The organism is Rhodovibrio salinarum DSM 9154 (genome assembly GCF_000515255.1).
In the GTDB taxonomy this organism is placed as follows: domain Bacteria; phylum Pseudomonadota; class Alphaproteobacteria; order Kiloniellales; family Rhodovibrionaceae; genus Rhodovibrio; species Rhodovibrio salinarum.
In genome coordinates, this window is sequence record NZ_KI911559.1 from 3,224,364 (window position 1) to 3,282,034 (window position 57,671).

The 57,671-nt window shown below is 65.2% G+C and carries 48 protein-coding genes and 1 riboswitch (2 of these 49 cut by a window edge); of the genes, 26 read left to right on the top strand and 22 right to left on the bottom strand.

Features of this window, described 5'->3' with window-relative positions; translation table 11 throughout:
- The 3 genes from RHOSA_RS0114940 to RHOSA_RS24830 all read right to left on the bottom strand — a co-directional run.
- Positions 1 to 295, bottom strand: the beginning of a protein-coding gene (locus RHOSA_RS0114940; protein ID WP_037256443.1) for an ABC1 kinase family protein. Its footprint begins 1,079 nt before the window's first position; 295 of the gene's 1,374 nt are visible here — the first part of the coding sequence; it begins with the start codon at positions 293 to 295; its stop codon lies beyond the left edge, outside the window.
- Positions 296 to 459: 164 nt separating this feature from the next.
- Complete coding sequence (locus RHOSA_RS0114945; protein WP_037256445.1) at positions 460 to 885, bottom strand: c-type cytochrome; 426 nt, start codon at positions 883 to 885, stop codon at positions 460 to 462.
- Positions 886 to 939: 54 nt separating this feature from the next.
- A complete protein-coding gene (locus tag RHOSA_RS24830) occupies positions 940 to 1,308 on the bottom strand; it encodes a PilZ domain-containing protein (RefSeq protein WP_169816636.1) in 369 nt (122 codons plus the stop codon).
- Between the two features lie 190 nt (positions 1,309 to 1,498).
- On the opposite strand from RHOSA_RS24830, the gene RHOSA_RS25555 reads away from it, so the two are divergent.
- The 4 genes from RHOSA_RS25555 to RHOSA_RS0114970 all read left to right on the top strand — a co-directional run bounded on the left by RHOSA_RS25555 (position 1,499) and on the right by RHOSA_RS0114970 (position 4,677).
- Positions 1,499 to 1,699, top strand: coding sequence for a hypothetical protein (locus RHOSA_RS25555; RefSeq protein WP_200371965.1), 201 nt, complete (start codon positions 1,499 to 1,501; stop codon positions 1,697 to 1,699).
- A 272-nt stretch (positions 1,700 to 1,971) separates the two neighbouring features.
- On the top strand, positions 1,972 to 2,667 hold the full coding sequence (locus RHOSA_RS0114960) for a hypothetical protein (RefSeq protein WP_027289309.1): 696 nt from the start codon (positions 1,972 to 1,974) through the stop codon (positions 2,665 to 2,667).
- A 190-nt stretch (positions 2,668 to 2,857) separates the two neighbouring features.
- Positions 2,858 to 3,244, top strand: a complete 387-nt coding sequence (locus RHOSA_RS0114965) for a hypothetical protein (RefSeq protein ID WP_027289310.1) — start codon at positions 2,858 to 2,860, stop codon at positions 3,242 to 3,244.
- Positions 3,244 to 4,677 carry a dipeptidase gene (locus RHOSA_RS0114970; RefSeq protein WP_027289311.1) on the top strand — a complete coding sequence of 478 codons (1,434 nt, stop codon included), beginning with the start codon at positions 3,244 to 3,246 and terminating at the stop codon, positions 4,675 to 4,677. Before RHOSA_RS0114965 ends, RHOSA_RS0114970 begins: the two co-directional genes overlap by 1 nt.
- 60 nt (positions 4,678 to 4,737) lie before the next feature.
- Here RHOSA_RS0114970 and RHOSA_RS22820 read toward each other — a convergent pair whose 3' ends face one another.
- The 3 genes from RHOSA_RS22820 to RHOSA_RS0114985 are packed head-to-tail and all read right to left on the bottom strand — an operon-like array spanning position 4,738 to position 8,094.
- Complete coding sequence (locus tag RHOSA_RS22820; RefSeq protein WP_037256448.1) at positions 4,738 to 4,974, bottom strand: superinfection immunity protein; 237 nt, start codon at positions 4,972 to 4,974, stop codon at positions 4,738 to 4,740.
- A gap of 51 nt (positions 4,975 to 5,025) precedes the next feature.
- Complete coding sequence (locus RHOSA_RS0114980; RefSeq protein ID WP_027289312.1) at positions 5,026 to 7,419, bottom strand: MMPL family transporter; 2,394 nt, start codon at positions 7,417 to 7,419, stop codon at positions 5,026 to 5,028.
- A gap of 6 nt (positions 7,420 to 7,425) precedes the next feature.
- Positions 7,426 to 8,094: a LolA family protein gene (locus RHOSA_RS0114985; protein WP_027289313.1), complete on the bottom strand. Its 669-nt coding sequence runs from the start codon at positions 8,092 to 8,094 to the stop codon at positions 7,426 to 7,428.
- 328 nt (positions 8,095 to 8,422) lie between these two features.
- Here RHOSA_RS0114985 and RHOSA_RS0114990 point away from each other — a divergent pair, with 328 nt between their 5' ends.
- Both RHOSA_RS0114990 and RHOSA_RS22825 read left to right on the top strand, forming a co-directional pair.
- Entirely contained in the window at positions 8,423 to 8,860 is a 438-nt protein-coding gene (locus tag RHOSA_RS0114990; protein ID WP_027289314.1) for a hypothetical protein, read from the top strand.
- A 64-nt stretch (positions 8,861 to 8,924) separates the two neighbouring features.
- A complete protein-coding gene (locus RHOSA_RS22825) occupies positions 8,925 to 9,467 on the top strand; it encodes a GNAT family N-acetyltransferase (protein ID WP_051432190.1) in 543 nt (180 codons plus the stop codon).
- A 76-nt stretch (positions 9,468 to 9,543) separates the two neighbouring features.
- On the opposite strand, the gene RHOSA_RS22830 is transcribed toward RHOSA_RS22825, so the two are convergent.
- A complete protein-coding gene (locus RHOSA_RS22830) occupies positions 9,544 to 9,972 on the bottom strand; it encodes a DUF6916 family protein (protein WP_037256450.1) in 429 nt (142 codons plus the stop codon).
- A 398-nt stretch (positions 9,973 to 10,370) separates the two neighbouring features.
- On the opposite strand from RHOSA_RS22830, the gene RHOSA_RS0115005 reads away from it, so the two are divergent.
- From RHOSA_RS0115005 to RHOSA_RS0115030, 6 genes are all read left to right on the top strand, one after another.
- The gene (locus tag RHOSA_RS0115005; protein ID WP_027289315.1) at positions 10,371 to 10,931 is read left to right on the top strand and encodes a phage tail protein; all 561 of its coding nucleotides are present in this window, start codon (positions 10,371 to 10,373) and stop codon (positions 10,929 to 10,931) included.
- Positions 10,932 to 11,279: 348 nt separating this feature from the next.
- Positions 11,280 to 18,140, top strand: a complete 6,861-nt coding sequence (locus RHOSA_RS0115010; protein ID WP_169816637.1) for a DUF4347 domain-containing protein — start codon at positions 11,280 to 11,282, stop codon at positions 18,138 to 18,140.
- 346 nt (positions 18,141 to 18,486) lie between these two features.
- Positions 18,487 to 19,953 carry a TolC family protein gene (locus tag RHOSA_RS22835; RefSeq protein WP_200371966.1) on the top strand — a complete coding sequence of 489 codons (1,467 nt, stop codon included), beginning with the start codon at positions 18,487 to 18,489 and terminating at the stop codon, positions 19,951 to 19,953.
- An 87-nt stretch (positions 19,954 to 20,040) separates the two neighbouring features.
- The gene (locus RHOSA_RS0115020; RefSeq protein WP_051432191.1) at positions 20,041 to 20,943 is read left to right on the top strand and encodes an efflux RND transporter periplasmic adaptor subunit; all 903 of its coding nucleotides are present in this window, start codon (positions 20,041 to 20,043) and stop codon (positions 20,941 to 20,943) included.
- Between the two features lie 77 nt (positions 20,944 to 21,020).
- Entirely contained in the window at positions 21,021 to 22,361 is a 1,341-nt protein-coding gene (locus RHOSA_RS0115025; RefSeq protein ID WP_027289318.1) for an efflux RND transporter periplasmic adaptor subunit, read from the top strand.
- Complete coding sequence (locus tag RHOSA_RS0115030) at positions 22,358 to 24,550, top strand: site-2 protease family protein (protein ID WP_051432192.1); 2,193 nt, start codon at positions 22,358 to 22,360, stop codon at positions 24,548 to 24,550. Before RHOSA_RS0115025 ends, RHOSA_RS0115030 begins: the two co-directional genes overlap by 4 nt.
- Positions 24,551 to 24,572: 22 nt before the next feature.
- Here the strand turns inward: RHOSA_RS0115030 and RHOSA_RS24835 are convergent, their stop codons facing one another.
- Positions 24,573 to 24,731 (bottom strand): YqaE/Pmp3 family membrane protein, encoded by a 159-nt coding sequence (locus tag RHOSA_RS24835; RefSeq protein ID WP_037256452.1) that lies wholly within the window; start codon positions 24,729 to 24,731, stop codon positions 24,573 to 24,575.
- Between the two features lie 131 nt (positions 24,732 to 24,862).
- Complete coding sequence (locus tag RHOSA_RS22845; RefSeq protein WP_037256455.1) at positions 24,863 to 25,759, bottom strand: lipid kinase; 897 nt, start codon at positions 25,757 to 25,759, stop codon at positions 24,863 to 24,865.
- 497 nt (positions 25,760 to 26,256) lie between these two features.
- On the opposite strand from RHOSA_RS22845, the gene RHOSA_RS0115045 reads away from it, so the two are divergent.
- Positions 26,257 to 26,988, top strand: coding sequence for an SPOR domain-containing protein (locus tag RHOSA_RS0115045; RefSeq protein WP_169816638.1), 732 nt, complete (start codon positions 26,257 to 26,259; stop codon positions 26,986 to 26,988).
- Between the two features lie 40 nt (positions 26,989 to 27,028).
- Here RHOSA_RS0115045 and RHOSA_RS0115050 read toward each other — a convergent pair whose 3' ends face one another.
- Positions 27,029 to 28,423: a leucyl aminopeptidase family protein gene (locus RHOSA_RS0115050; RefSeq protein WP_037256457.1), complete on the bottom strand. Its 1,395-nt coding sequence runs from the start codon at positions 28,421 to 28,423 to the stop codon at positions 27,029 to 27,031.
- Positions 28,424 to 28,556: 133 nt separating this feature from the next.
- Positions 28,557 to 29,594: a TAXI family TRAP transporter solute-binding subunit gene (locus RHOSA_RS0115055; protein WP_200371967.1), complete on the bottom strand. Its 1,038-nt coding sequence runs from the start codon at positions 29,592 to 29,594 to the stop codon at positions 28,557 to 28,559.
- A 349-nt stretch (positions 29,595 to 29,943) separates the two neighbouring features.
- Here RHOSA_RS0115055 and RHOSA_RS22850 point away from each other — a divergent pair, with 349 nt between their 5' ends.
- The 4 genes from RHOSA_RS22850 to RHOSA_RS0115075 all read left to right on the top strand — a co-directional run bounded on the left by RHOSA_RS22850 (position 29,944) and on the right by RHOSA_RS0115075 (position 32,765).
- A complete protein-coding gene (locus RHOSA_RS22850) occupies positions 29,944 to 30,807 on the top strand; it encodes a glycine betaine ABC transporter substrate-binding protein (RefSeq protein ID WP_051432193.1) in 864 nt (287 codons plus the stop codon).
- Between the two features lie 166 nt (positions 30,808 to 30,973).
- On the top strand, positions 30,974 to 31,714 hold the full coding sequence (locus RHOSA_RS0115065) for an AzlC family ABC transporter permease (protein ID WP_027289323.1): 741 nt from the start codon (positions 30,974 to 30,976) through the stop codon (positions 31,712 to 31,714).
- Entirely contained in the window at positions 31,704 to 32,021 is a 318-nt protein-coding gene (locus RHOSA_RS0115070) for an AzlD family protein (protein WP_027289324.1), read from the top strand. The genes RHOSA_RS0115065 and RHOSA_RS0115070 overlap by 11 nt, the downstream gene beginning before the upstream one ends.
- 183 nt (positions 32,022 to 32,204) lie before the next feature.
- Entirely contained in the window at positions 32,205 to 32,765 is a 561-nt protein-coding gene (locus RHOSA_RS0115075) for an iron transporter (RefSeq protein WP_027289325.1), read from the top strand.
- Between the two features lie 139 nt (positions 32,766 to 32,904).
- Here the strand turns inward: RHOSA_RS0115075 and RHOSA_RS0115080 are convergent, their stop codons facing one another.
- Positions 32,905 to 33,486: a helix-turn-helix transcriptional regulator gene (locus RHOSA_RS0115080; RefSeq protein ID WP_169816639.1), complete on the bottom strand. Its 582-nt coding sequence runs from the start codon at positions 33,484 to 33,486 to the stop codon at positions 32,905 to 32,907.
- Positions 33,487 to 34,259: 773 nt separating this feature from the next.
- Here RHOSA_RS0115080 and RHOSA_RS0115085 point away from each other — a divergent pair.
- From RHOSA_RS0115085 to RHOSA_RS0115095, 3 genes are all read left to right on the top strand, one after another.
- A complete protein-coding gene (locus RHOSA_RS0115085) occupies positions 34,260 to 36,203 on the top strand; it encodes a PrkA family serine protein kinase (protein ID WP_027289327.1) in 1,944 nt (647 codons plus the stop codon).
- Positions 36,204 to 36,305: 102 nt separating this feature from the next.
- The gene (locus RHOSA_RS0115090) at positions 36,306 to 37,619 is read left to right on the top strand and encodes a YeaH/YhbH family protein (RefSeq protein WP_027289328.1); all 1,314 of its coding nucleotides are present in this window, start codon (positions 36,306 to 36,308) and stop codon (positions 37,617 to 37,619) included.
- Positions 37,616 to 39,301: a SpoVR family protein gene (locus tag RHOSA_RS0115095; RefSeq protein WP_437123674.1), complete on the top strand. Its 1,686-nt coding sequence runs from the start codon at positions 37,616 to 37,618 to the stop codon at positions 39,299 to 39,301. Before RHOSA_RS0115090 ends, RHOSA_RS0115095 begins: the two co-directional genes overlap by 4 nt.
- A gap of 36 nt (positions 39,302 to 39,337) precedes the next feature.
- On the opposite strand, the gene RHOSA_RS0115100 is transcribed toward RHOSA_RS0115095, so the two are convergent.
- On the bottom strand, positions 39,338 to 40,657 hold the full coding sequence (locus tag RHOSA_RS0115100) for an OmpP1/FadL family transporter (protein WP_081728754.1): 1,320 nt from the start codon (positions 40,655 to 40,657) through the stop codon (positions 39,338 to 39,340).
- 194 nt (positions 40,658 to 40,851) lie between these two features.
- Between RHOSA_RS0115100 and RHOSA_RS24405 the strand changes: the two genes are divergently transcribed.
- The gene (locus RHOSA_RS24405; RefSeq protein WP_169816640.1) at positions 40,852 to 42,354 is read left to right on the top strand and encodes a sensor histidine kinase; all 1,503 of its coding nucleotides are present in this window, start codon (positions 40,852 to 40,854) and stop codon (positions 42,352 to 42,354) included.
- A gap of 156 nt (positions 42,355 to 42,510) precedes the next feature.
- Here the strand turns inward: RHOSA_RS24405 and RHOSA_RS0115110 are convergent, their stop codons facing one another.
- Complete coding sequence (locus tag RHOSA_RS0115110; protein WP_200371968.1) at positions 42,511 to 44,301, bottom strand: PAS domain S-box protein; 1,791 nt, start codon at positions 44,299 to 44,301, stop codon at positions 42,511 to 42,513.
- A 284-nt stretch (positions 44,302 to 44,585) separates the two neighbouring features.
- Complete coding sequence (locus tag RHOSA_RS0115115; protein ID WP_027289332.1) at positions 44,586 to 46,052, bottom strand: class I SAM-dependent methyltransferase; 1,467 nt, start codon at positions 46,050 to 46,052, stop codon at positions 44,586 to 44,588.
- 956 nt (positions 46,053 to 47,008) lie between these two features.
- Here RHOSA_RS0115115 and RHOSA_RS24840 point away from each other — a divergent pair.
- Complete coding sequence (locus RHOSA_RS24840; RefSeq protein ID WP_081728756.1) at positions 47,009 to 48,136, top strand: cold shock domain-containing protein; 1,128 nt, start codon at positions 47,009 to 47,011, stop codon at positions 48,134 to 48,136.
- Between the two features lie 144 nt (positions 48,137 to 48,280).
- Here the strand turns inward: RHOSA_RS24840 and RHOSA_RS24410 are convergent, their stop codons facing one another.
- Entirely contained in the window at positions 48,281 to 48,835 is a 555-nt protein-coding gene (locus RHOSA_RS24410; RefSeq protein ID WP_027289334.1) for a helix-hairpin-helix domain-containing protein, read from the bottom strand.
- 209 nt (positions 48,836 to 49,044) lie between these two features.
- The gene (locus RHOSA_RS0115135) at positions 49,045 to 49,416 is read right to left on the bottom strand and encodes a response regulator (protein ID WP_169816641.1); all 372 of its coding nucleotides are present in this window, start codon (positions 49,414 to 49,416) and stop codon (positions 49,045 to 49,047) included.
- A 339-nt stretch (positions 49,417 to 49,755) separates the two neighbouring features.
- Positions 49,756 to 49,978, top strand: a riboswitch (cobalamin riboswitch).
- Positions 49,979 to 50,014: 36 nt separating this feature from the next.
- On the opposite strand from RHOSA_RS0115135, the gene RHOSA_RS0115140 reads away from it, so the two are divergent.
- On the top strand, positions 50,015 to 50,491 hold the full coding sequence (locus tag RHOSA_RS0115140; RefSeq protein ID WP_027289336.1) for a copper chaperone PCu(A)C: 477 nt from the start codon (positions 50,015 to 50,017) through the stop codon (positions 50,489 to 50,491).
- A 173-nt stretch (positions 50,492 to 50,664) separates the two neighbouring features.
- Here RHOSA_RS0115140 and RHOSA_RS0115145 read toward each other — a convergent pair whose 3' ends face one another.
- The 3 genes from RHOSA_RS0115145 to RHOSA_RS0115155 all read right to left on the bottom strand — a co-directional run bounded on the left by RHOSA_RS0115145 (position 50,665) and on the right by RHOSA_RS0115155 (position 52,554).
- Positions 50,665 to 51,876 carry an E22 family MetX-like putative esterase gene (locus RHOSA_RS0115145; RefSeq protein ID WP_027289337.1) on the bottom strand — a complete coding sequence of 404 codons (1,212 nt, stop codon included), beginning with the start codon at positions 51,874 to 51,876 and terminating at the stop codon, positions 50,665 to 50,667.
- A 69-nt stretch (positions 51,877 to 51,945) separates the two neighbouring features.
- Entirely contained in the window at positions 51,946 to 52,092 is a 147-nt protein-coding gene (locus RHOSA_RS25215; RefSeq protein WP_156092756.1) for a hypothetical protein, read from the bottom strand.
- A gap of 27 nt (positions 52,093 to 52,119) precedes the next feature.
- Positions 52,120 to 52,554, bottom strand: coding sequence for a hypothetical protein (locus tag RHOSA_RS0115155; RefSeq protein WP_027289338.1), 435 nt, complete (start codon positions 52,552 to 52,554; stop codon positions 52,120 to 52,122).
- A gap of 279 nt (positions 52,555 to 52,833) precedes the next feature.
- Here RHOSA_RS0115155 and RHOSA_RS0115160 point away from each other — a divergent pair, with 279 nt between their 5' ends.
- Positions 52,834 to 53,565, top strand: coding sequence for a class I SAM-dependent methyltransferase (locus tag RHOSA_RS0115160; RefSeq protein ID WP_027289339.1), 732 nt, complete (start codon positions 52,834 to 52,836; stop codon positions 53,563 to 53,565).
- A gap of 54 nt (positions 53,566 to 53,619) precedes the next feature.
- Here the strand turns inward: RHOSA_RS0115160 and thiE are convergent, their stop codons facing one another.
- Positions 53,620 to 54,252 carry a thiamine phosphate synthase gene (gene thiE, locus RHOSA_RS0115165; RefSeq protein WP_027289340.1) on the bottom strand — a complete coding sequence of 211 codons (633 nt, stop codon included), beginning with the start codon at positions 54,250 to 54,252 and terminating at the stop codon, positions 53,620 to 53,622.
- Positions 54,249 to 55,055, bottom strand: coding sequence for a hydroxyethylthiazole kinase (gene thiM / locus RHOSA_RS0115170; protein WP_037256462.1), 807 nt, complete (start codon positions 55,053 to 55,055; stop codon positions 54,249 to 54,251). The genes thiE and thiM overlap by 4 nt, the downstream gene beginning before the upstream one ends.
- A gap of 188 nt (positions 55,056 to 55,243) precedes the next feature.
- On the opposite strand from thiM, the gene RHOSA_RS0115175 reads away from it, so the two are divergent.
- Together RHOSA_RS0115175 and RHOSA_RS22870 are read left to right on the top strand one after the other, a co-directional pair.
- Positions 55,244 to 55,930: an orotate phosphoribosyltransferase gene (locus RHOSA_RS0115175; protein WP_027289342.1), complete on the top strand. Its 687-nt coding sequence runs from the start codon at positions 55,244 to 55,246 to the stop codon at positions 55,928 to 55,930.
- Between the two features lie 258 nt (positions 55,931 to 56,188).
- Positions 56,189 to 57,671, top strand: partial view of a peptide ABC transporter substrate-binding protein gene (locus tag RHOSA_RS22870; protein WP_215905010.1) — the 5' portion only. Its footprint extends 89 nt past the window's final position; 1,483 of the gene's 1,572 nt are visible here — the first part of the coding sequence; the start codon lies at positions 56,189 to 56,191; its stop codon lies beyond the right edge, outside the window.

The window sequence follows — 57,671 nt, forward strand, 5'->3', positions numbered from 1 at the left end:
GTCGCTTGACGAAGGGACGGCCCATCGGCGGGGCGTTCGACTGCAGCTCCGAGAGCTCGCGGGCGTATTCCGGCGGCAGCAGTTCAGGGATCGAAGCCAGGAGCTGAGCAAACTTCACCATCGGCCCCCGCAGGCTGCCCAGCGCCTCCTTCAACGCCTGCGCCTGACGGTCGCGGTCGCCGGTGAAGCCGATCGAGGAGCGCAGACCGTTCCACAGCAGCGAGCCGGCGGTGGTGCCGATCTTCAGGTTCCGGCGCGTGCCGGTGAGCGTCTCTTCGGAGGTGATGTCGCTCATCTGCGCTGCCCTTTGTCCGATTGCGGCTGGCGTCACCTCGAAGCCAGGAAGCGTGGAACGTGTGAGAAGATGCTGCCCGGCCACGTTGGATCGCCCAAGATGGCGCCTGCGGTTCTGCTCTCAGCGCCACCCCGTTCTGCCCGACAGACGGATAGGCTGCGGGCTTATTCTGCGAGGTGGTGCAGATAGGCGATCAGGTCCACCCGGTCTTGCGGGATCTTCAGGCCGTCGTATTGCTTGCGTTGCCCCGGGAACATCGCCTGCGGGTCGCTCAGGTAGCGGTTCAGGCGCTCGGGCGTCCAAGCCCCCTCGGCCTGCTTCAAGGCCTTGGAATAACGCCGGTAGCCCTGGGCCGTACCGACGGTCCGGCCAATCACGCCGTACAAACTGGGCCCGACCTGATGCGATCCCGGAACAGCGTCGTGGCAAGGCTGGCAGGCCCGTTGAAACACCTCGCGCCCATGCTGCGGATCGCCGGGCTCTTGTGCACGTGCCGGCCCGGCTGGCGTCGAGATCGCGACAGCCAGCAGACCACACGCCAGCGCCTGCACCGGCACACGATGACGTGACAGGGTCGGAAAGACGCACATAGCCCACAGCCTGCGACGGTACGGAAATGACTGCAAGGCCGTACGATACCCCGGTTAATCCGGCGGTACCACACCGGGGAAACGGGCACGCACGTCGGCCGGGTCGATCAGGAAACGCAGTCCTGCGCGGTCACCTTCCTGCCAGACCACCTCTGCCGGAACGGAACCGGACGCGCGCACGCTCAACGTCACCCGTTCGCCCGGCGTCACCACGCTCAACAGGTCAGGGTCGCGGCCGATCAGTTTCTCGTTCAGCATCAGCTTCGCCCCGCCGGCGGAGATATCCACCACCGTACAGGTAACCTCACCATCGACCCCGTCGGCCATCAGCGTGGCGCCCCAAAGCACCCGCGAGCGACGATGCGCCCGCCGATCCTGTCTCGAGAGGGTGCCGCCCGCTTTAGGCTCGTTGTCATCGTGCACGCTCTCGCTCCCAACCCGCCCTTGGTGCTGACAGCAGCCTGAAGAATTGTGCGTGGACAGGTGTAAGCAGGACGTTAACGCGCAGGGCCATCGACGAGGGCCGCCGGTCATTCTTTACCAGCCGCTAACCCTTTCCAGCCGACAGTTGACGGTGCTCCACTACTCCGCAGCCTCTTCGAGAAAGCAGCTCATGCAACGCTTAAGCGACAAGATCATCGCGGCCCACGAACAAGCCTGTACCCAGGGCAAGGCCGAGGTCGCCCATCACCTTCTTCAGGCCCTTGAAGCCGAACTGTCTGCCATCGGCGGCCCGGCACAGGACACGCGTGAGATCGACGAAGCCGTGGAAGCAGCGTTCCAGCGCCAACAAGCTTTAACATCGGCGTCCTGAACGCAGCCGGGCACCATCTGGCTGCCTATATTCCGGTTGATTCCGGATCTTGCGGAACCTTTCGCGGCCGTTCGCACGTTTAGTGGGTTGGCGATCATGCCTGCCTGCGCCACTGTTATCGAAGGCCTGTGTCCCAACGACGGGACCGGCAGGCCCGGCGGCGCGAACGACGCACGCGGCGTCCAGATGCCTGGAGGCCGCGAAGTCCGGCGCCTTGGTCGGCACGCGATGTGTGCGCCGACCGGGCGGTCAGTGAAGGAGCGCAAGACCCAATGACGGAACAGCCGCATACCGAACGCCTGATCGAGCATGTCGAACTGGTGCGCAGCCGCGGCGACCCCGCACAGATGAAGTTGTGCGTCATGTCCCTGGTCGCCCGCTTGGCCCAGGAAGCCCACGGCGACCAGCCACGCTGCGCCTCGCCGGTGATCGCGGCCTTCGCGCGGGCGGTGAACGACGCCATGGACCGCCAGACACGCCAGCGCCTGCGCCCCTTCGCCCCGCGCATCGTGGGCACGGCGGATCGGCTGGACGACCAGCGGCAGGCACTCTTGCACGCGGCGCTGATCGAGATGCTGCTGCCGGCCATCGTGACCGACCTGCAGGCCAGCGCACGGACCCAGGACCAAGCTCAGGCCGCCGAATTAACGGCCGAACTGACCGGTCAGCTAACCCACGGCGATGACGTGGAGCAACTGCGCATCGCCCAGGACATCGAGTGGGACCGTGCAGCCTTGATCTGGCCTCTACGCAACGCGCTCACCGCGCGGCGGGACGGCGATGGCGTGCAGCAGGCGGAGTCGGTCGCCCGTGTCCTGATCGCCGCCGTTGCCTGTGTGGCGCGGCCAACCCGGCGGAACTGGTACTGGGACCGCGCAGTCGAGCTGCTGGACCAGCTATGTGACGTCGCCGAGGACGCCCCGGTCACGCCGGTCGCGCAAGATACACGTCCCACGGCCCTGGCCTGAACTGGCCTCGACTGGCGCTTTCGGTGAGCCGGCCATTTTCGGGCGCGCAGACGCGTTGGCCGGCTCGCCAGCCTTGCCTCTTTACGTTACGGTCCGCCCAGTAGCCGGACGCGGGCCGCAGCGATTCTCCGACTCTGCGGCCCGCCCTGCCTGTTCGCGAGCGCGACCACAATGGAAGGGTAGAACCGCCATGGCCCCGCGACTTCCCACGACCGCCGCGCCCGGCGCGGCGACCACGACGCCCGTGCGCCGACAGGGAGATGACCAGCGGCTGTGCGACATCCGCACGGCCTCGCACAAGGTTTGGAACAGCAAGCGCCTGCACGGCTGGCGGGGCAACGACGTGTTCGTCGGCCACGCCACCCGCCCGGTCCAGGACGAGTCCCTGATGGGCCCCGAGATCAGCTGGTGCGAGTGGCACTGCGCGGGCCAGTGGGACATCTGCTACGGCGCTGACGTGCCCCGCACCGGCCGCGAGATGTATTTCAGCTTCTCCAATGCCGCGGACGCCAAGGCATTCGATGCCTGGCGGGAGCAGCGCCGCCGCGAGCGCGAAGGCCGGGAGGACGATATCTGATGAGCGACGGCGTGAGCACGCGGCTGCAGCCGGTGCTGGACCATCTGAACGCAGATTTCGACAACGCGCTGAAGCGCTGGCAGGACTTCCTGCGCATTCCCAGCGTTTCGACCGATCCAGCCTACAACGACAAGGCGCGCGAGGCCGGCCAGTGGCTGGTCGACCAACTGACCGAGATCGGCTTCACGGCCGAGTTGCGCGACACCACCGGCCATCCGATGGTGGTTGCCCACCACCCCGGCCCCGGAGACGCCAGCGGCGCGCCGCACCTGCTGTACTACGGCCACTACGACGTGCAGCCGCCCGATCCGGTGGAACTGTGGGACAGCGGGCCGTTCGACCCGCAGATCGTCGATGGTCCACGCGGCCGGCGGATGGTCGCCCGCGGCGCGGTCGACGATAAGGGCCAGTTGATGACCTTCGTCGAGGCGTTCCGTGCCTGGCAGGCGGTGCACGGCACGCTTCCCGTCGCGGTGACAGCTTTCTTCGAAGGCGAGGAGGAAACCGGTAGCCCCTCGCTGGTGCCCTTCCTGAAGGCAAACGCCGAAGAGCTGCAGGCCGACGTCGCCGTGGTCTCCGACACCGGCAGTTGGGACGTCGACACGCCGGCGATCACCACGCAGCTGCGCGGCATGCTGTACACGGAAGTGACGGTAACCGGACCCAGCCACGACCTGCACTCCGGCCTCTATGGCGGCGTGGCGCCGAACCCCGCGAACGCCCTGACGCGCGTTCTGGGCGAACTGCACGATGCCCAGGGGCGCATCCAGATTCCCGGCTTCTACGACGCCGTGGCCGATCCGGATGCCGAGACCCTGCGCCAATGGCACGAGCTTGGCCTGGACGAAGAAGCTGTCCTGGGAGGAATCGGCGTGCCCGCCTCCAGCGGCGAGCAGGACCGCCCTTTCCTGGAGCGCCTATGGTCGCGCCCCACGGCCGACATCAACGGTATCTGGGGCGGCTACACCGGCGCGGGCTCGAAGACCGTGATCCCGTCACAAGCCGCTGCCAAAATCAGCTTCCGCCTGGTGCCCGACCAGGACCCAGATGCCGTGCTGGCCGGCTTCCGCACCTTCATCGCCGAGCGGCTGCATCCGGGCTGCAGCTTCGAGTTGCATACCCACAACGGGTCGCCTGCGATCAAGGTGCCGACCGACAGCCCCTACCTGCAGGCCGCACGCGATGCCCTGGCCGACGTTTATGGCAAAACCCCCGTCAACATCGGCTCCGGCGGCTCGATCCCGGTGGTGGGCGAGTTCAAGGACGTCCTGAGCATCGACACGCTGCTGATGGGCTTCGGGCTGGACGACGACCGCATGCACAGCCCGAACGAGAAATTCGAGTTGGCCTGCTTCGACAACGGCATGAAAGCGCATGCCGCCCTGCTCGAGCGGATGCGCACCCTCGCCGCCCAACGCGATGCCGCGGAATAGGTAGAGCCCCCAAGCTCTGCCCAAGAAAGCCCCGGCGGATACCGCCGGGGCTTTCTTGCTTTACGCGCCCGGATGCTCGCCGTCGTTCTGTTGATACTGCGTTTTCGGGGCATAGCGGTAGTTCGGACCGGTCATCGACCAGACCAGCGCGATCACCCAGCCCACAACCGTCCAGCCGAAAGCGATATTGATGGCAAGGATCGCCATCGCTTTCGGGTGTCCGCGCCAGACCGCCAGGGTAAGCGGCACGAAATACAGCACGACGAGTACCAGCAGCGTCCAGCCACCCAGATCCATGGTTCTTCTACCTCGCTCGTGCGCCCGCCAAGTCAGGCGCTACCATGTCCATCATCCAACGCCTCCGGCCCGCCGACCGTCACGGCCGGTGAAGATCAGGCCGAACAGCAGCGACAGCGCCGCACCGACCGCCACCGTGGTGCCCAACTGCGCCAGCATCGGAAACTCAGCGCCGGCCAGGATGGCGAACACGGCCGTGGAGGTGATCGCGCAGATCACCACCGACCGCCGGGCATCGCGGCCATGGATATCGCCCTCCTCGCCCTTCTCGGCGTCGCCGGGGCGTTCGGATTCCGCCGCCTCGCGCAGGAAGATGGCATAGTCCAGGCCAAGCCCGGCAACCACCATCAAGCCCAGCAGGTGAAACACCGTAATCGAGGTGCCAGCGGCCACCAACACACCGGCCGTCACCAGTACCGAAACGACGACGGCCCCGCTGACCAGCACCACCGGCCGTGCCCGGCGTAGACCGATCCAAAGCGCGAGCGCGGCCAGCAACCCACCAAAACCGATCCAGGTCAGGGTCTCGGTCCGATAGCCGCGCAGCAGGTCCTCGGTCTCGGCTTTCAGATCCAGCAGCCGCACGCCTGGAACCTGCGTCTTGGCGAGCGCCTGCTCCAGCCGCGCGGGATCGCGCAGTCCCCGGATAAAAGCGAAGCCCCGCGCACCATCCTGGGTGTCGACCAACAGATTGGCGACCCGGCTGCGCAACGCCGTGTGTTGCAGGTCGCCGGGCAGGACCGGACCGGCCTGCTTAGCCGTCGTCAGGTCGTCGACAAACGGATCGAAAGTGCCGGGCTCGAACGGCAGACCATCGGTCGCCTGCGCCAGCCGGTCCTCCAGCACCTCGCGTGCCGGCAAGGCAGCCAGCCGCTCGGTCTGCCGGTCGCGGCTCGGCAGGTACCGGGCCAGCGTATCGAAGCCGGCCAACACACCGGCCTCGCGCAGACTCCGTAGGGTCGGCAGCAGCGCCTCCCCGCGCTCCAGCACCTGTTGCGCGTCACCTCCCTGGATCGCCACCAAAAAGCGCGGATTGGTCGCCGCCAGATCCGCCCGCAACGCCTTATCCGTCGCCTTAAGCTCCTGCGGGGTAGGCGACAGCGCGCGCAAGTCCGCTTCCCACAAGGCATCGCCCTTGGCGCTCATCAGCGCCAGGCAAGCCAAGGCCAGCACGAGCGCAGGCCAGCGCAGCCGGGCACTTTTATGGTGCCAGGGCGCGATCCAATCCCACACACGCCGGGCCGGCGGCAATTCAATCGGTTGCGCCGTCCAGGGCAACGCGTAACGCGTCACCAGTGCTGCCACGACCAGCGCCACCAGGGTGAACAAACCGAGCTGCGCCACCCCGGGGAAGGAGGAGAAAACCAGCGGGACGAAACCGATTGCGGTGGTCGCCACGCCCAGGCGCAGCGCCGGCCAAATCCGCCGCGCGGTCGCCCAGGGACCATACCGGGGACGGGTGTGCGCGAACAGGTGCAGCGGGTAATCGACCGTGACGCCCACCAGCGTCGCCCCGAAGCCCAACGTGGTGACGTGCACCGAGCCAAACACCCCGGCCACCGCCGCCGCCCCCGCGCCAAAGCCGGCGATCAGCGGCACCGCCGCGGCCAATACGACAGACAGGCGAGAGAAGGCGAGCAGCAGCACGGCCCCGACCACCGGCAGCGACAGGGCGAGCAGCCGGCCGGTCTCCGCGTTCACCGCCGCGCGGCCCTTGACGGTGATCACCGGCGGGCCAGCGGTGGTCAGGTGGATCGGGCCGTGCTCAGCTTCAACGGCCGCCTTGGCATCGTCGAGCGCGGCCACGACGGCCCGCTGCTGGGCAACATCGAAGCCCTCGCGTTCGGACAGGGCGACCAGCACGGCACGCGCGCCTTCCTGGCCGATCCAGACGCCGTTCTGCTTGCGCGGGCCACCGCTGTCGCGCCACAGCTGCGCCACCTCGAGCGTGCGCAGCGTGGGATCGTCGGCCATCAGGTCCTCGATCACCGGCGAGCCCAGGCCGCGCAGCTCCAGCAGCAGCTCTTCCAGCTTCTGCGACAGCCCCTCGGCGGTGTAGTCGGCGGGGTCGAGCGGCGGGTTCAGGCGGTAGCGAAACGTCCGGAAGGGGTCGAGCGCACCGGCGTCGAGCGCGAAGCTGCCGTTGATCACCTGGGCGTAATAGCCGGTGTCCATCAGCGCCGCCTTGTAGGCGCGCGACAGGGTGGCCAGGCGCTCCGGCGTCGCCGTACCGTCGCCCGGCTCAAGCGCGATCAGCACCGTGCGCCCGGCCGGACCGGAGCGCAGGGCCTGGTTCATGATCGCGAGATCCTCGCTCTGCTGATCCGGCAGCAGAACCGTCAGATCGGCGCGCAGCGGCAGCAAGGCGAACACCCCGGCCGTTGCCGCCAGCAGCAACGCGACCAGCGCCCCCGCCCGGACGAACGCCTGGATTCCGGCACGCACCCTGCCCTAGGCCCCGGGCCGCAAATGGATGATCCGTCGGCCGCCGTCGCGCAGGCGCACGTCGATCGTGCGCACCTGGCAGGGCGTGTTCCCGCCATCGCCAACCAGGCCGGGCGCGCCCTGTCCATCGATATCGATATGGGACAAGGTGTAGCCCACATCATCGCCACGCGGATTCAGGCGCATGTCCCAAGCCCCGGCGGCGGCACCGTCGGGATCGGCGGACAAGCTCACCTTGAACCCGCCCTGAAGGGCCGCCGCATCGCCCTTGAGCAGGGCCCGGACTGCGTCGAAGGTCGCTTTCAGACCCGGACGTTCAGAGAGGTCGAAGGTGGCGACCTCGTTGCCCGAGGCGTCGAACACGCTCATCCGGTCCCCCTCGACGACCGCGCGCTCGCGCCGCGGCTCCTCGACGATCTTCTCTAGCCGGCGCGGCGGGACGTAGATCAACCGGCCGGTGCTCTCCAACATCTCGTCGACGCTGGTGACCAGCCGCTCCTCCCGGAACGGGACCTCGACGCGCCCGTCCTTGGCAAGGCAGCGCGCCAGTGCGTCCAGGTCTGGGCCCCCGTCCTGTGCGTGCGCCGGCACGGTTGCGCCCAGCAGCGCTCCAGCCGCCAGCCCGCCTGCCAGCAGCGCGCCCGCCAGCCGGCACGACAATGTCGATGCGATCAATGGAAACTCCCTGATGCGCTGGCCCGGACAGCACCACGCCCGGGCTCGCCAAACCGCATCCAAAGTGTGGGGTTCGGGGCCCGGATGTCTAGGGGCAAGCCGCACGCACCGCTACGCGCCTCGCGTCCAGAGCCTGACGGGAACGCCCCCTCTCGTGTCGTTAGACGCGAGCCGGCCATGGCCAACGCCACTAACGGGCGTGACCTTTCAGGAAAATCAGCTATCCTGCTGTTAAGAGGCAAAAGCGCCGGGTTCGAACCGACCTTCAGGAAGATTGCGTCCGAGATCAGCATACACCTGACATCCGCACCATCAGGGGAATGACAGCATGAACCGACGCAGCTTCGTTCTCGCCGGCGCCGGTACGACCGCCGCCGTCACCTTGTCGGGGGCGGCGATTACCGGGCTTGGCGCCCAAACGAGCATACACACCACGCCGCGCACACCGGGCCTCCTGGCCCGCCGACTGGCCAAGAAAGGCGGCACGGGACGCGCGGTGACCCTGACCGGCTGGGCCACGCCCGCGGCTGATGGACCCGGCCATTACATCGTGGTTAGCGAGGACGGCCCAGTCGCCGATCCCGCGCACGATCAACCGGCTGCCTGGCCATCACACGCGGTGCGCGTCTACCCGACCAATGGTCCGGTTCAGGACGTCTCCGGACCGGTCAAGGTGACGGGGCAACTGTTCACGGGGCGCTTCAGCGACCTTCCGACCGGACGGGCTGCCAGCCGGGTCATGGTCGGTACGGTGAGTGCCGCCTAAGCAACAGCCTGAATGGCAAGCCCCCGGCGTCCGTCTGGCGGACGCAGTCTGCTGGAGGAAGGGTATGATGTTCGCCCGTGCCGACCTGCCGAATGGCCTCTCCTTGCGCCCCACCCAGCCCGGCGACCGCGACTTTGAGAGGATGCTGCACGCCGCCCGCCGCCAGGACCTGTGGTGCGCCGAGGCGCCGGTGGACGAGATCCATGGCTTGATCGAGATGCAAGAGCGCGCGCAGATCGCCGGCTACGGAGCACAACGGCCGGAGGCGTGTTATTACATCATCGAGCGCACCGGCGTGGCCTGCGGTCGGATGGTCATCGACTTCCACGCGGGTGGCTTGCGACTGGTCGATCTCGCCCTGGTTCCAGAAGCGCAGGGCAAGGGGGTTGCGGAGACGGTTGTGCGGGCGCTGCAAAAGGTCGCCGATAGCATACCCGTAGCCATCACGCTGTGTGTCTTCGTGCAGAACGCAGCGGCACTGAAGTGCTACCGTAAACTAGGCTTCCACCCGGCAGACCGGCAGCAAAACGCGGCATTCCTGGAAATGATCTGGCATCCGCTTGCAGTTCGGCCCGCAGACGGGGCTCCCCTTTCGACGCCGGTGTAGCTGCAGCGCGCGTATTCGTTCGGCGCGCGAGATAAAGCCTTCTGGATCGACCAACCTCCATGTCTCGGGCAAACCCTCAATTGAGGATTGCCTGATAATAGATTTGTGGATCGAACGGCCCGTTCGGATTTTGCACAGCGACAAGCAGCATGGGCTCGATCCGGCCGATCTCACGATGGTGGATCGCATACAGCCCCTGCGGCAAACGCGGCTCCTGAGGTCCGGCGAATAGCAACGAAAAGCCGGTGCGCTTGGCCCAGGAAGGCGTACTCTCGGGGCATTCGGTAACCTCTATCAACGTGGCCTCGACCGGGTGCGCCCCGGGCGCCTCTCGCTCGACATCAACCAGATCAAGCAGAGTTAGGACGACTGCGGCACCTTCGTATGGGCGGAACACGTCGGCCGACAACGTTTCCAGCGCAAGCGCGTCCGTGTCGTCGTGCGTTGCCTCGACGCTTCGATCCTGCGCGGAAGGCCCGCCCCCGATTGTCGTTCGATCGCCCATACCTTCCCCTCTTGGCCCTCTTGACCTGCCGATCATTGGCAATGCTGTTAGCGTGAAAGACCTGTCCATTTCGCCAGCAGCGTTGGCGCCGTTTCCGCCAGCCAATAAAAACAAGTCTCGCGCGAACTTTCAGTTTGCCTACAACGTCATGCGCGGTATATCTTGAATACCACTCGCCTGTCACGAGAAAGCTGAACCTTACCGTCACCCCAGACAATACAGCGCGACCAACGGAAGTCGGATAGGCAGCCGGCTAGCCTCTCCTGCTTAGATGCGACGAGAGGCTAAGCGCCACCTTCACGCCTCGGTCGATTAATTCCGGCGCCGCCCCCACCAAGGCTATCGCCTGCAACCACACAGCAGGACATCAATAGGCATGTTCTAAGGGGAGAAACGCTTTGACGGATGTTTATACAGGGCAAATCATTCTGTTCGGCGGCAATTTCACGATTTTGAATTTCGCCGAATGTGCCGGCGGCACGCTCACAATACCTCAGAACACCGCACTGTATTCGCTGCTAAGCACGATCTACGGCGGCGACGGAAGATCGACTTTCAAACTTCCAGACCTGCGCGGACGGGCCCCGGTCCAGACGGGAACGCGGCCAGGCGGCAGCACTTTCTACCAAGGTACCCCCGGCGGGACCGAGAGGGTCGGCCTCACGGTGGGTCACATGCCACCGCACAACCACGCGGCGCAGATGGCGGGCAACCTGACGGTGTCGTCCGCCAACGGCAGCGTTGCTCCCAGCTCGAACACCTACCTTGGGGCCGGGGCTGGCCTCAGCAAGCTCTATACGACCGACACCAGCAGCGGGACCACCAGTGTGAAAGGCCTCGAGAACGCGAGCGTCACCGTCGATAATACCGGTGGTGGACAGCCAGTAGAAACGATGTCGCCCTATCTTCCGATCCGCTTCCAGATCGCCCTAAGCGGGCTGTACCCCTCACGCAGTTAGAACGGACAGGTCCGCGCACTATGAGGCGTAGACTCTACAGAGCCGTTTTCTGCTGTGCCTTGAACGGCCACAATCGTGCGGATACCGGCATATATGCGCGAAAGACCAAGCGACAGCACGTCAACATTTCCGCCAATCCAGTTCATCGCCCATCATCAGTGAATCCCAACACCTCGGCGCATTCTGATCACCGGTATCGCATTTCGTTCGGCCACAGTCTCTTCACGGACAGGATCGGAAAATAATTTTACGTCATTTTAATTCTACTCATGTCATCGCATGGAGCAAGCTGACTTCAAGACCTGCCGGCGCCGGGCGCCGACCAAAGAGATCGGGACGACGAAGCTCATGACGAAAGTGTTTCGTGATGCCGGGCGCACACTTCCAGCGCAGGTCGCGTCCCATACGCCAGACGCCCTTGCCGAAACTGACGCGCTGTTTGCCCTGGCCCTTGAGCCCCGCCTGCTGCTGGACGCCGCGGCAGCCGCCACAGCGGCTGATACGGCTGAAGACGGCGGTGGCAGTGACGGCTCGACAGACACGTCCGCGGTCGACCAGGGGGACGCCCCTCACACCTCTAAGGCCGCAGCCGGCGACGAACTGGCCGCGCAGACCCTCGCGAAGGGCGCTGGCGAGCTTGTCTTCATCGACACCGGTGTCTCGGGCTGGGAGACGCTGGCCGACGCGGTCGACCCGTCCGCCGAACTCGTGCTGGTCGACGCGAACGCAGACGGCCTACAGGTCATGGCCGACACGCTGAGCGGCCGTTCCGAGGTACAAGCGGTCCATGTTGTGGGTCACGGCGCGGTCGGCGCGTTCCAGCTCGGCCGCGCAACGGTCACCACGGAAAGCCTATCAAACTACAGCGCGCAGATCGAAGCCGTGGGCAACGCCCTCTCCGCTGAGGGCGATATCCTGCTGTACGGCTGCTATGTCGGCGCCGACGGCGCAGGCAGCGCGTTCCTGCAAGCGCTGGCCGACGCGACCGGCGCAGATGTCTCGGCGTCAGAAGACCTGACTGGCGCATCCAACCTCGGCGGAGACTGGGACCTCGAAGCCGCCGTCGGATCGGTCGAGGCCTCTAGTCTAATCGATTCCAGTAGCGGGTTCACCGGAACGCTCGCGGTTAGCGACGAAAACTTCGACGGTCGAGGTTTCATCGACGTCACGTCGCCCAGCACCACGATCGGCGACTGGATTTTCGGCGCAAGCGCCAGCAACCGAATGGCAACGCCAAGCCAAGCAGAGGCGCCCTACAACCTGAATGTTGACGAGGGCGCGAGCGACCGAAATCTTGTCTGGAACATCAACGGGCTCAATCTGACGGATTTCTACTTCACCTCTGCCGATGGCAGCGACTTTACCCTCTCTTCTTTCGATTTCGGAGCCGGCTCTGGGAGTAGCATGTCACTGACGATCTCGGGCCTCCGGGACGGCTCGACCGTTGTCAGTGCCGAAAGCGTCAACCTCTCCTCCTCCGACAGCACCGGCAACATCACCTACACGCAAAAGGGCAGCACTAGTGGCGGCGACTATGGCACGCTCACGTTCGGCGCCGCCTTCAACAACGTCGATCGGATCAACTTCTCGTTCAGCGCGGCCGCAGTTCCCGAGATCGACAACATTACCGTCAGCCTGTCGGACACCACGGCCCCGACGCTGACCTCGATCGAACGGCAGACCCCCAGTACGGGCGTGACCAACGCCGACAGCCTGACCTTCCGCGCCACCTTCAGCGAGGGCGTGCAGAACGTCAGCACCGACGACTTCACGGTCTCCGGCGGGTCCACGGCGAGCGTCACCGGGGTATCGCAGGTTAATGCGACGACTTACGACGTGACGGTCTCGGGCGGGGACCTTGCCGCCTTCGAGGGAACGGTCGGGCTCGACGTCGCCAGCGGTCAGGACATCGCCGACACAGCCGGCAACGCCTTCGGCGGCGCGGAACCGGCAACCGACGAGACCTATACCCTCGACAACACGGCCCCCAGTCTGAGCGTGCCCGACCTTGTCACGGCCAGCGACAGCGGCTCGAGTGACAGCGACGACCTCACCAGCGACACCACGCCGACCGTCGAATACACCGCCGAGACCGGTACCACCGTCGAAATCGACTGGGACGACGGCAACGGGTTCGTCGCAGCCGGCACCGGCAATGGCAGCGCGCAGCAAGCCACCCTGGCGTCGGCCTACGCCAGCGACGGCGCCAAGACGATCACCGTGCGCGCGACCGACGGCGCCGGCAACGTCTCCAGCCAAACGCACACCATCACGCTCGATACTCAGGCCCCGACCGTGGCGACCAACACCGGCGTCAGCGTGAACGAGGGCGGCACGGTGACGGTGGGCAGCAGCGCTCTGGCGGCGAGCGACACCGTGGATACCGACGCCAACCTGGTGTTCAACCTGACCGGCACGACCCACGGCGCCCTCGCGCTGAACGGGAGCACGCTGTCCAACGGCAACACCTTCACCCAGGCCGACATCGACAACAACCGTATCACCTTCGTCCACGACGGCAGCGAGACCACATCGGGGAGTTTCGCGTTCACCGTTCAGGATACCGCCGGCAACGTGCTGGGCGGCCAGAGCGCGTCGGTCTCGGTGACGCTGCAGAATGACAATACGCCGGTCGCGAGCAACGACACCGACACCACGAACGAGAACAGCTCGATCAGCCGCAATGCGGCGAACGGCGTAATCGATCCCAACGACACCGACGGCGACACGAATGCCAGCCTGAGCGTGACCACGGTCAACAACGGCACGACCAGCGTCGGCGCCGGGGTACAGATCGCCGGCGACAACGGCGGCCTGTTCACGATCAACGCGGATGGCTCCTACGCCTTCGACCCGAACGGCGAGTTCGACGATCTCGCATCCGGCAGCCGCGCGACGGCTGTGACCTATACCCTGTCCGACGGGGCGACCAGCGACACCGCGACCCTGACCGTCACGGTCACCGGGCTCAACGACGCGCCGACCCTGACCGGCGGCACCGCCACCCTGAGCGGCACGGACGAGAACACGACGTCGGGTGGCACCACGGTCGCCAGCATCCTGACCGATACCGGTTATGCCGATGCCGACACCGGCGCCAGCAGCGGCATCGCGGTGACGGGGGTGAGTGCGAACGGCACCTGGCAATACTCCACCGACGGCACCGTCTGGACGGCCTTCGGCGCGGTCAACACCTCGAGTTCCCTGCTGCTCGGGTCCGGCAGTCAGGTCCGCTACGTGCCCGGCAACACCGGTGAGACGGCGACCTTCGCCTTCCGCGCCTGGGACCAGACCAGCGGCACCGCCTCGACCAATGGCAGCCCGCAGAGCGCCGATACCTCGGTGATTGGCGGCACGACGGCCTTCTCCACCACAAGCGCCAGTGCCAGCCTGACGGTGACGGAGATCAACGACGCACCCACGCTGACCGCGAGCGGCCAGAACCCGGCCTTCCAGGAAGGCGACGCCGCGCCGGGGGCGGACCTGTTCTCCGGCGTGACCGCCTCGACTGTGGAGAGCGGCCAGAGCTTCTCCGGCCTGAGCCTGACGGTAACCAACCTAGCCGACGGCGCGGGCGAGATCCTGCGCCTGGATGGCTCGGACGTCGTGTTGACCGACGGCACCAGCGTCACCACCGCGACCAACGGCCTGACCGTCGATGTCTCCGTCACCGGCGGCACCGCGACCGTCAGCTTCACCGGGGCCAGCCTGTCGGCCGCAGCCTTGCAGACGCTGGTCGATGGCCTCTCCTACCGCAATACCAGCGACGCCCCGACCACAGGGGCGAACCGACTGGTGACGATCACCGGGGTCACGGACAGCGGCGGCACGGCCAACGGCGGCGACGACACCGCCGCGCTCAGCATCGCCTCCACCGTCTCGCTCACGCCCGTCAACGATCCGCCCGTCATCGGCAACGTGGACGGCGCCAGCAGCTCGGTCGTCGCCGGGACCGGCAACGCCAATATCGACCTGTTCGATACCGCGACCGTGACCAACCCGGACAGCGCCGACTACAACGGCGGCTTCCTGACGATCGCGCAGACCAGCGGCACCACCAACGGCAACTGGGGCCTCGACGGAACGACGGCGACCGCCGGGGGCGATGGCACGATCGCCGCCGGGGAAACAGTCGCGGTCGGCGGGGTGAGCCTGGGAACCGTCGACGCCACGGCCGACGGCCAAGGCGGCAACGCCCTGACCATCGCCTTCGACGCGAACGCCACCTCGAGCAACATCCAAACCCTGTTGCAGGCGCTGACCTATGGCGCGCCAAGTGCTCTGGGCGCCCGTACCTTCGATCTGACCCTGAACGACGCCGACGGCACCGCCAACGGCGGCGATCAGGACACAGCGGTTTCGTTCACCGTCTCCGTCACGCCCAATCCACCGATCATCGGCAATCTGGACGGCGACAGCGTCACGGTCGCGAACGGCACGGCCATCTCCATCGATGTCGGCGGCAACGCGACCGTGAGTGATGCGGACTCGTCGACCTTCGACGGCGGCAACCTGACGATCGCGCGGACCTCGGGGCTGTCCGGGGACTTCTCGCTGACCGGCAGCGGCGCGACCGGCGTCAGCTCCGGCCCCAGCTCCGGGACCGCCGACGGCACGATCGCGGCCAGCGAAACCGTCTATGTCGACGGCGTCTCCGTCGCGACCGTCGCCGTGGGCTCCGACGGTCAGGGCAGCAACGACCTGGTGCTCACCTTCAACGCCAACGCCACGCCGGCCCGCGTTCAGAGCCTGATCCACGCGCTGCAGTACAGTTCCTCGGCCGGTGGCAGCCACACCTTCGATCTGAACGTGAGCGACTCAGCGGCCGGCCCCAGCCAAGCGACCTCGAGCGCCGCCAGCTTCACGGTCGATGTCGACTCCGTGCCAGTGAACACGGTCCCCGGCGCGCAGACCGCAACCGATGGGCAGGCGCTCGCTCTTGGCGGCATTTCGGTCGCCGACGCGGACAGCGCCAACGTCACCACGACCGTTGCCGTGCCGGGCGGCGACGGAACCTTCCAGGCAAGCGCCAGCGGCGGCGCCACACTGACGGGTGCCGGCACCAACAGCCTGCAGATCGCTGGGACGGTGGCGGACGTCAACACCACGCTGGCAAGCCTGACCTACAGCCCGGCGGTCGACGCCACCGGCACACAAACGATCACGGTCACCACCAGCGACGGCTCGAGCGCGCCCGGCGGACCGAACACCGATGTCGACACGATCACGGTCACCGTCTCCGACCGGCCGACGCTGGCGAACCTGGACGGCGACACCGTGAGCTACAGCGAGCAGGGCGGTCCGGTCGCGCTTGACGCCGGCGGCGACCTGACACTCGGCGACAACGACAGCGCCACCTTCACCGGCGGCAGCCTGACCTTGGCCTACCAGTCCGGCCAACAGGCCGAGGACCGGCTGGTGATCGACACCAGCGGCACGGTCACGCTGTCTGCCGGCCAGAGTGCGGGCAGCACGGTTTCCATCGGCGGTACGGCCGTAGGCACACTCCAGCCTGGCGCGACCGGCGGCTCCGGCGAGGGGATGACGATCACCCTCGGCGCCGGGGCTACCCCGGCGCGCCTCGCAACCCTGATCGGGGCGATCGGCTATGACAACACGGCTGGCGATACGCCCAGCGCCGGCGACCGCACGATCCGGGTCACGGTGGACGACGGCAGCAGCGCCGGCGCCAGTGACCCCGCCGACGTGACGGTCCAGGTGACAGCCGTCAACGACGCCCCGACCGCCAGCGGCGTCCCGACGACGCTCACCGCGACCGAGGACGTGGCCAGCAACGTCGACCTGACCGGCCTGACGCTCGGCGACATCGACGCCGGGGCGAACCCGATCGCGCTCATCCTCAGCGTCGACGCCGGCACGCTGACCGCCGCCTCCGGCGGGGGTGTCACGGCCGGTGGGACCGGCTCCGACACCCTCACCTTGACCGGCAGCGTTGCCGACCTGAACGCCTTCCTAGGCTCAGCCAGCGCGGTCGCCTATACCTCCGCGCCCGACGCCAGCGGCACCGGCGCCGCGACCCTCACCCTGAACGTCAACGACCAAGGCCACAGCGGCAGCGGCGGCGGTGACGTCCTCCTCGGCAGCGCCAGCATCAACGTCATAGCCGTCAACGACGCGCCGACGGTCGACGCCGCCCCTGTCGACCAGACGGCCACAGAAGACGCAGCGTTCGACTACCAGTTGCCGGCGAATACGTTCGGCGATAGCGACGCAGGCGACACCTTGACGTTGACGGCAGAGTTGGCCGACGGCAGCCCCCTGCCCGGTTGGCTGAGCTTCGACCCGACGACCCGCACCTTCTCCGGCACGCCCGGCGACGGCGACAGCGGGACGCTGAACGTGGCCGTGACCGCGACGGATGCCACAGGCGAAACCGCAACGGCTACCTTCGCGCTCGCCGTCGAACCGGGCGGGGACCCGGTGAGCCCAACGGTCACCCCCCTGACCCGCGGGCCGGTGCAGGTGACGGTGATCGACACAGGCGGCGAGACGGTACTCGTCGCAACAAGCAACCAGTCCGTATCTGGCAATGCGCTGGCCGCGATCTTGAACACCTTCGACAAAGGCAACTCCCCGCTGGCGCAAACCTTCCGGCAGGCTTCCAGCAACGCGTCGGATGTACCCAGCCAGACGCTTCAGACGGCGCTGGGCGACCCCACCACCCGGAGGGCGCTCGCCGACATCAACGCCCTCAGCGGGGAGGCGTTGATCTTCGATGGCGGCCAGTGGCAGCCGCTGAACCTGGAAACACTGCTGCAGCTGTTTAACGTTGCCGAGACATCTGCGGCGAACGATACGCCCAACAGCCCAGTTCAGGACCCCACGCCAACCAACGCGCTTGCCACGTCCAAGCCACCAGCGGCGAACACCGGTGGGGCTGACAACAGCGCTCCCGCCGGGGACTCGCAAGGACCACTCGCGGCTGGCCGCCTAGCCACCGGCAACGACCATAGCGACGCGGTCCTGGCCACCGCCCGGGCAACAGCCAAGGCACACTGGCTCGACGCCGCGATCACCGCCCTTGCGGCGGCTGAGCCGCTCGACAGCGGCGCGCCGGAAACAACGCCACAGAGCCACTCGACCCCAGGCGCAACTGGCGGTTTCAGCGATCAATTGCGCGCACGCGCCGGCGCATTCGACCGCGAAGCCGCTGCGTTGGCCGACCAGCTCGCCGAAGTGGCGAGCTAGGACAAAAGCACCAAGAGCCACTGCAGACGCTCGCGGGCGCTTCGAATGGCATCGGTAACTTACGGCAACCTTCTTGTGCTGGGTTGGGTGCCGCACTTGGTTAGAGCAAATGCGTCCGTTGACAGTCCTTGGGTTAAGGTCTTTGAGAAATAAACCCTATATGATTCACCATTCATTTACCCTTAACATACAATATTAATGATATTGAAAACCTGAACGAAAAATCCAACGAGGGTATATACAAGTGCAGGTTCTGAGCATGGACCGCCGACAAAGACTGCGGTCGGGTATTGCGATTGTCGTTTCAGGCGTAATGCTTGGTGCTTGCGCGATCCAACCGGAACCGTTGACGGGGAGCGAAACGCAGGCGCGGATCGAATCGGATCTGCAGGTGATGTTCTCCGAGCAGGAGCCGATCGACGGCCCGCTGACGCTGTACGAGGCGATGGCCCGGGCGGTGATGTACAACCTCGATCACCGCGTCGAGGTAATGAACGAAGCGGTCAGTCAGAACCAGCTCAACCTGTCGCGCTATGATCTCCTGCCCCAACTGGTCGCGGAGGCCGGTTACCGCAGCCGCTCCAACGTCGACGCCTCATCGTCCGAAAACATCGAGACCGGCCAAGAATCCCTCGTCCCGTCGACCTCGCAGGAGCGGGACAGCTTCACCGCCGACCTCAACCTGAGCTGGAACATCCTCGACTTCGGCGTCAGCTATTTCACCGCCCAGCAGCAGGCTGACCGGGCGATGATCGCGTATGAGCGGCGGCGCAAGGTCCTGCACGGCATCATCCAGGACGTTCGCACGTCCTACTGGCGCGCGGTCGCCGCGCAGCGCCTGCAAGACCGCGTCGGACCATTGCTGGAACGCGTGGAGCAGGCACGATCGGATTCCGAGCGGATCGAGCAGCTGCGCCTGGACAGTCCGCTCAACGCACTGAACTACCAGCGCACCGTGCTCGACGCGAAGCGCCAACTGCAGACGCTGCGCCAGGAACTCGCGCTCGCCAAGATCGAGCTGGCCACGCTGATGAACCTACCGCCGGATCAGGACTTCACACTGGCGATGCCCGAAGAGGACGTCGTCATGGGCGCGCTCGCGCTCGAACCGGCGGAACTGGAAGAACTCGCCCTCGCCTATCGCCCCGAACTGCGGGAGGAGGATTACCAGTCGCGCGTCTCGGCCGCCGAGACCCGTAAGGCGCTGGTGCGCTTCCTCCCCGGCCTCGAAGTGTTCAGCGGGCTGCACTACGACAGCAACGATTTCCTGGTGAACAACAACTGGGCCGACTACGGCGTCCGGGTGTCCTGGAACCTGCTCAACCTGCTCTCGGCCCCGGCACGGCTGGAACGGGCGGAGAGCCGGGAGGAACTCGTGATCGCCCGCCGGCAGGCGCTGTCGATGGCCGTCCTGACCCAACTGTACGTCTCTTATCGGGGCTATCGGATGGCCGAGGAGGTGTACAGCACCAATCAGGAAGTGGCCGACGTCGAAGAACGCATCCTGGAGCAGCTGCGCAGCAGTCAGCAGACGGCGACCGGCGGCGAACTCGCCGTGATCCGGGGTGAACTGAATGCCCTGGTTGCCCAGCTCCGCCGCGACCTCGCCTTCGCGCGGGCGCAGAACGCGCTGGGCCAGATCTATGTCACCGTCGGCGCCGATCCGCTGCCTGAGACGATCGAAGCGGCCGAGGTCGGAACCGTGGCCGCCGCGATCCGGGAGACCATGCGCGGCTGGCAGGACGGTGACCTGTTCATGCGCTCAACCCGCATGGATGTCGGCGCCGAACAAGGCCTGCCGGATATCAGCTGACCCGCGCTCGCACCGCCGGCGTGGACCACGTGTCCAGGGCGCGGACACCTATCGCAAGGTAGCGACGATAGCTCTCAGAGGAACTCCATGCCCGATCGCCGTGCCCGCCCCAAGCCGGTCCCGCTAGGCGCAGGCCTGTTAGCCTTCGTCCTCGCGGCCACATTTGGTCTGGCGGGGGCCGGCGTTGGCCACGCACAGGAGGCCGCGTCGGAAAGCGCAGGGACGAAGGCGCGGACCTTTGCCGACACCCCCTCGCTGAACCGCCTGCTGGATCCGGAAGACGGCCGCGTGAGCGCAGATGGGACACTCGGCGCGTACGAGGCCCGCGCGCTGATCGAACCTCGGGCCGAAGCGATCCTATCCAGCGAAATCGGCGGACGCATTCTGAAGCTCCCGGTCGAAGAGGGCGAACGCTTCGCCAAGGGCGACGTCTTGGTGGCTTTCGATTGCAGCTTCCATCAGGCCGAGTTGCGCGCGGCGCGCGCCGAGCTGACCCGGGCCCAGCACACGTTGGAGAACAAGGAGCAGCTGGCGCGCCTCAACTCGGTCGGTCAGCTGGAGGTGGCGCTCGCCCGGGCCGATGTCGCCAAGGCGCAGGCGCAGGTTCAAACCCGGCAGCTCTACATTGACCGGTGCCGCTTGACCGCGCCTTACGACGGCCGGGTCGTCGAACGGCCTGTGAACGTCTACGAGACCGTCGGCAAGGATCAGGAACTGATGAGCGTGATCGCCGCCGGCGATCTCAAGATTCGCCTGATCGTCCCCTCGCGCTGGCTCGCCTGGCTGACGGACGGGCAAAGCTTCCAGCTTACGATCGACGAAACCGGCAGCACCCACAGGGCGCAGGTGACCACGATCGGCGCACGCATCGATCCGGTAAGCCAGACCGTGCCGATCAAGGGCACACTGCGCGATCACGACCGATCCAAGACAGGTCTCCTGCCGGGGATGAGTGGTACGGCTCAGTTCGCGCCACCCAGCGACGGTTAGGCCAGGACGCCCCTCCGGCTGCGGGTATTTGCCCAGCCGGAAACCGAAAGCCCCCGGGATTACCCGGGAGAGGCCCAATGCAAGCGACCGATCCCAAACTCCGCGGCTTTTCCACGTTCCTCCAGCTCGAGCGGTCGGCCCGCCATGCCGAGAGCGTCGAGGCGCTCGGCTTCGTTGCGGTCAACGAAACACGTCGGCTGCTGAATTTCCGCCAAGCGGTGCTGGCGGCCGGGGGAGAGTCCAGCCGGCCACGCGTGCAGGCCATCTCCGGCGTTTCCGTGCTGGAGCGCGACGCGCCCTTCGTGCACTGGACCGAAAAGCTGCTGGCCGACCTGGCGGGCGCAACAACCGCGCGCCAGGTCCGGCGGATCGGTCCTGACGATGTCCCAACCAAGCATCAGGCCGGCTGGACGGAATTCGCCGCCGGGCACGCGCTTTGGGTCCCGCTGATTGCGCCCGATGGCGAGATGCTGGGCGTGCTCTGGCTAACCCGGGACGCCGCCTGGAGTGATGGTGACCTCGTGCTCGCCGAGCGGTTGGCGGATTGCTACGCCCACGCCTGGCGCGCGCTGGCTGGCCGCAAGGCGGGCCGGCACACACGACGCTGGCCACGCGTGGCCGCCGCCGTGGCAGGCATCGGTCTGCTGGCCGCGCTCGCGATTCCGGTGCCGCAAAGCGCCCTGGCCCCGGCCGAAGTCGTGGCGGCCAAGCCACGGGTGGTCGCCGCGCCGATGGACGGGGTGATCGCGCAGGTGCACGTCAGTCCCAACCAGTCGATCGCGCCCGGGCAAAAGCTTTTCTCCTTCGACGCGACCGAGCTGGAGAGCCAAGCGGCGGTCGCCCGACGCGCCCTGGCAATCGCGGAAGCGGAGCTGCGCCGCGCCAGTCAGGGCGCATTCGCCGACCGGGAGGAGACCGCCAAGCTGCGCGTTCTGGAAACCAAGCGCGATCTCCGCGCCGCCGAACTTGCGCAGGCGGAGGAACGGCTGTCACGCGTGACCGTCACTGCCGAACGGCCGGGCGTGGCGATCTTCACCGATCCCAACGAGTGGGTCGGCCGGCCGGTGCGCACGGGTGAACGGGTGATGCAGATCGCCGACCCCAACGAGACGCGTCTGCGCATCGACCTGCCCGTCGCCGACGCAATTCAGCTAACCCGGGGCGCGCAGGTCGCGCTGTTCCTGGACGTGGCGCCGCTGCAGCGGGTGCCGGCCAAACTGGCCCAGGCAAGCTACGAGGCCGCGAAAACGCCGGACAACATCCTGGCCTACCGCGTCTACGCCGACTTCCCGACGGAGCTGCCATCCCAACGGCCCGGTCTTCAGGGGACCGCCAAACTGTACGGCGAAGAGGTGCCGCTGGCGCTCCATCTCTTCCGCAGACCGCTTGCAAGCGCACGTCAATGGCTGGGGTTATGAGCCTCGCTGCTGCAGCCCCACGTGCCCAAAGTCCAGCCCCTGGGGCGGGCCAACTGCCCGACGTTCTGCCACCCCTTCGTCCCGACCTGGAACTCCTGGAGGCCCCGCAGGCCGCCGACGGCAGCCCCAGCTGGACGATCCACGATCCGGTGCGCAACAGCTTTTTCCGGATCGGCCATACCGCCTTCCAGCTACTCGCCAACTGGGACCTGGGCGACCCCCGGGACGTTCTGGAACGGGTCAACGCCGCCACGCCGGTGCAGGTCGACGCGGGCCAGCTGCAGCAACTCCTGCGTTTCCTGTCGGCCAACCAGTTGGTCCAGACAGGCGGCCAACTCGACCTGCAGGATCACCTGCGCCGGCTGGCGCAGCAGAAGCGCAGTCCCTGGAGCTGGCTGCTGCATCGCTATCTGTTTTTCCGCATCCCGCTGGTACGTCCCGACGGCTTCCTGACCGCGACCCTGCCCCTGGTGCGCCCACTGATGCGCCGGGGGTTCATGCGGCTGTGCCTGGCCCTCGGCATCATCGGCCTACTGCTGGCGCTCCGCCAATGGGAGACGTTCACCCACACCTTTGTCAGCTTTCTGAGCTGGCAAGGCGCGGTGGCGTTCGCAGCAACGCTGGCCGTGACCAAGGTGCCGCACGAATTGGCGCACGGCTACATGGCGAAAGCCTACGGCTGTCGGGTGCGCACCATGGGGGTCGCCTTCCTGGTGTTCTATCCGGTGCTGTTCACCGATACGACGGACGCCTGGCGCCTGGTGTCGCGGCGGCAACGGCTGATGATCGGCGCGGCCGGCATGCTGGCGGAGGTGATGCTGGCGTTGCTCGCAACCTTCGCCTGGTCCTTCCTGCCCGACGGGATGCTGCGCTCGGGTGCGTTCCTGCTGGCGACCGTAACCTGGACCATGACACTGCTGGTGAACCTCAACCCCTTCATGCGGTTCGACGGCTATTACCTGCTGTCCGATTGGCTAGGGGTACAGAACCTTCAAGCGCGGGGCTTCGCGCTTGGCCGCTGGAAGCTGCGGGAACTTCTGTTCGGTTTCGGCGCGCCGCCACCGGAGCGGTGGGACCGCCGCACCGGACGTTTGCTACTGCTATACGCGTACAGCACCTGGATCTGGCGGTTCTTCCTGTTCCTTGGGATCGCGATCCTGGTCTACCACTTCTTCTTCAAGGTGCTGGGCCTGTTCCTGATGGCGGTCGAGCTGAGTTGGTTTATCGCCCGGCCGATCGCTCAGGAGTTGGCGCAGTGGTGGCAACGGAGGCGGGCCATGCGCCTGAACCGCAACCTCATCGCAACGCTCGCCGCACTGGCTGGCGTGGTCCTGTTACTCACCTGGCCATGGCAAAGTCGCGTGCCCGTGCCGGCCGTGCTGCAGGCGGGTCAGCACACTGCCCTGTTCCCGCCCGTGCCCGCGCGTCTGGTCGACATCGCGGCCAGGGATAGCGCCCAGGTTCAACAGGGGGATCTGCTGTACCGCCTGGACTCGCCGGAGCTGGAACACGCGCTGCGCCAGACCCAAAAGCGCATCGCGCTGGCCGAACAGCTGCTGCGACGTCAGGCGGCGAGCGCGGAGACACTGGGCCGCCTGACCGTGCTGGAACAGGAGTTGGCCGCCGACCGGACACGGCTGGACGGCCTGCGGGCACAACAAGCGCGGCTCTCGGTGCGCGCACCGATCGCAGGCAGGTTGAGCGACGTGCCCCCGGAGCTGGCCACCGGACAGTGGATCACGCGCGAGCAGACGCTGGGGCGGATCATCGGCACGAGCCCGGCACGCCTGCGCGGCTATGTCCGGGCGCGTGACGTCGCCCGCTTCGAGGCCGGCGCGGCAGGCCGTTTCTACCCTCAGGATCCAGCACGCGCGCCGATCGATGTCAGAGTTGGCGCACGCGAAACGGTCAACGCCAGCCGACTGGAAATCCCGTATCTGGCCGCGACCTACGGCGGCGGGATCGAGACCGAACGTCGACAGACCCGTGACGCCGCGGCCGAGATCGCCGGCAGCGGTCTGGTGCCGCACACGCCCGTCTACCGCGTCGAGATGGCGCCACGCGCAGACCAAGCCGCGCCCGAGCAGGTCGTGCCCGGCACCGTCATGGTCGACGGCACGGGACGCAGCCTGATTGCCCGAGCCTGGCGCAGTGCGGCCGCCGTGCTGATCCGGGAAAGCGGTTTCTGAACGCCAGCGTTACCAGCCACCGTCACCGCTTTGCGATAATCCAGACGGCGTGCACGATGCCCGGGATATAGCCAAGCAGGGTGAGCAGGATGTTGAGCCAGAATTGACCGCCCAGGCCAACCTGGAGGAACACGCCCAACGGTGGGAGTAGGATGGCGAAGATGATGCGAATGATGTCCATATTCGTATAGATACGAGCGACCCATCAGGACTGCAAGGCATACCAGAAAGCGTCACACGTCTGATCCAGGCCGTGCGCCTTGTGTCCCGATCGTGCGTCAACGCCCAAGCACGCGCCGGCTCGCAGCGCCGCTAAGGCTCGACCGAGGGCGGCAGACGGACCCAGACCGCATTGCGGTGCAGCTTGAAGGTCGCGGGCGTGCGACTGACGATCTCACCGTCGGCGTTGACCCGCTTGGGCTTGGCTGGCGTCTCGACGTGGAACTCACGCGCCCGAAGGTTCGTCACACTGCGCCAAGCATTGTGGGTGCCACGCATAAACGCAGGGAACAGGATCGGCAGGCGCCACAGCGGCTGCGGTTCCAGGCTGTAGAGGTCCAACCGTCCGTCATCGATCGAGGCGTCGGCGTGCACCCGTACCCCACCGCCATGACGCACCCCGTTGCCGACCGTGAGCTGGATCGAATTCAACGTCACCAGCTCGCCGTCACAGGTCACGTAGGCGCGGAAATTCCGCCGGGCCCGCGTCAGATCCAGCAATGTCAGCAGATAGCTGAACACCCCGTAGCGCTTCGGACCGGCCTCCAGGCGTTCGGCGACGTCGACGCTCAGGCCGATACTGGCGGCGTTATAGAAGGTGTGGCCGTTGACCTCCCCGACGTCGATGTCCTCGAGCCGGCCGGTCCGGGCGAGCTCTGCCGCCGCGATCAGGTCACGCGGGATGCCCAGCGTACGCGCGAGATCGTTCGCGGTGCCAAGCGGCAGGATCACCATCGGCAGACCGGTCTGCATGAAGGCCGGCGCGACACTGGACAGCGTGCCATCGCCGCCGCCCACCGCGACCTGGTCGACCTCGTTCGACAGCTCGACGATCCGCATCGCCATCCGGTCGGGATCGTCCGCAATCTCGCGTATCACCGATCCCGCCGGACCCAAGGCCTGTTCGATCTCATCCAGCTGGTTCTCGAGCTGCGCGGCCTTCGCACGCGGCAGGATCAATAGGATCCGCCCGGTTTGCTTCGTCGTCACGTGGTCGTTCCCCCACCGTACGCCGACACGTACGCACAGACGTACGCGGCTCATCGTATGCTTGGACACCTGACTAGCTATACATACGATCGCGGCGCAAAAACCCTAAGGCGACCGCAGCCTCAGAAAACTCACGCACGAGAGAATATAGGCGAGCTGCGCATTCCCAACACCGGCCGGCATCCGACCCTGCCTCGTACAACATCAGTATGCCGACCAACCGTACGCCCAACCTGCTGTCAACAGACATGTTCTCGGCACGATCCGCCCGATCGGAAAGGCAGAACTGTCAACTTGGCGATCGAACGGATTTAGCATGGCCGCCGACACCTACTTGCCAAAGCGCTCAGACGAACACCCAGGACACGGTACAAGGCCGTTTCCATGCTAGGCTTGCGCCCAAAAAAGACGCGCAGCTTCTTCCGCAGAACTGCAGATTGTCTTAAGGAGCTTGTTAAAGCCGGGGGATATGAAGCGGGGAGATGGAGCGCTTGCGGATGAGGGCGCAACGTCAATCAGGAGCTGATCGGCACACCCACGCGCGTCGGCTGTCAGCCGACCATGCGCTACTGGCCAGCGCCTGGCTGCTGGTACTGGCCTGCTGTGGGGGGATCGTGGGCTGGCTGGCCTATGCCGACGCCCCGCCACACCCTCCGGTCATAACCGCGACCCTGCACACCGGCGACCTGCCCGCCCCATCACCTCCCAAAGCCGATCTCGTGGACGAGGAGGTCTCTCCCTGGACCCTGCATTTGGCCGCGCAGGACATCCTGACTTCGTCACCGGACGGCCCGGAGGCCACAAACGACGCTGACGCTGAACCGGAAACGCCGGCCGACACAGCCGAGATCAGCACGCCCCCCATATCCGACCTGCAAGTCGCCGCGCGCACGGACGACGCGCAGGGGACCGACGCCGCCAATTCGTCCTCCGCCCCGCCCTTGCCGCCGGCTGTCCCGCAAAGCGATGCGCCGCGCGTGATCGAAACGACGGAAGCCGGGCGCTACAGCGTTCAAGTCGGGGCATTCAGAGAGATCGAGAATGCGATCGCGCGCGCCCAGCAATTAAGCCAGGCCGGCTATGACGTGCGCATCGTACACGCCTTCGCCACCCGCAGCCGGCTCTACATGGTCCGGCTGGGGCAATTCGACGCCCGGCCAGCGGCGATGGCCTATGCCCGCCAGCTGGCTCAAGACGTCAAGGTGGAGACCTGGCCGGTCCGCAATTAGCTTCCAGGCAGCCGCATCGACGCTGTCGATGCCCGTCGGATCAGACCTTGCGTTCCTCTACCCAGTCACACACCGCAGCGAAGGTCGCGCGCAGGGCCATCGCCTCGCCGCCCTGCGGTCGGCCTGGTTTCGCCGACGGATTCCAAGCCATGACGTCGTAGTGCGCCCAGGAGGTCTTGTCAGGCACGAACTCGCGCAGGAACAAGGCCGCCGAGATCGCCCCCCCGAACCCGTTGTCCGGCACGTTGACTAGGTCAGCGACCTTGGAGTCGAGCCAACTGCGGTAGCCCTCGTGCAACGGCAGGCGCCACAGGGGATCGCGCTCCGTCCGGGACGCATACGCCAAGCGATCGGCCAGCCCGTCGTCATTGGTGAACAGCGCCGGGACATCCGGCCCCAGCGCGACGCGCGCCGCCCCTGTCAGCGTGGCGAAATCGATCACCAGTTCGGGGTTGTCGCGTTCCGCCTCGGCCAGGGCATCAGCCAGGACAAGCCGGCCTTCCGCATCCGTATTCCCGATTTCCACCGTCTTGCCCTTGCGCGTCTGGACAACGTCCTGCGGCCGGAAGGCATCGGCGGAGACGCTGTTCTCGACCGCCGGGATCAGTAGGCGCAGGCTGACCGGCAGCTCCGCGTCCATGATCAGCTTGGCCAGCGCCAGCGCGTGTGCGGCGCCGCCCATGTCCTTCTTCATCAGCTTCATGCCGGCGGCCGACTTCAGGTCCAATCCGCCGGTATCGAAGGTGACCCCCTTGCCCACGAGGGTTAGCTGCGGCCCACCGCCGTTGTTCCAGCGCAAGTCGACCAACCGGGGTTCCTGCGCCGCGGCCCGACCGACAGCATGAATCGCAGGATAGTTACGTTTGAGCAGCTGATCGCCCTGAATCGTCGTGGTCTTGCCGCCATAGCGCTTGCCTTCCGCACGCACCGCCTCGCCAAGGGCTTCCGGCCCCATGTCATTGGCGGGCGTGTTGATCAGGTCGCGGGTCAGCGCTGTCGCCTGCGCCAGGCGCAGCACGCTGTCCCGGCTGGCCGCCGTCGGCCGGACCAGGCTGGCCGGCTCGCTCTCACGTGCTTTGTAGCGGTCGAACGCGTAGCAACCGAGCAGCCAGCCAAGCACGGCGCGCTCCGCAGCCACGCGGTCGTATTGCCCTTCCAGCCGGTAACGCCGGCGCGGCAATTGCGTGGGCAGGGCGGCGAAGGCCCAGGGGTCCTCGATATCCTCGACCCCGACCAGCACACGCGCGAGCGGCCCCTCGTTGCCCGGCACCAGCGCATAGCTACCCGGCTTGCCCGTGAAACCGCTGGATTGCACCCAGGCGGCCACGAAGCCGGGCTGACCGGCCAGCCAGTCGTTCAGTTGATCCCGACCGAGCGGGGTAAGCGGCAGCGTAGATTCGTCGGCGTCTTCGACCAGATAAGAGGTCAGGTCCATCGGCTTGGGCCTCGTGCAGCGGTACGTGCCAAAAGACAGATTGGTTCGGACGCGAACGCGCCCGGAGAGCGGCTTAGCGCAGGACGGGCCAAGGATAAAGCCTGCTTGCGGGTGGGAAGGATGCGCGCGAAGGCTACTCGGTACCGATCAAACCGCGCTCGACATAGTATTTACGCGCGCCCGGATGCAACGGCACCCCAAGGCCATCAAGCGCGGTTTCCAGCCGGATGCGTGATCCCTTGGGATGTCCGTTGTCGAGCAGACGGCGGGTGCTTGGATGCCAGAGCGCCTGGGTGATTTCGTAGATCGTGTCCGCATCGGCCTCCGCGCCCACCAGCCACTGCGCGCCAACCGCCAGGGTCTCGGTTTGCGGGATATTGCGGTAGGTCCCGGCGGGGATGCCATGTGCGGCAAAGAAGGGATAGGTACGGTGCAATTGTGCCGCCGGTTCGCCGCGGATCGGCAACAGCGTGATGGGAACGTCGCGCGCCAGATTGGCGATCGCGTTAGCGGGCGTGCCGGCGACGAAGAAGAAGCCGTCCAACTCGTTGCGCCGCACGGCGTCAGCCGCCTGACCAGCGGGCAGGCTGCTCACCTGCAGATCGTCCGGCGAAAGACCGTACGCCTTCAAGATCAGTTCGGCGTCGACCCGGGTGCCCGAACCTTCCCGGTCAAGCGAGATTCGCTTGCCCGCAAGGTCGGCGACCTCCAGCACGCCCGCATCCCGACGGATCACGAGATGCAGCGCTTCCGGGTAGAGGTTCGCGATCGCGCGCAAGTTGTCCATCGGACCGCGGTCGGCAAACAGCCCCTCGCCCTTGTATGCCCAGAAGGCGACATCCGCCTGAACGAAACCGGAATCGAGGCTGCCCTGGTGAATCGCCTGGACGTTGGCGACCGACCCCTCGGTCGACTGCACCACCGCGATCATCCCCGGCACGCCACAGCTGCCGCCGGTATCGCACGAACGGCTCCCGGGCGGATTGCTGATCGCGTTCGCGATGATGCCGCCGATCGGATAGTAGGTCCCGGCAGTACTGGCCGTCCCGATCCGGAAAAAGCGCAGTTGCTCCGCCCCATAGTTCTGGGCCCGCAGCCCCGTGGGCAGGAACAGGGCACCAGCGGTACCGGCCAGACCCGCAAGCAGATGCAAGCGCCCACGCTCGGGCACACGCCCGTCTCGTGACCCGGTTGCGGACGCGTCGTGACGATCGCGGCGACGGCCGATGACTCGGATCACGGTCTGGACCTCCCAAGACAAGGGTAAGCACGCGCGGACACGAAGCGAAACTGCCATTCGTATAACAGCGCCGGCGACAATCTCGACTTTCTAAACCTATCAGGCCTATCCCGGCCCTGCCAGTTGCATGACCGATCCATCGCTTGCCGTAATATCTGGCGAACGACATATCGGAACCATGGCATGGCCCCTGCTCTCGCTCAGTTTCCCTTGTCTGTGTCGATGCGCCATCGGACTCGCGGGGCTGCTGTTGGCGCACGCGACTGTTGTCGGATCGGCGATGGCCGAAAAGATGGAACACGCCGACCTCACCCCCATCCGTGCTGCCTATCCGGCCGCATCTAACACCATCGAGCTGGGCCATACCGCTAGCGTGACCGATACCGTGACGGCCGAGATGATCGCCCAGGTGCTCCGCCAGCGTCTGGGCTATCATGTACACTTGGTGCTGGCCGACGTGGCGTTCCTGTATAGCGCGCTGGGAAACAAGCGGATCGACGTATTCCCGGGCGCCTGGACACCGGACACGCACGCCGTCTTCCTCAAGCGTCTCGAAGGTCGCACCCAGACACTGGGCACGCTGAGTTACCGCGCCCGGGTCGGCTGGCTGGTCCCGGATACGATACCCGCGACCCAAACCGTGATCGGGCTGGACGACCTGCGCGCGCCAGCTATCCGGCAACGGTTCGCGGGCCGGATCCATGTCGGGGAGGCCGGCTCCGGCCTCGTGCGTCTGTCCGAACGGGCACGCGCGCTCTATCGCCTCAAGGACTGGTCGCTCGTCCCGTCAAGCCAGGCGGGCGCAACCTTGGCTCTCAAGCGCGCGGGCAAGCGTGGGGACCCCATCATCGCGACCGGGCGCAAACCGCACTGGGTTTTGGGCGCTCTCAATGTACGGTTCTTGGAGGACCCGAAGCGGGCGTTCGGCGGACCACAGCGCATCCGCATCCTCGGCCACCGCACGTTCACGGCCGACCATCCCTGGGCGGCGCAGGTACTCTCCCGCATCAACCTCCCGCCGGAGCTGCTGCAAAAGCTGGTGACCTCGGCCCACCAGCAAAGCGTTGATACGGCTGTCGACGCCTTTCTGGCGCAACATGGCAGCCGTGTCAGATACTGGGTCACCGGCCGGATCGGCCGGTAATCGACCCGCCGCGCGCTTGCGCAAATTCCCACCAGCCCGTAGACGGGAGATCGGCGCAACGCAGCTACGCGCGCGGCGCGTCGGTCCCACCGCGGCTGCGTGCTATGTGTGATCTCTTGCGCCGCTTCCCGCCCGCCAACGATCATCCAGTCTGGATATCAAACAGATGTCGAGCAGCGGTCAGGAATCAGCCGAGCCCAAACGCCGTCCAGCACGCGAGCGGATCGGGTTCGGGCTGGCCGGCATGCGCTATGGGGCGCGCGAGATGGCGGTGCTGGCGGTAACCGCCGTCGGCCCGTTCGCGGTCGCGTTCGGCGTTGCCGCACAGCAGGGCGGCATGGACGCGCTCGGCGCTGCTTTGATGACCGGGTTGGTATTCGCCGGCGCCTCGCAGTTCGCCGCGCTCGGTCTATGGCAAGAGCCGCTGCCCGTGTTCTCCATCCTGCTCGCCACCGTGGCGGTGAATTCCCGTTTTCTGCTGATGGGCGCGGCCCTACGGCCGTGGATCGCCCACCTGCCGGGCTGGAAGGTCTATCCCAGCCTGTTCTTCCTGGTCGATCCCGTTTGGGCGAAATCGCTCAAGGAGTTCGACGACGGGATGGACGATGCCGGATTTATCATCGGCGCGGGCCTGGTCTTTTGGGTCGTCTGGACCGTGTTCACAATGGCAGGCTACGCACTGGGCGGCGGAATCGGCGATCCGGCCCGCTGGGGCATCGACGTGCTGATGCCAGCCTTCTTTGCCATCATCCTAACCGGCATGTGGCGCGGGCCAGGCGATGCGTTGCCATGGGGCGTCGCCGCCGCCACCGCACTGATCGCCGCGCAACTGCTGCCTGGGATGTGGTTCGTCGTCCTGGGCGGAATCGCCGGGGGACTGACCGGGGCGTTGCGCGATGAGCGCTGAAACCTGGGGCCTCGGCCCCTACGCCGTGATCGGGTTGATGTCGGTGGCAACCTATCTGCTGCGCGCCGGCGGCTTGTTCCTCACCAAGCGGGTGCCCCTAACCCCACGGATCGAGCGATTTCTGGAATACCTTGCCGGCTCGATCCTGATCTCTTTGGTGGTTGCGCTGGCGATTAAAGGCGGTGTCGTCACCAGCCTGGCCGTACTGACCGCCACGGCTGTGGTGCTGCTCACCCGCCGCAGCATTCCGGCGATTTTCGCGGCTGTAACGCTGGCTGCTGGCCTGCGTGGGCTCGGCCTGTTCTAGCTGGCGCACTCAGCACGTACATCCGCTGGCGACATTTCGGCAGCGGCGGATGGCAACAGGCTGCGCACGCTCTGACACGCAAGAGCGGAACTTCTCCCCGCGTTCACCTGTTGCAAACCGGCGAGCCAACCAAGCGCACGCTGCGCCATGAGCTCACGCAACACGCGGACAGGAGAAACCGAGATGACAGCGCAACACACCGATACGCTGCCGCCGAGCCAGGAAAGCGACGAGGCCGATCGCAAGCAGCTTGAGATGGCCAAGGCCGAAGGGGCGAAATACAAGGAATCGCTCAACTACATGGTCAGCGAGGTCGCGCACACTGGCGGCTCCAAACGGGCCGGTGACTATATCGTCGCCTTCGCCCAAGAAGAGGCCGAAGGCATGTACGTCTTCAACGAAGGTGCCCTCGAGTGGCGGGATCCCGGCGAGGAAAACTGCCATATCGAGGTCGCGGTGCTGGATGCGACCGACCAACGCTTTATCCCTGGTCTGACCATCCACGTGACCGTGCGCGCCACCGACGGCGGTCAGGTCGCCTCGTTCCAGGCGCCCTTCCTCTGGCATCCAGGCCTGTATCACTACGGCCGGAACATCCAGGTTCCTGGCGACGGCACCTACGACCTGCAGATCCACATCGAGGCACCGACCTTCATGCGGCACGACTGGGTGAACGGCAAGCGCTTTGCCGAGCCGGTCACGGTCGCCTTCGAGAATATCGAAATCAAAACCGGCCAAGATTGAACGCAGACCGATCGGCGGCGCCCCACGACAAGGACCGGTACCCTCCCACCGGTCCTTGTCCTTCTGCGACGGCTAAGTGCGCTCATGCCTATGCAGGTTCGCCAGCGGGCTCAGGGGCCGCCGACACGAGGACGCTCCGTCAGAACCGGGCGAAACGGTTAAACAGAATGATCAGTTCGTTGTCCGTCCGGCAGTCCATTTTCGCCTTGATGTTGCGGATGTGCGTACGCACGGTCCAAAGCTCACTGCCGCGCTCGTAGGCAATCTGCTTGGGCACCAGCCCACTTGCCAGTTTCTTCAGGATATCGAACTCCGCCGGCGACAGATCGAAGGTGTCGATCAACCCCTTCGCACCCGTCTCGGAAATCTGGCCGAATTCGACCATCATCGCGACAACCTGCTCGTTCGGCCCGGTATCGGTGGACGCGAGCCAGTATTCGTTGATCGTCACGATTTTCAGGATCACGCGGTTCAACGACCTGGGATCGAGCAGGGAGGTCACCACTGCTCCCCCGCTCGGCGTGTCGGCATCACAAGCCCGCTCGACCGCACGGGAAATCATTTGGGTATTTTCGGGATTCTTACAGACGAGATGACCGGCTTTCACCGTTAGCGTATCTTGCGAGGTCAGATAGCTCCCCGCGAACAGGTTCGTGTGCAGGACTTCGAGATCTCGGTTCAGCAGGATTACGCTGATCGGCAAATTTTCGATCAGCGCCATCGACGCACTTGGGACGATCATCCGGCCCCCGGCCCCACTGTTCGCACCACCTTTCCTCGGACAGCACCGCTTTCGGACCGGATGCGTCCAACGGACAAGCCGGCCTCCCGCTTCGCGCGCGTCATGTTATGTCCCCGTTTTAATCTTCAGGTGGGAATTGCAGGCGCCGTCCGTCCCACCTTGTCCGTCGCGACAGTCATGCGCCGGGCATGCGAACTCTCCCGGCCAAGCCTCAGACCTTGCAGGTCTTATTATACCACATATTTGCGCCCCCTTTGTTGAACGCAAAAGAGGTAAAACCGCACAAGTTCAACTTTCGGTACTCCTGATCCCTTCGACCTTCAAGGTCAAACTTACAAACATCGATACGAAATTTTGACCAGTGCGGTTAGGCCACAGCAGCCAGGACGGATGCTTTCCGGAAGCCGCGAGATGACGATTAGGCTCATATCAACCTTCACTTGGTGGCATAATATCTGAACCGAATGCCGCACACCGCGCTTGCCGGGGGGGCCGGCGCCGCCCATCCTTAAAGGAAGGGCCTGGATTAAACGAACCTTGGCGCCGCGGTGTGCGCCCATCTCTCCCCTAGCTTAGGCACGCACGAGACCGTCGCGCCGGACCAGGAGGACGCCAACCTAGGAAACATCGTGGCACGCCCCCCGCCCCTTTGCGTGGGCGACCGTGTGAGCCACAATCTTATGTACAAGCCCGCTGTCGCGCACGAATCTTTTAACCGACAGCCGGATGATCCACGTCGGAGTGAGATCGCGATGAGTCAGAGCCAGGTTTTCGACAATCTTCGTGAACGCTATGGCACGCGTCAGCATGCGGAGATGTCGCTGCAGGAATACCTCCAACTCTGCGGCCAGGATCCGACGGCCTATTGCAGTGCGGCCGAACGCCTGTTGGAGGCGATCGGCGAGCCTGAGATGCTTGATACTTCTAAAGATAGCCGCCTTGGACGCATCTTTCAGAACCGCACGATCCGGCGTTATCCGGCCTTTTCCGACTTCTTCGGCATGGAAGAGACGATCGAGCGGCTCGTCGCCTTCCTACGACACGCCGCTCAAGGGTTGGAAGAGCGCAAGCAGATCCTCTATCTGCTCGGGCCGGTTGGCGGCGGCAAATCGTCGCTGGCCGAGCGCATGAAGAAGCTCATGGAAGACCAGCCGATCTACGTTCTCAAGGCTGGCGACCGTACCTCGCCGATCTATGAGAGCCCACTCGGCCTGTTCGATCCGGACCGCGACGGCCCGAGCCTGGAAAGCGAATACGGCATTCCGATCCGCCGGCTGCCCGGCATGTGTTCCTCCTGGGCGGTCAAACGCCTGGACGAGTTCGGCGGCGATGTCTCCAAGTTCACCGTCGTGCGCCTGCACCCCTCCAAGCTGCGCCAGATCGCCGTCGCCAAAGCGGAACCGGGCGACGAGAACAATCAGGATATCTCCTCGCTGGTCGGCAAGCCCGACATCCGCATGCTGGAGTTCTACAGCCAGGAAGATCCGGATGCCTACTCCTACTCCGGCGCGCTGAACCTGACGACCCAGGGCATGCTGGAGTTCGTCGAGATGTTCAAGGCGCCGCAGAAGATGCTGCACCCACTGCTGACGGCGACGCAGGAGCGCAACTACGTCGGCTCGGAGAACGTCGGCGCCCTGCCCTATCAGGGCATCATCATGGCCCACTCCAACGAAAGCGAGTGGAAGTCCTTCAAGGCCAACCGCAACAACGAGGCCTTCCTGGACCGGATCAGCCTGATCCGCGTGCCCTACTGCCTGCGCGTCGACGAAGAAGCGAAAATCTACGACAAACTGCTCGCCCAGTCCGAACTCGCCAAGGCCCCGTGCGCGCCCGGCACGCTCGACATGATGGCGCGCTTCTCCGTGCTCACACGCCTCAAGCCGCACGAGAACTCCTCGCTGTACGCCAAGATGCGCGTCTACAACGGCGAGGACCTGAAGGGCACCGACCCGCACGCCAAAACGGTGCAGGAGTACCGCGACGCCGCTGGCGTCGACGAGGGCATGGACGGCATGTCCACCCGCTTCGCCTACAAGGTGCTCTCGGAGACCTTCAACTTCGACACCTATGAGGTGGCGGCGGACCCGGTGCACCTGATGTACGTGCTGGAGAACGCGATCCGGCGCGAACAGCTGGATCAGGAGCGCGAGCAGAAATACATCGCCTTCATCAAGGAGGAACTCGCGCCACGCTATGCCGAGTACATCGGCAAGGAGATCCAGAAGGCCTATCTGGAAAGCTACGAGGACTACGGCCAGAACCTGTTCGACCGCTACATCGCCTACGCCGATGCCTGGGTCGAGGGACAGGACTACAAGGACCCGGATACCGGCCAGATCCTGGACCGCGACGCGCTCGACCGGGAGCTGTCGAAGACCGAGAAGCCGGCGGGCATCCGCAACCCGAAGGACTTCCGCAACGAAGTCGTCAAATACGCCCTGCGCCAGCGCGCTCAGCAAGGCGGCACCAACCCGCGCTGGACCTCCTACGAGAAGATCCGCGATGTGATCGAGCAGCGGATGTTCTCGCAGATCGAGGAACTGCTGCCGGTGATCTCGTTCGGCAGCAAGCAGGACAGCGAGCAAGCCGGTAAGCACCAGGCCTTCTTGGAGCGGATGGTTGCCCGCGGCTACACCGAGCGACAGGTCCGCCGCCTGGTCGAATGGTACATGCGCGTGCGGGAGGCCGGCTAGGGTGGCGCGCCGGACCGGGCGGCCGTCCCGCCGGCCCGAGCCCCGGGCCCGACAGGCCCGGGCCGCGCCTGATCCCGCGATGACCGGGAGGTCTTGAGCGCCATGCGGATCATCGATCGCCGGGAGAACCCCAAGGGTAAGAACCTCGGCAACCGTCAGCGGTTCGTGAACCGGACGCGCACGCAGCTGCGCGAAGCGTTGGCGGAGAACATTCGCCGACGCAGCGTCTCCGACACCTCCTCCGGCGAGACGGTGACGATCCCCACCGACGGTACGCACGAGCCGGAGTTCAAGCGCGACCCGTCGATCGGCCAGCGCAGCCGCGTGCTACCAGGCAACAAGGAGTTCCGCGAGGGCGACGAGATTCGCCGGCCGCCCCAGGGCGGTGGCCGCGGGTCCAACGCCAGCGAGGATGGCGAAGGCCAGGACGACTTCGTCTTCACCCTCTCGCGCGATGAATTCCTCGACCTCTTGTTCGAGGACCTCCGCCTGCCCGACATGGTGAAGCGCGAATTGAAAGCGGAGGAAGCGGCCAAGCCGAAACGCGCCGGCTTTTCCATGAGCGGGCCGCAGAACCGCCTCAACATGGTCCGCACGATGCGCTACTCGCTGGCCCGGCGGGCCGCGCTCGGCCGGCCGAAACCGGCCGCGATCGAGGAAATCGAGCGCGAGCTTGAGCGCCTGGAGGCCGGCGAAATCCAGCCTGCGGACGGACGGCCCGCCGAGGCGCGGATCGAAGAACTGAAGACCCGCCTGGAACAGCTCAAGCGCAAGCGCAGCAAAGTGCCGTACATCGATCCGTACGACCTGCGTTACAACCGCTTCGAGCACGTTCCCCAGCCGATCGCCCAGGCGGTGATGTTCTGCCTGATGGACGTCTCCGCCTCGATGAACCAGGAGATGAAGGAACTCGCCAAGCGGTTCTTCATGCTGCTGCACCTGTTCCTGCAGCGGCACTACGACAATGTCCACGTCGTGTTCATCCGGCACACCAACTTCGCCAGCGAGGTCGACGAGGACACCTTCTTCCACGGCCAGCAAACCGGCGGCACGATCGTCTCCTCGGCGTTGCAGGAGATGCTGCGGGTCGTCGAGGAACGCTATCCGACCTCGTCCTGGAACATCTATGTCGCCCAGGCCTCGGATGGCGACGACGTACCGGGCGACGTGAAGCACTGCGTCGAGCTGCTGCGCGAGCAGATTCTGCCGATCACGCAGTACATGGCCTACGTTGAGATCGATCCTGGCCAGCGCCTGCGCACCGGCTTCGTCGACAGCGACGAGAGCGATCTGTGGCGCGGCTATGAGCCGCTCAGCCAGGGGCAGGAAAACTTCACAATGCGGCGGATCGGGGAACCGGGCGACATCTATCCGGTGTTCCACGACCTGTTCCGGCAGGAGGAGACGACGTCTTGAGCACGGACAAGCCGAAGTCCAGCGGTCGGGGTACCGGCAAGAAAGCCGGCGGCCAGCGCCGCAGCCGGGCCAAGACGGAATCTCAGAAGGCAGGCGCCACGACGACAGGATCGCAGAAGCCTGGTGACAGCAAACCTGGCGCCCCCGCGGTCAAGTCCGGCCAACTGCTGTTCGAAGGCGCCGACTGGAACTTCGACACGATCCAGCGCACCTATGACGCGATCGAGGAGATCGCGCTGGGGGAGCTCGGCCTGGATCTCTACCCCACCCGGCTGGAAGTCATCACTTCCGAGCAGATGCTGGACGCCTACGCCTCCGTAGGCATGCCGGTGATGTATTCCCACTGGTCGTTCGGCAAGCGTTTCGCCCAGCAGGAAACGCTGTACCGCAAGGGGCTGCAGAGCCTGGCGCTGGAAATCGTAATCAACGCCAACCCCTCGCTCTGCTACATCATGGAAGAGAACACCATGGCGACCCAGGCGACCGTGATCGCCCACGCCGCCATGGGGCACAACCACTTCTTCAAGCACAACCAGACCTTCAAGCGCTGGACGGATGCGGACAGCATCCTGGAAGACCTGCGCTATGCCCGCCGACTGGTCGCGGAGTGCGAGGAATATCACGGCCAGCAGGCGGTCGAGCGGATTCTGGACGCCGCGCACGCGCTCTCCGCTCAAGGTGTCGACCGCGACCGCCGTGGCGATCGGCCGGACCTCGCCGCCGAACGCCGGCGCGCGCACCAGCAGCGCCATGCCGAGCGGGAAGCGACCGACGACCTGTGGCTGCGCACCGTGCCCAAACCCGCCGGCGGCCAAGTGCACGAGCCCGAGGACGAGCAGCTGGAAGCGCAGCGCCGTGCGCTCGGCCTGCCCGAGGAAAACCTGCTGTACTTCCTGGAAGCGCACGCGCCGCTACTGGAGAACTGGCAGCGCGACCTGCTGCAGATGGTGCGCGAGCTGGCCGCCTACTTCGAGCCGCAGCGCCAGACCAAGATGATGAACGAGGGCTGTGCGACCTGGACCCACTACCAGATCATGAACCGGCTGCGCGACCAGGGCCGGATCGACGAAGGCACGATGCTGGAGTTTCTGCATCTGCACGCCCACGTGATCGCGCAGCCCAGCTTCGACGACCGCGGGTTCTCGGGCATGAACCCCTACGCCCTCGGTTTCGCGATGATGCAGGACATCGAGCGCATCTGCACCGACCCCAGCGAGGAGGACACGGCCTGGTTCCCGCAAATCGCCGGCAACGGCCGCCCGTTCGAGACGCTGCGCGAGGCCTGGGCGGAATTCCGCGACGAAAGCTTCATCCTGCAATACCTCTCCCCGCGGCTGATCCGCGAGTTGCGCCTGTTCAAGCTACGCGACGACAGCGCGGAGGATAACTATGTCGTCGAGGCGATCCACGACGACGCCGGCTACAAACGCCTGCGCCGCGCGCTCTCGGAAGCGCATGACCCGGTCGCCGCCCAGCCACGGATCGAGGTGGTGGAGGCCAACCTGCGCGGCGATCGCAAGCTTTACCTGGAACACCGGGTGCAGGATCGCCGCCAGCTGGACGCGATGGAAACCCGCCGCGTGCTGCGGCACATCGCCTTCCTGTGGGGCTACGACGTCCAGCTCACGGAAGTCGACGCCGATACGGACGAGCGCCTCGCGGTACATAACCCGAAGGACTGAGCGCCGCCGGCGATACGGCGCCCTTCTTCCGCCAAGTCAGAAGCTGACAGAGAGCGTGACCGAGACGATGTCGACGTCGGTGTCGGTCGTCGCTGTGAGGTCGCCGCGGGCCCCGTTGCCGGGGTCGCCGGCGTCGAGGTCGATGGTGCGCGACGGCATGAACAGGTGCGCGTAGCCGAGCTTCAGGCGGACCCAGCTCTCCGGCGTCCAGTCCACCCCCAGCGACAGCCACGCCCGGTCGGCGTCGGGGATGCGCGGCGTCAGGGTGTCGTCCGGCGCCGGCGACCAGTCGTAGGCCGCGCCGGCGGACACTGCCAACGCCTCGCTCGCCCGATAGCGCACGCCCACCGCCGCGAACCAGCCATCGTTCCAATCCTGGCGGGTAATATCGTCGGGCTGGCCCGGGTTGTCGAACGCGACCTCGAGGGAGTCGAACGTGCTCCAGTCGGTCCACTGCGCCTCGCCAAGCAGTGTCCAGCGCTCCGACACCCGCTGACTCAACCCCATGGAGACCGAGCGCGGCGTGGTGACGTCCGCGCGCGCATTTGCATCGGGGAACGGCACGCGCGCCGAAAAGTCGGCACCCCCCTCGAGGCTGTGGTCGACGGCGGAGCGATAGGCAACACCGAGCCGGGTGCCTGCAACCGGCGTCCAAAGTGCGCCGAGGTTGAAGCCCAGCGCCCAATCGTCCGCGTCGACCTCTGCGAATCCATCTCCGCTCGGCGTGAAAACCGCATTCGACAGAACACCCCGGTAGTACTGCGCCTGAACGCCGGCCCCCAAGGTCAGCGTGTCGCTCGGGCGGAAGGCCAGCATCGGGTTGAGGTTGTAGGTCGTCACTTCCGTGCCGACGGCATGATACCGGCCCTGCCAGTCGCGGCCGTAATCCGTCTCCAGGCCAAACGGCGCGCTGGCGGAAAAGCCGAGCGACAGTTTGCCGCCCGCAACCTCCGCATCCAGCGGGATGGCCGCGTAGAGCGCCGGGGCAACCGGATTGGGCATGGCATCGCCGACACGTGCGCGCCCATTCGCAGCAGCCCCCGCCGCGTTCGTTCCCCGCGCCTGCGTGATCTCGCTCTGCGGCGCGATCAGGGTCGCGGTGACGCTGGCCGCCGGGGCATCGACCAGTCCGGCCACGGCTGGGTTGAAAAAAAGGTTCTCAAGACCATGCGCTCCGGCAGTCGCCCCCGCGACAGCGCTTCCTAGAGCCCCCGTACCTTGCTGGCGCAGTTGGTAGCCGCCCGCCTCGGCCCTGTCCGTGGCAAAAAACAGTGCCAGTATCGATAGGACCAGCGCCTCCCCGGCATTAAGTTTATACCGGTTATGGTGCCTCCCAACGCCCCCTGTCTTAAACACGTATTTACCCCTCCCCCGCGTTCTTCTCGGGCATCATAGCTAAAGTGGCATGACAATGCTTAAATGGTGGTACATTAAAGTGAATTGCCTACACCGTTATGCAGATTAATCTCTTCTTCACACTGTTAACGAACGGTGAACGCCCCCGCGCCTCCGTCGACCACACCGACACGGCGCCGACCCTGCAGCCAGAGATGCCCCAGACCCTCCCGCCCGCGGACCACACGGAGACGCCCACGGCAGAGCCCGGCCGGGCGCGAACGCAGGACAGGGCAACTGCGGCCGTCGAGCAGGAATTAACGATTCGTCGGTTTCCGCCGGTCTTCCTCGATCCGGAAGTGGAAGCCGATTTCCGGCGCGATTTCTTTAACCGGTCGCGTGCCATCCTACGTGCCGCGCTGTTCCTGGGCGCAGCGATCTATGGAGCGTTCGGGGTCCTGGACCTGCTCGTGGTCGCGCCGGATAAACTGACCCCGCTACTTGCGATCCGCTTCCTCGGCGTATGCCCGATATTGATCGCGATGGCCTTGGCGGTGAATACGGCAACCTTCCGCCGGTTCGCGCAGTTGCTGTTGGGCGGCGGCATGGCGATGGCGGGATTGGGGATCATCGCGATGACCCTGGTGACCGGACCGCCCGTCTCGGGCTGGTACTATGCCGGACTCAGCCTGGTGATCGTCTATTCAACCAGCGCGATCCGACTGCACTTCTTCGTAGCGGTCGGCGTGACCGTCCTGCTGGCGATCGCCTACGTCCTGGCGACGGTCCTTCTGAACGATCTTGGCACGGCGATGGTGACGGCGAATACGGCCTTTCTGATCGCCACGGTCGGGGTTGGCCTGCTGTCGAACTACACGGTCGAGCTGTTCGCCCGGCAGCGCTATGCCCATGAAGACCGGCTCCAGATCGCGATGCGCGAGGCCAACTTCCAGCGCAGTCAGGCCCACGCCGCCAATCAGGCGAAAAGCCAGTTCCTGGCGACCATGAGCCATGAACTGCGCACGCCCCTGAACGCGGTCATCGGGTTCGCCGAGGTGATCTCGCTGCAGATGTTGGGCAAGATCGATAATTCGAAATACAGCGATTACGGCGAACACATCCTGAAAAGCGCCCGACACCTGCTGGGCATTCTGGATGACATCCTGGAACTGGCGAAGGCCGACGCCGGTGCCTTGCGCCTGAACGAAGATGTCGTGGCAATGGACGAGACGCTCGACACCGTCCTGACGTCCGTCAAGCAAGCCGCAGGCGAACGGGGCGTGCGCCTGCAGGCAAAACCGGTCGACCCGGAGGTCGACCTGCGGGCGGATCCACAGCTGATCCGCCAGTTACTGACCAACCTGCTTACCAATGCGATCAAGTTCTCCAGCGAGGGCGGCCGGGTCACGGTCACGGCCGGACGTGATCATGAGGGCGGCTACGAAATCACCGTGGCCGACAAGGGAATTGGCATCGACACCACCGACATGGAGCGGATCTTCGAACCGTTTACCCAGGTGGAATCGGCGTTCGCCCGCGGCCACGGCGGTGCCGGACTGGGTCTGCCACTGGTGAAAAAGATCGTCGACCTCCACGCGGGACGGCTCGAGATGAACAGCAAGCTTGGCGCCGGCACCACCGTGCGCATCCGTTTCCCCAGCACCCGCGTGCTTAAACGCGGGGCAACCCCACGCCCGGCTGACCGGAGATTCAGTTAGAGCGAGGCTCTCATACGCCTAAGCGAACGAGTGCCTGCGCAACTGGTCATGCGACAGCCCGCGTTCCAGCGCACCAGAGGCCGGCCAAGCGCTCGACTGGCATCGGTGAGGGCGCCTGCAGCAGATCTGCCCTGCTGAGCGATCGCTTCAAAGGTATCATCCCGCCAGTCTTTGGATCGACGCCGACAAGCGTTCAAGACGCTCTTCGTTCTGGGTGATTCGCGTCTGAATGTCGTGGGCGGCCGACTGCGACTTCTGCGCCAGGTTCTTGACCTCTTGCGCCACCACCGCGAAGCCCCTACCAGCATCGCCAGCCCGCGCCGCCTCAATCGTCGCGTTGAGCGCCAGTAGGTTAGTCTGCTCGGCGATCCCGTTCACGGCATCCGCCATCCCCGTGATCTCGCGGCTGGACTGCTGCACCTCCCCAAGCGCCGCATCGGTCTCGTTGATCACGCGGCGGCGATCGGTGACATCGTTGCCGTACATCAGATATTTCGACACCTGACCGTCGACCTCACGAACGGCCGTAAACGATCCATCCAGGACGATAAACTGTCCATCGCCTCTAGGCCATTCCACTTCGATACGCAGACCAGACTCACCCGCAGCGTCAATGTCAGCCGTCGTGACGAACTCCGTCAGCTCGCAGGCCTGGCTGATGCCACGGCAGCGTTGACGCAGAAACTCGTTCATGTCGACCAGCTGTCCGGCCGGGGTCCATTCGGCGATCGCGCTGCATTGACTGATCGATTTCAGCCGCGCGTTGAACTCGACCTGCTTGGTTTTGGTCGCGGTGATATTGGTTTGGATCGAGATGAAGTTCTCCAGGTTACCCTTGGCATCGAACACAGGATTGATGGCGAGTGAGATCCAGTAGGGCTGGCCTTGCCGGTCGTAGTTCAGGATTTCCTCATAAAACGGTTGCTGAGCGTTCAGTTTTTCGCGGATCCGGGTCACAGTCTCCGGATCGGTCAGTTCGCCCTGCAGCAGTTCGCCTGGGCTCTTGCCCTTGGCTTCCGCCGCCGTAAAACCGGTCAGCCGCTCAAAACCTGGGTTGACGTAATGGATGCGCCGATCCGGCCCGGTAATGATAACGGAGTTGTCGGTTTCGTTAGCGACCAGCGACAGCAAGCGGAAATCCTCGCGCTGTCGGACTTGTTCGCTCACATCCTTGACGAAAGCCGTGTAGAACTTGCGCCCATCGTCGAGTTCGATGCGTGAAAGAGAGAGCTGTCCCCAGAGGACCGATCCGTCCTTGCGGTGAATCTCGACCTCGCGGCTGGTTCCCACGATCTTGTCCTGCCCGGTCGACCGGTTCGCATTGACGAAGCCATCGTGCCGACCGCGCATTTCAGGGGGAACGAGCAGCTTCACGTTCTGCCCAAGCACCTCGTCGGCGCTATACCCCCACAAGGCCTCCGCCGCTTTGTTGAAAAAGGTGATGCAGTTCTGGTCATCGATGGTGACGACTGCATCGATCGTCTGCTCGAGCGTTTGATTGATCTGCGTCCGCGCCGATCGCTGCTCGCTGACATCCTTGACGAAAGCCGTGTAGACGATCTTGCCGTCCGGCATACGCACCTTGGAAAGCGAAAGGTCGCACCAGACCTTCTGACCGTCCCTACGTTCCAACTGAACTTCGCGGCTGGTCCCGACGATCTTGTCGCGACCTGTCTCGCGGTTCGCATTCACGAAGCTATCGTGGCGTGCCTGCATCTCACGAGGCACAAGCAGCTTCACGTTCTTGCCAACCACTTCGTCCGCAGCATAGCCCCACAGCCGCTCGGCGGCTGCGTTGAAATAGGTGATACAGTTTTCGTGATCGATGCTGACAACCGCGTCGATCGCCTGATCCAACACGGCCCGCAGGTGCTCACCGGAATCCGCTTGATACCGGGTTACTCCCGCGCCCTCTTCGTGATTCCGGGATCCGAGATCGCCTTTCAAAAGGCGTATAAGACTTCTAAGCATAGCAGTGCCTGCAGCAACGAACCCGACCGACGTGAGTTTGCCCCATAGGAGTTAACGGCAGGTTTCGAGTCAAATTCGATGCTGGGCACGCACATCGACCGAAGCGCCCCAGCGCCAGCGCCAGCGACGTTTCGCCCGTTTAGCTGCGGCCCAAACTGGAGAAAGAGATAAAGTCGTCTTCCCCGGTCACGGAAAAGGGGCCGCGGTTCCTGCCCGCGACCCCTCGCCAACGCCGCCCATGTGTCGGCGGGGTGAGACCGTCACGCAGCCGGTTTGGTCAAGCGCATCACCACCACGCAGTTGGTTTCGTCGGAGAACACCTCGCGCTTGGCGTCCGGCACGGTGGCGGCCAAGCGCGCCATGTCTTCCTCGCTACGGTAGATCAAGCTCCAGTCGGCGATAAACTCGAGCGGCCACAGGCTGGCCTCGGCACTCCGCTTGACGTTGCCCAGGACAAGCCGTCCGCCTGGGGTCAGGTGCTTATACAGCCGCTCGATCAACTGGCTGGTACGCCGGTCGGTCAAGTAGTCGATCAGCCCCACCGAGTAGATCAGGTCCTGAGCCGGCATCTGCTCCAGGAACGCGCCGGGGCGCAGCAACTGCATGAACGAGGTCCACAAGCAATCGACACGGGCCCGGCCGCCGTGTTGCAGAACCCGCCGCCGGCTTTCCGTATGCGCCAGGTCGAGCGCACGGCGGTCTTGATCGATCAGGGTGAAGCGGGTCGATCCCGGCAGGCTGAGCGCGTCGAGATAAGACTGCACCTCCTGCGCCGGGCCGGAGCCAAGCGAGGTGATGTGCGTGGTGTCCTCGCCGTTCTTATCGAACACACAGTCGGCGATCTCGTCCTTCATCATCAACATGCGGTTGGCGACGAACTCACCAATGAACACGCCCAAGCGGTGACAGATCTGGTTGTACGCGCCGGTGCCTTCCCACTTGTTGTCGTAGATCTGCTGCATCAGCAGGAAATCGCCCGGATAGCCGAAAGGCTTGTCGTACCCGCGGTGCCAGATGGGTCCGCCCACCAGCTCTGGGGTCAACACCTCCTCGGTGAATTTCTTGGTCGCGCGTAGCCGGGCGGGATCGTCCATCAGCGGCCACAGCATGGCATTCGCCTCGAGCCACAGCTCGCGCCAGCGTGGCACAACCTGTTCCTCGCAAAACTCCAGCATCCGCTGTGTGATCTGCTGATGGTTCGGGCCGCTGGTATCGATCTTCTCTTCCATGCGCGCCAGTGTCCGGCGGGTATGGCGCAGCAAGGCAACCGTATCGGAGACCAATCGCCGGTATTCCGGCGCCACCAAATGCATGTCTGGGGCGGAGTGAAACGCCAAGTCACCACGCAGAACGCTTTCCCAATACTTCTCGACCAGACCGGTCATATCCAGGTGCCGGTCGACCAGCCGCATGCCGATGGTCGCGCGCCCGGCACTAACCGTGCAGTGACGAATCTCCGCCATCGACGCGTGGATCACCTCGCCCCGCACCGACAACCGAACCGGCACCCGCTCGCCGATCCGCCGCGACCAATCGCGACTATCGTCACGCCGACAATGATCGACCGCACCGATCCCGCCGATCGACACATCCTGCAGCACGAGCGGCTGCCCGCCGAGGGTGATATCAGGCACGCCCTGTTGGAATAGGTCCTTCGCAGCGAACCGTTCTGGACGGTAATGGACCAGGTCGCCTTCACCACCCTTAAGTTGCTCGTAAGTCTGCATCACTACACCCCTTTGTGCACCACGGTCCTATCGCGGCTTTCATCAATACTAACGAACGCTCCGACTCGCCCCGAATTCGCCTCCCGGGTCGTCGCGCACAAAGAGAAAGCCCCAAAGAAAATTCGTTTACAATCTAGTAACCTTATTTTTTGTGTGCTTTAATATTATGTTAATTTTTATTATTTAGTTAACATTTAGTTAACACAACTTTGTGATGCTTTATGGGTATGTTAATCTTATAAGTTATGACTGAAAATACAAAATCAAACTAATTTACTCGGATAATTACCGTGGGCACGACACGGCATCGGTGTTTCATCCGCTAAGCAAGCCATTTCGCCCCAACAGAGCGCGCAACCCCACCACCCTCGCGTGTATGGACCAGACAGTTCACACTGCTTTGAGGATTTTAAGATTCATCATTCTCATCGTAATGAAGCACCGCACCGGGATCGTATTTCCCGGCAACCCTCGACGGACGAAAACCGCCTGCTTACGGTAGCCCCTGCCGCTGATCACGGACATCTCGTCAGGCGCGTCGAATAGCTCCGTTGAACCGGTTGTTAAGGCGCAATCCTCAACCAGTTCATCGCGCCGGCTTATCGGGTGAGCCACGAGCGCACCCAATAGGAAGACGAAAACGCGATTCCGTTGCCCCCCGATTCGTCCCTTCAAAACCGGATATCGACGGATTAAAACCAGCAGGAAGGCTTTGTGAGCACGTCTCGCTTGCCCAGAAGCATCGACGATCAACCACCCGCTCGTAGGTTCGTCCGGGATGCGGCGATTCGAATAATAAATTTCCGCCCTCGCCTGCCCGTGGGACGGAAATACCCATTGAAATGGCCACTGAATGCGATAATTAAGGGGGAAGAGGTAAGCCGGTTCCGAAGGCTCATCAATCCACCTCACAGTTTGTTTGGAAGGCTCCGCGCTTTAAGCGGGTGATGTGCTAAATGTCGAGTAATGGTCTGTCGTCGAACGCGCAGCCGGCCAGCGGCGATGGCGCGGCTGGGCCCCGTAAACGTAAAATCGATCGCAGCGAATGGCCGAAGCTGTTGGCCCGCCGGCAGGCGGGTGCCACGCAGGCTCAGATCGCGCAGGACTACGGTGTGAGCCAGGGCACCGTCAGCCAAATCCTGAAACGCGCCCGGGCCGAAGCTGAGGGCCAGCCGGTTGCCGATCTGGATGGTGAAAGCGCGAAAGAGGCTGAGGGCCCGAGCGAGCCTGCCTCCGTCGCCCAGTCTCCAGCTGCACAGCCGGCGCAATCGCCAGCGCCAACGAGCCATCAGGCGGCCCCTGCTGCTGGCGATGCACCCGAGAGCGGCCCTGCGAGTACTGCATCGGTGAGTGCGCCCGCCAACGATGCCGCAACGCCGCGGCGCACCCTGACCACGCGGTCTCGTGCCACGACGGACAGCGTGTCGCCTAGCAGCACGCCGGGCGCTTCGACCGCACCAAGCGTGCCCACCGCCCCAGCTACCAGCGTTTCTGCGGCAACATCCGATGGCGATGGCCGGAGCAGCCCCAATGCCGGACCAGCGGGCGGCAAAGACGTGGCCGTCGAAGCCGGCCGGCGCAGTGGGAATCCGCTCGCGGACCGTCTGCGGGAAGCGACCGAGCGATGTGCCCAAATGGTCGATGAGAAAGCCGCGTCCGAATCGCTTTCCTCGGCCGTGCACGAGGTGCGTCGCGCGCTGGCGGCCATCGAGATCGACGCGGCCAAGCAGAATTCTCCGGCCGCGCAACGCCCGCGCCAGGCGCCGCCAACACGCCCGAGCCAGTCCTCGGCTGCACCGGCAGCGCAGGCGCAGCAACCTCCGCGCGCGCCCGAACCGCTGGAACCGCCACGCCGCGAACCGGGCGTCGATCCCAACAAGGCCGCGGGCCGGGTGAAGTTCTTCAAGCCCGAAAAGGGATTCGGGTTCATCATCCCGGATGATGGCGGCGACGACATCTTCGTCGGTAAGGACACGGTTCAAGCCGCCGGGATCGACCGCCTCAGCGAGGGCGACCGTGTCCGCTACACCCCGGGACCGGGCGCCAAGGGCCTGGAAGCCAAGACGATCGAACGGATCGGCTAGAGCAAGACCGGGCAAGCTTGGATCATCTTGCCTGGGGCTCTTGCTCCAAGGTCGGTGCGATCACGCGCGGTTGCACAACGACCCGGCATCCAGTCTGGGTGCCGGGTCGTTATATTTTGACCAATCGGCTGTCGAAAGCGGCGATCAGCTGTGCTTCTTGGCTTCCGCGATCCAGCCGCGCACGCGCTCCGCGGTGATCGTCCGCGAGTCCAGGTCCTTGGCCACGCGATCCGCATCCGCGCCAGCCAGATCGGCGAAACTGGTAATGCCGAGTTGGGCCAGCTTGGTCTTCATCGCCGGGCCAATCCCCTTGATGTCCGTAATATCCTTTGGGGATGCCGAGCCGCTTGCCGATGTGCTCGACCCCGCGCTCTTGGCTGTATTTTGCGCCCCACCCTTGGCCGCCGTCTTCGCGCTGCCACTCTTGGCGGCACCGCTTTTCGTAGCGGAACTCTTGGTCGTCGTACGCTTCGTGCCCGTCGCACCGCGCTTACTGGTGGAGGTCTTCTCCGCAGCGGAGCGGCGTTGACCGCTTGACCGGCTTGCCGCACTGCTGCCGTGCGACGTTGCGGATTGATCGGCTACGCCTTGCGCGCGTGCGGTGCCCTGGGCGGCCTGGCCTTGTTCCTCGTCGGAATCGGAGACCCAGAAGAAGGCCCGCGCCCAGTCAAGCCCCTTGCGCAGGAAGTCGGCAATCATGATACGCCCCCGTTTAGCGGTCAGTCCCGGCACCGCATTGATGCGCGGCGCTTGCCAGTGTCACGCGAAAACGCGACATGATAAAGTGCAGACGCATCTATTTCTCATTGTTTAACCGCCATTCGGACGACGCCTGCAATTGATGCGGTAGATCGAGGTCTACTCAGCCGGTTGGCTGGACACATCCTGTTCAGACCGCCCACGCAAGCTCACTCAGATTTTTGCGCTTCGCACGCCATGCGGCGGGCGGTCTCCACGAGTTGGCGCAACTTGGCCGGCTGACTGATGTCGAACCCGGCGTCCGCGCCTAGCTTGACCGCGTACTGCGGATACTCGTCCAACCCATGGGAATAGACGATCAGCCGTTGATTGGGCCACATACGGCGTATATCGCGCAGGTATTCGAAGCCATCCTTCTCCGGCATCACGACATCGAGCAAGACCACGGTGTAGACGGGCTCAAGCACTTCTGAGGTTGGCCGGTCGCAGGGGTCCTGCTCACACACCTGCATCCCCTCCAGCTCAAGAGCCGCACGCAGATGCCCCCGTATATGCGGGTTGTCGTCAATTATCAGGACCATTCCTAGCATTTTTCCAATCATATTTTCAGGTTGAAACCTGCCCCCAAAAATCCATTCATTTATCTTCACCCGAATCACGGGAAAGCAATATCTGACACACCACGCTCACAGAACATCAAAATAATTATGATATGCGCACGTCTAATCCAATAAATATTTATATTCACCCCAATGAATCATAAAGAACTGAGAATCACGAAGACCGGACCAAAATGACACCCAATATCCAAACCGAATGGGCCTACCGACGGCTATCCGATCAGACTTTCGTTCGAAACACGGGTTGGAAAGGGTGTCGCGCGCCGCTCTGCGTGGTTGTTCATAACGTCGGGCTTGGCTAGCCTCGTTAGCGTCGACGGTTCCCGACAACGGGGATCCGAGGGAAGCCGGTGCAAGGCCGGCGCTGCCCCCGCAACTGTGATCGGCGAGCCGCCTCCCGCGAACGCCACTGAGGCACGTGTCCTAGAACAGCGCAAGCTGGGGGCCGGACACGACCTTGGGAAGGCAGAGGGGCGGCAACGACCCGTAAGCCAGGAGACCTGCCGGTCGACGCAAGCCAATACACACGCGAGGCGGAGGGCCTCGGAAAGGAAAAGACATGCTGAAGAAATTCATCATCGCGGCCGCTTTGACCCTCGCCGCCCTCGCGCCGGCAAGCGCGCACCACGAGGGGGAAGTGACCGCCAAGCACGGCATCAAGGTCAGCCACGGCTGGACCGTCGCCACCGCGTCGATGTCCGACGGCATCGAGGTCTACATGACCATGTGGAACGAAGGCGAGACGACCGACAAGCTGGTTGGGGCGGAATTGCCGTTCGCCGACGACGCCGTGATCCAGGCGCAGTCGATTTCCGAAGACGGCGAATTGGAGATGCGCGATCTCAAGGCCGTCAACCTGAAGCCGGGTCAGGCGATCACGATGCACCCCCAGGGCGTGCACCTGGTGTTCAACAACGTTCAGCGGGTGCTGCGCGCCGGCGACAGCTTCCACGCGCATCTGGAATTCGCCAAAGCCGGCGAGGTCGAGGTCGAGATCACCGTCATGGCGCCGGATCACGCCAAGGAAATGATGTAGACGTCTCTCCCGGACGCCGGGGCCTTCACGGCTCCGAGCGATGATCCGTTACCACCAAAAAAAACGGGGCGGCACCGATGGGGGCGGTGCCGCCCCGTTTGCGTTCAAGCGCCACGACGATCACAACGACGGCGGCGCGGCCGCAAACACGCCAGGTTCCTCGATGGGGCGCGCTATTCCCCAACCGTGCGGTTCAGGAAGTCGCGAATCTTCTCTGCCTGGCTCTGGATGTTCAGCACCCCGTTCAGGTGTCCCCGATCGCCCGGGATCTGGGCACGCGCCACCGGTGTGCCGTCACTCTCGATCATCTGCTGTGTCTGATCCGCAAGACCGGGGAAGAACACCAGATCGCCCTGCGCCTGCAGCATCAGGGTCGGGGCGTCGATCGCCTTCAGACCCGCTTCAGGCGTCTCGGCATCGCCGGCGATGAACAGCTGGTTTGCTTTGACCAGATAAAGGAAGTGATTGGCGTCGGCGGATGACGCGCGGTCCTTGGCCACCTTGTCCAGGGCGGCTTCGACCGCATAGCGATTGTCGAACGACTTCGCAGGGTCCGCGTCCTTGGCCGCCCACTTACGTCCAAAGGCTTTCTGCGCCCAGGGCCAGTTCTGGGCGTGCAGGGTCACCGTCTTGAGCGCGGCGGCCAGACCCGCCTTCGGCCGGTCGCCGCCGTAGTAGTCGCCACCGTTCCAATTCGGATCGAGCCGGATCGGCTGCGCCCAGATATCGAGCCAGCCGATCAGGAAGGGGTCGGCGAAACCGTTGCCGATCACTGGAATCACCCGCTCCACCATGTCGGGGTAACGCGCCGCCCAATCGTACGCTTGGAGCGCCCCCATCGACGCGCCCATGACCGCATGCACCTTCTCGATCCCGAGATTGGCGAGCAGGCGCCTTTGGACGCGCACGAAGTCCCCGATCTCCACGATCGGGAAGTCCATGCCGTAGGGCTCGCCTGTCTCTGGATTGATGCTGGCGGGCCCGGTGGTGACCACCTGCGCGCTGCCGACGTTCAGGTTCACGAGCGAGTCGACCGAGATCACATAGTACTTGTCGGTATCGATCGGCTTGCCGCTCCCGATGATGCTGTCCCAGTAGCCGCGCGCGCCCTCCTCGCTATAGCGTCCGGCAGCGTGGCTGGTGCCGGAGAAGAAGTGCGGGATGACGATGACGTTGTCCCGCGCCTCATTAAGGCTGCCATAAGCCTCCCACCCGACACGCACCTCGGGAATCGGCGCGCCGTTGACGGTGGTGTAGTCCTTCATCGTGAAGGTCTTCTTCTCCACGATCGGCTCGTAGGCTGCCGCCGGCGTACCTCCGGCAACGATCGCGGCCAGCATGCTCGCCATGGCAACGCCGCACGTAACGCGAGCGGAAGTCAGCATATTCGCCTCCCTGAATGGCGATGGGCGCGCCGTTAGACCCCGGCACGTCGTCCACCCGACATCCTTGGATCAGGATGCCGGCGGCTGCTCGTCCTGTGCCGGCGGGTCGACGTCTTCGCGTTGGGCACGGCGGACGGAGATCACCTGCCAGATTCCAAATGCCAGCGCGGCACCGGAAAACAGCAGTTCGAACAGGATACCGTAGATCGATGTCATCTTGAGATACCTAGGGAAACCGATGGGTCAGGCGACGTGGCGCCGGTCCGGCGCGGGGTCCGGATCACCCTCGGCAGGTGCCGTTCCAGCCGGCGTCGCCGCAACCGCCGCCTCCGGCTCGGCGAAACGGTACCGACTGTGCCACCACATCCAGGCCCCATAGCCGCCCAGCAGCATCAAGAAACCGACCAGATCGACAATCGTGAAGATCTCCCCGCCAAGCACGACGTAGAAGAACACCGCCTTGAGAGCGACAAACACCAGCGCGGCAACGATAAGTGGTGGCATCGCATCGCCCAGGATCGCGATCGAGGAATAGGGGTCGCGGCGTTGCGGCGTATCGTCGTCCGCCGCGTAACCAAGCGCCACGCGCTCCGCCCGCACGGCTTGGCGCCGGCGCCAGCCCGTGATCAGAAAGGCAACCGCGATCACGGCAAGCACAAGACCGATCCAGTGGGCCATGGCATCCCTCCCAGTTCTGCTGACTTAATCAGCACTGCCCGCGACGCGCTGGACCATTCCGATGGCCGTCTCTACTCAGCGGCGCGAAACGAACGATCAGTCTTCAAGTGGTAAAGACGATAGAACGCTCCGCAGGGCGCGATCAACCAATATGCCCATACACGTCAGACGCGGTGAAATAGCGCGTGCGACTGCGCCAATCGCGGTTGACGCTTGGCATGGCCCACAAAGCCATCGACACTACTCAGATGATCCTGCCACGGCCGGGGGCTTCCCGCCATGACGCGCGGCCACACCGATCCGACCCGGACGGACGACGTCGAGGGGCGCCCAGACGGGAGTGCCCACGCGGGCCCGGAGGTCTGGGACGCCAACGCCCGTGCCTGGACCCGCGCAGTACGCGAACAGCGGATCGCCAGCCGCGCTGCCGGCACGGATGCCACCCTATTGACCACGCTGACACGCCTGGCGCCTGGCCGGCTGCTCGACGCCGGGTGCGGCGAAGGCTGGCTGATCCGCGCGCTGCGCCAGCATATGCCCAACTGCTGGGCCCTCGGCATCGACGGGGCGCCGGCCCTGATCGTCGCAGCCCGGGCAGCCGATCCAAACGGCTGCTACCATCTCCTGACCTACGATGCCCTGGCCGCCCAAGACTGGCGTGCGGACCCGGTACTGGCTGAACGGCTGGCCGATCCAGTGGATGTCGTGGTCTTCAACTACGCGCTGTTCGACCGCGATATCCGCCCGACGCTGCGCGCGGCGCGTGCGCTGCTCGCCCCGGGCGGGGCGGTGGTGATCCAGACCTTGCCGCCCTGCGCCTCCGGTGCCGAGGGCTGGCGAACGGAAGAGTTCACGGAATTTGGCGAAGCATCCTGGGTGCCCATGACCTGGTACGCGCGCTCGCGCGCCGCCTGGGAATCCGCCCTGGCGGACGCCGGCCTCGTATCCCGAACCGAGCAGGCACCCACCCCGGATGCCCTGTCGCTACTCTTGGTCGCCCAGGCCATGTGAGCGGCCCATGTAAGCGTCGGCGGTCTCCGGATCAGTCCCTGCGCGCGCCCCGCGCTACGCCAGGAACCCGGCGCGCAGGTTTCGCGCTGCCAGCCTGGGATCGTCCGCCGCGCAGATGGCGGAGACAACCGCGATGCCCTCGATGCCCGTCCCGCGCAATTGCCCGAGGTTCGTTTGGTTGATGCCGCCGATCGCCACGGCGGGCAGACCGACCCGACGGCGCAACTTGGCCGCGAAATCCGGGCCGATCGCCTCGCCCGCATCCGCCTTGGTGCCGGTCGGGAAAACGCTGCCGATGCCGACATAGTCGACGATATCGGGGTTGGCCGTATCCGCCTCCACGCGGTCGGAGACGGACAGGCCGATCAGCATATCTTCGCCAACCAACCGGCGGGCGATCGAGGCAGGCATGTCGTCCTGCCCGAGATGCACCCCAGCCGCCCCGGCCGCGAGCGCGACGTCGATCCGGTCGTTGACGATCAAAGGCACGCCGCGCGGCTCCAACAGCGCCTTCAGCCGCAACGCATGCTCCAGCAGCACACGGGTATCGGCATCCTTCTCGCGCAGTTGCACGACCGTCACCCCACCCTCGATCGCGGCGAGCACGACCTCTTCGAACGGGCGCTTGCCGGTATCAGCCGCCCCCATGACGAGGTAGAGGCTCAAGTCGGGCAGCGTTCGGCTCATTGGTCGATACTCGCCATCTCGTTCAAGGTTTCGCTGTCCAGCTGGGTGAAGGCATCCAGCATGCGCATGCGCAAGCTTCCGGGGCCGTGGGCGTGCTGCGCGGCCAGTTCGCCCGCCACCCCATAGATCGCGATCGCATGCGCGCTCGCGCGTAGCGGCTCCGTGCCGACACCGATACATGCGCCCACCAGGCCCGACAGCGCGCAGCCCATGGCGGTGATCTGCGCCATCTCGGGCACACCGTTGGCGACCGCGATCACCCGGCTGCCATCGGTGATGTAGTCGACCGAGCCGGTCACCGCGACGATCGCCTGGCTGGCCTGCGCCAGATCGCGCGCGGCATCCAGCGCCTCGGCCGAATCGATCGAGGAATCCACGCCCCGCGTCGCGCCGGCACTGGCCGCGTTGGCCAGCGCCACGATTTCCGACCCGTTGCCGCGGATCACGGTCGGCTGCTGCGCGGTCAGGCGCGCGGCCACCTCGTTGCGGTAGCGCGTCGCCCCCACCCCGACCGGGTCGAGCACCCAGGGCGTGCCGAGCTCGCTCGCCTTAGCAGCGGCCTGCTCCATCGAGTCCACCCAACCGGCGTCCAGCGTCCCGATGTTGATCACCAGCGCGTTCGCCGCCGCCACGACTTCGTCGATCTCCTCGCGCGCGTGCGCCATCACCGGCGAAGCGCCGACGGCGAGCAGGACGTTCGCGCTCAGGTCCATGGCGACGAGGTTGGTGATCGAATGCACAAGCGGGTTGCGCGTGCGCACCTCGGCCAGCGTGTCGCAAACGCGCGGCGTGGGCTCGCTCATCGGCTCTCGTGTCTCTCACTTGTCGGTTAACGCTTTTGCCAGGCGGCGGCGCAAACCATCGCACAGCAGCCGCCCGGGTCAAGCCACGCAGACGCGCGCTTGGTCCCTTGCACCCGGCCCGTTGCTCCCGGCCGGTCCGCCGGGCTATCACGCCCTGACGACCGCGTGAGCCAGGAGATCGTTCCCAGATGCCGCACCAGCCGACCGACACCGCCCGCACCACCGCGCGCATCCTGATGGAGATCGGCGCGGTGCTGTTCCGCCCGGACGACCCGTTCACCTTCACCAGCGGCCGCAAGTCGCCGGTCTACGTCGATTGCCGCAAGATCATCTCCTATCCGCGCGCACGGGCGAAGCTGATGGAGATGGCCGTCCAGCAGGTGTCGGACGCAGCGGGCTACGAAGCATTCGACGCCGTCGCGGGTGGCGAGACCGCCGGTATCCCGTTTTCCGCCTGGCTGGCCGAGCGGCTGGGCCTGCCGATGGTCTACGTCCGCAAGAAGCCGAAGGGATTCGGCCGCAACGCCCAGATCGAGGGCGACCTGGCCGAGGGCGCGCGCGTGCTGCTGATGGAGGATCTGGCGACCGATGGGGGGTCCAAGCTGAACTTCGTCGACGCGCTGGAAACCGCCGGGGCTGAGGTGCGTCACGCCTTCGTGGTCTTCCACTACGGTATCTTCCCCGAAGGCATCGCGCAGCTCGACAAACGCGGGGTGCAGCTACACGCGCTCGCCACTTGGTGGGACGCGCTCGCGGTCGCGGAAGAAGATGCCTACCTGGATGCGGCCGGGATCGCCGTCGTCGAGCAGTTCCTGCACGCCCCCAACGACTGGTCCGCTGCCCACGGCGGCAAGACCAGCGCGGATGTAACGTAAGGGGTAAGGCGCTACCAAACGCCTGACGTGCCCGGCCACCTGCGTTAGGCTGTCCCACGTGCTTACCACTCCGAAGCTCGCGAGGGCCCCGTCATACGCCGCCTGGTCTCGCTCACCCTGCGTTATCTCGCCCTAATCGGGCTGCTCACGCTCGCCGCCTGCGACACCGGCACGGGCGATGCCAACCAGCAGGCTGGCGGTCCTGACCAGCGTACGCTCACGATCGCGATCTCGCAGTTCCCCTCGACCTGGCATCCGATGCTCGATGCCATGCTGGCGAAAAGCTACCTGCACGGTCTGGCCCGCCGGCCGGTCGTTGCCTACGGCCCGGATTGGGAGCTTCAGTGCATGCTGTGCACCGAACTGCCCACGCTGGAAAACGGTCTGGCCGAACGCGAGGAGCTGCCGAACGGCGACACCGGGATCGCGGTCACCTACACGCTGAAAGAAGGTTTGAGCTGGGCCGACGGCGAGCCGGTGACCAGCGCCGACATCCGGTACGCCTGGCAGGTCGGCAAGCACCCCAAGACCGGCGTCGTCTCGCAGCAGATCTACGCGCGTATCCGCGATATCGAGATCGTCAATGACCGCACCTTCGTCGTGCACATCGACCGGGTCACTTACGACTACAACGCCACCGTCCCAACGCCCCTGCCCCGCCACATCGACCGCGCGGCGTTCGCGCAGGACCCGGCACAGTACCGCAACCAGAACGCCTTCGACCGCGACCCGACCGATCCCGGGCTCTACCTGGGACCGTACAGGATGGTCTCGGTCCAGCGCGGCGTGCGCGCGGTCTATGAACGCAACCCGCACTGGCCCGGCAAGAAACCGGAATTCGACCGGATCATCGTGCGCGCGATCCAGAACACCGCGGCGATGGAAGCCAACCTTCTGTCCGGCACGGTCGACATGATCGCGGGCGAAACCGGCATGTCGATCGACCAGGTGCTGGCGCTGGAGACGCGCCATCCCGAACGCCTCCAGTACAAGTACCAGGCGGGTCTGGTCTACGAGCACATCGAGTTCAATCTGGAGAACCCGATCGTCGGCGACCGGCGGGTGCGTCGCGCACTCGCCTATGGGGCCAACCGGCAGGCGATCTCCGAACAGCTGTTCGACGGCAAACAGCCGGTGGCCCTGCACAACGTCAACCCGCGCGACCCCGGCTTCACCGACGACGTCCAGCGCTACCCCTACGATCCCGAGCGGGCGCGGGCGCTGCTCGACGCGGCGGGCTGGACCAACGACGAACCGGGCCAGACCCGAACCGACGCGAACGGCAAGCCGTTGCGCCTGACCATCATGACCACCGCCGGCAACCGCACCCGCGAGCTGGTGCAGCAGGTGCTGCAGAGCGACTGGGACCGGATCGGCGTCGACCTGCAGATCGTCAACGAGCCGCCGCGGGTGTTCTTCGGCCAGACCGTCTCGGGGCGCGATTGGGATCACATGGCGATGTTCGCCTGGCTGTCCGCGCCGGAGAGCGTGCCGCGCTCGACCCTGCACTCCGAGCAGATCCCCGAAAAGGGCGAGGTCGGCGGCCAGAACTACAAGGGCTATGCCAACCCGCGGGTCGACGCGCTGATCGACCGAATGGAACGCGAGCTGGACGATGAAAAGCGCGTGGACCTTTGGCACCAACTGCTCAAGATCTACGCCCGCGACCTGCCCACCCTGCCGCTCTACTGGCGGGCACAGGCCTTCGTCCTGCCGCGCTGGCTGACCGGCGTGGAACCGA

Excerpts from the sequence above, each read along its gene's own strand:
- RHOSA_RS22850 (WP_051432193.1), top strand. The coding sequence starts at position 29,944 with ATGGCCGAAAAGATGGAACACGCCGACCTCACCCCCATCCGTGCTGCC.
- RHOSA_RS0114965 (WP_027289310.1), top strand. The coding sequence starts at position 2,858 with ATGGCCCCGCGACTTCCCACGACCGCCGCGCCCGGCGCGGCGACCACG.
- RHOSA_RS25555 (WP_200371965.1), top strand. The coding sequence starts at position 1,499 with ATGCAACGCTTAAGCGACAAGATCATCGCGGCCCACGAACAAGCCTGT.
- RHOSA_RS0115010 (WP_169816637.1), top strand. The coding sequence starts at position 11,280 with ATGACGAAAGTGTTTCGTGATGCCGGGCGCACACTTCCAGCGCAGGTC.
- RHOSA_RS0115065 (WP_027289323.1), top strand. The coding sequence starts at position 30,974 with ATGTCGAGCAGCGGTCAGGAATCAGCCGAGCCCAAACGCCGTCCAGCA.
- RHOSA_RS0115030 (WP_051432192.1), top strand. The coding sequence starts at position 22,358 with ATGAGCCTCGCTGCTGCAGCCCCACGTGCCCAAAGTCCAGCCCCTGGG.
- RHOSA_RS0115090 (WP_027289328.1), top strand. The coding sequence starts at position 36,306 with ATGCGGATCATCGATCGCCGGGAGAACCCCAAGGGTAAGAACCTCGGC.
- RHOSA_RS0114945 (WP_037256445.1), bottom strand. The coding sequence starts at position 885 with ATGTGCGTCTTTCCGACCCTGTCACGTCATCGTGTGCCGGTGCAGGCG.
- RHOSA_RS0114990 (WP_027289314.1), top strand. The coding sequence starts at position 8,423 with ATGAACCGACGCAGCTTCGTTCTCGCCGGCGCCGGTACGACCGCCGCC.
- RHOSA_RS0115135 (WP_169816641.1), bottom strand. The coding sequence starts at position 49,416 with ATGGTCCTGATAATTGACGACAACCCGCATATACGGGGGCATCTGCGT.
- RHOSA_RS0115050 (WP_037256457.1), bottom strand. The coding sequence starts at position 28,423 with ATGGACCTGACCTCTTATCTGGTCGAAGACGCCGACGAATCTACGCTG.
- RHOSA_RS0115160 (WP_027289339.1), top strand. The coding sequence starts at position 52,834 with ATGACGCGCGGCCACACCGATCCGACCCGGACGGACGACGTCGAGGGG.
- RHOSA_RS0115070 (WP_027289324.1), top strand. The coding sequence starts at position 31,704 with ATGAGCGCTGAAACCTGGGGCCTCGGCCCCTACGCCGTGATCGGGTTG.
- RHOSA_RS0114970 (WP_027289311.1), top strand. The coding sequence starts at position 3,244 with ATGAGCGACGGCGTGAGCACGCGGCTGCAGCCGGTGCTGGACCATCTG.
- RHOSA_RS24840 (WP_081728756.1), top strand. The coding sequence starts at position 47,009 with ATGTCGAGTAATGGTCTGTCGTCGAACGCGCAGCCGGCCAGCGGCGAT.
- RHOSA_RS22820 (WP_037256448.1), bottom strand. The coding sequence starts at position 4,974 with ATGGATCTGGGTGGCTGGACGCTGCTGGTACTCGTCGTGCTGTATTTC.
- RHOSA_RS24405 (WP_169816640.1), top strand. The coding sequence starts at position 40,852 with ATGCCCCAGACCCTCCCGCCCGCGGACCACACGGAGACGCCCACGGCA.
- RHOSA_RS0115045 (WP_169816638.1), top strand. The coding sequence starts at position 26,257 with ATGAGGGCGCAACGTCAATCAGGAGCTGATCGGCACACCCACGCGCGT.
- RHOSA_RS25215 (WP_156092756.1), bottom strand. The coding sequence starts at position 52,092 with ATGACATCGATCTACGGTATCCTGTTCGAACTGCTGTTTTCCGGTGCC.
- RHOSA_RS0115080 (WP_169816639.1), bottom strand. The coding sequence starts at position 33,486 with ATGGCGCTGATCGAAAATTTGCCGATCAGCGTAATCCTGCTGAACCGA.
- RHOSA_RS24410 (WP_027289334.1), bottom strand. The coding sequence starts at position 48,835 with ATGATTGCCGACTTCCTGCGCAAGGGGCTTGACTGGGCGCGGGCCTTC.
- RHOSA_RS0115085 (WP_027289327.1), top strand. The coding sequence starts at position 34,260 with ATGAGTCAGAGCCAGGTTTTCGACAATCTTCGTGAACGCTATGGCACG.
- RHOSA_RS24835 (WP_037256452.1), bottom strand. The coding sequence starts at position 24,731 with ATGGACATCATTCGCATCATCTTCGCCATCCTACTCCCACCGTTGGGC.
- RHOSA_RS0115175 (WP_027289342.1), top strand. The coding sequence starts at position 55,244 with ATGCCGCACCAGCCGACCGACACCGCCCGCACCACCGCGCGCATCCTG.
- RHOSA_RS0115020 (WP_051432191.1), top strand. The coding sequence starts at position 20,041 with ATGCCCGATCGCCGTGCCCGCCCCAAGCCGGTCCCGCTAGGCGCAGGC.
- RHOSA_RS0115155 (WP_027289338.1), bottom strand. The coding sequence starts at position 52,554 with ATGGCCCACTGGATCGGTCTTGTGCTTGCCGTGATCGCGGTTGCCTTT.
- thiM (WP_037256462.1), bottom strand. The coding sequence starts at position 55,055 with ATGAGCGAGCCCACGCCGCGCGTTTGCGACACGCTGGCCGAGGTGCGC.
- thiE (WP_027289340.1), bottom strand. The coding sequence starts at position 54,252 with ATGAGCCGAACGCTGCCCGACTTGAGCCTCTACCTCGTCATGGGGGCG.
- RHOSA_RS0114960 (WP_027289309.1), top strand. The coding sequence starts at position 1,972 with ATGACGGAACAGCCGCATACCGAACGCCTGATCGAGCATGTCGAACTG.
- RHOSA_RS22825 (WP_051432190.1), top strand. The coding sequence starts at position 8,925 with ATGATGTTCGCCCGTGCCGACCTGCCGAATGGCCTCTCCTTGCGCCCC.
- RHOSA_RS22830 (WP_037256450.1), bottom strand. The coding sequence starts at position 9,972 with ATGGGCGATCGAACGACAATCGGGGGCGGGCCTTCCGCGCAGGATCGA.
- RHOSA_RS0115140 (WP_027289336.1), top strand. The coding sequence starts at position 50,015 with ATGCTGAAGAAATTCATCATCGCGGCCGCTTTGACCCTCGCCGCCCTC.
- RHOSA_RS0115115 (WP_027289332.1), bottom strand. The coding sequence starts at position 46,052 with ATGCAGACTTACGAGCAACTTAAGGGTGGTGAAGGCGACCTGGTCCAT.
- RHOSA_RS0115145 (WP_027289337.1), bottom strand. The coding sequence starts at position 51,876 with ATGCTGACTTCCGCTCGCGTTACGTGCGGCGTTGCCATGGCGAGCATG.
- RHOSA_RS0115025 (WP_027289318.1), top strand. The coding sequence starts at position 21,021 with ATGCAAGCGACCGATCCCAAACTCCGCGGCTTTTCCACGTTCCTCCAG.
- RHOSA_RS0115075 (WP_027289325.1), top strand. The coding sequence starts at position 32,205 with ATGACAGCGCAACACACCGATACGCTGCCGCCGAGCCAGGAAAGCGAC.